Source organism: Gordonia sputi NBRC 100414, assembly GCF_000248055.1.
Classification (GTDB): Bacteria; Actinomycetota; Actinomycetes; order Mycobacteriales; family Mycobacteriaceae; genus Gordonia; species Gordonia sputi.
Window position 1 is genome coordinate 1 of record NZ_BAFC01000120.1, and the last position, 57671, is coordinate 57671.

49 protein-coding genes (1 of these 49 running past the window's edge) are annotated in these 57671 nt (G+C 65.2%); 27 read left to right on the forward strand and 22 right to left on the reverse strand.

Features of this window, described 5'->3' with window-relative positions; translation table 11 throughout:
• From GOSPT_RS24165 to GOSPT_RS19820, 13 genes are all read right to left on the reverse strand, one after another.
• Positions 1-210 (reverse strand): hypothetical protein (locus GOSPT_RS24165; RefSeq protein WP_039856775.1); only part of this gene is annotated, 210 nt, incomplete at its 3' end.
• The gene (locus GOSPT_RS19765; RefSeq protein ID WP_231894511.1) at positions 207-992 is read right to left on the reverse strand and encodes a carbohydrate ABC transporter permease; all 786 of its coding nucleotides are present in this window, start codon (positions 990-992) and stop codon (positions 207-209) included. The genes GOSPT_RS24165 and GOSPT_RS19765, both read right to left, overlap by 4 nt.
• Before the next feature lie 128 nt (positions 993-1120).
• Positions 1121-2035, reverse strand: a complete 915-nt coding sequence (locus tag GOSPT_RS19770; RefSeq protein WP_005208380.1) for a carbohydrate ABC transporter permease — start codon at positions 2033-2035, stop codon at positions 1121-1123.
• A gap of 207 nt (positions 2036-2242) precedes the next feature.
• Positions 2243-3037 carry a type I methionyl aminopeptidase gene (gene map / locus GOSPT_RS19775; protein WP_005208381.1) on the reverse strand — a complete coding sequence of 265 codons (795 nt, stop codon included), beginning with the start codon at positions 3035-3037 and terminating at the stop codon, positions 2243-2245.
• A 13-nt stretch (positions 3038-3050) separates the two neighbouring features.
• Positions 3051-3605 carry an adenylate kinase gene (locus GOSPT_RS19780; protein WP_005208382.1) on the reverse strand — a complete coding sequence of 185 codons (555 nt, stop codon included), beginning with the start codon at positions 3603-3605 and terminating at the stop codon, positions 3051-3053.
• The gene (gene secY / locus GOSPT_RS19785; RefSeq protein ID WP_005208383.1) at positions 3602-4921 is read right to left on the reverse strand and encodes a preprotein translocase subunit SecY; all 1320 of its coding nucleotides are present in this window, start codon (positions 4919-4921) and stop codon (positions 3602-3604) included. The genes GOSPT_RS19780 and secY overlap by 4 nt, the downstream gene beginning before the upstream one ends.
• Positions 4922-5220: 299 nt before the next feature.
• Positions 5221-5661 carry a 50S ribosomal protein L15 gene (gene rplO / locus GOSPT_RS19790; RefSeq protein WP_005208384.1) on the reverse strand — a complete coding sequence of 147 codons (441 nt, stop codon included), beginning with the start codon at positions 5659-5661 and terminating at the stop codon, positions 5221-5223.
• A gap of 5 nt (positions 5662-5666) precedes the next feature.
• Entirely contained in the window at positions 5667-5846 is a 180-nt protein-coding gene (gene rpmD / locus GOSPT_RS19795; RefSeq protein WP_005208385.1) for a 50S ribosomal protein L30, read from the reverse strand.
• A 3-nt stretch (positions 5847-5849) separates the two neighbouring features.
• Positions 5850-6491 carry a 30S ribosomal protein S5 gene (gene rpsE, locus GOSPT_RS19800; RefSeq protein ID WP_005170418.1) on the reverse strand — a complete coding sequence of 214 codons (642 nt, stop codon included), beginning with the start codon at positions 6489-6491 and terminating at the stop codon, positions 5850-5852.
• Between the two features lie 49 nt (positions 6492-6540).
• Complete coding sequence (gene rplR / locus GOSPT_RS19805) at positions 6541-6945, reverse strand: 50S ribosomal protein L18 (RefSeq protein ID WP_005208386.1); 405 nt, start codon at positions 6943-6945, stop codon at positions 6541-6543.
• Positions 6946-6948: 3 nt separating this feature from the next.
• Positions 6949-7485, reverse strand: a complete 537-nt coding sequence (rplF, locus tag GOSPT_RS19810; protein WP_005208387.1) for a 50S ribosomal protein L6 — start codon at positions 7483-7485, stop codon at positions 6949-6951.
• Positions 7486-7500: 15 nt separating this feature from the next.
• Positions 7501-7899 carry a 30S ribosomal protein S8 gene (rpsH, locus tag GOSPT_RS19815; protein ID WP_005208388.1) on the reverse strand — a complete coding sequence of 133 codons (399 nt, stop codon included), beginning with the start codon at positions 7897-7899 and terminating at the stop codon, positions 7501-7503.
• A 259-nt stretch (positions 7900-8158) separates the two neighbouring features.
• Positions 8159-9550 (reverse strand): MFS transporter, encoded by a 1392-nt coding sequence (locus GOSPT_RS19820; protein ID WP_168431200.1) that lies wholly within the window; start codon positions 9548-9550, stop codon positions 8159-8161.
• A 121-nt stretch (positions 9551-9671) separates the two neighbouring features.
• On the opposite strand from GOSPT_RS19820, the gene GOSPT_RS23715 reads away from it, so the two are divergent.
• From GOSPT_RS23715 to GOSPT_RS19850, 6 genes are all read left to right on the forward strand, one after another.
• Entirely contained in the window at positions 9672-10628 is a 957-nt protein-coding gene (locus tag GOSPT_RS23715; protein WP_005208390.1) for a LysR family transcriptional regulator, read from the forward strand.
• A gap of 31 nt (positions 10629-10659) precedes the next feature.
• Positions 10660-11409, forward strand: a complete 750-nt coding sequence (locus GOSPT_RS19830; protein WP_005208391.1) for a DUF2127 domain-containing protein — start codon at positions 10660-10662, stop codon at positions 11407-11409.
• Between the two features lie 78 nt (positions 11410-11487).
• Entirely contained in the window at positions 11488-12570 is a 1083-nt protein-coding gene (locus tag GOSPT_RS19835) for an endonuclease domain-containing protein (protein WP_005208392.1), read from the forward strand.
• Entirely contained in the window at positions 12552-13205 is a 654-nt protein-coding gene (locus GOSPT_RS19840) for a MarR family transcriptional regulator (RefSeq protein ID WP_005208393.1), read from the forward strand. The genes GOSPT_RS19835 and GOSPT_RS19840 overlap by 19 nt, the downstream gene beginning before the upstream one ends.
• Entirely contained in the window at positions 13205-16444 is a 3240-nt protein-coding gene (locus GOSPT_RS19845; RefSeq protein WP_005208394.1) for a helicase HerA domain-containing protein, read from the forward strand. The genes GOSPT_RS19840 and GOSPT_RS19845 overlap by 1 nt, the downstream gene beginning before the upstream one ends.
• A gap of 83 nt (positions 16445-16527) precedes the next feature.
• Entirely contained in the window at positions 16528-16857 is a 330-nt protein-coding gene (locus GOSPT_RS19850; RefSeq protein ID WP_005208395.1) for a cupin domain-containing protein, read from the forward strand.
• Here the strand turns inward: GOSPT_RS19850 and GOSPT_RS19855 are convergent.
• Positions 16838-17995 (reverse strand): tellurite resistance/C4-dicarboxylate transporter family protein, encoded by a 1158-nt coding sequence (locus GOSPT_RS19855; RefSeq protein WP_269449442.1) that lies wholly within the window; start codon positions 17993-17995, stop codon positions 16838-16840. The two genes, GOSPT_RS19850 and GOSPT_RS19855, sit on opposite strands and share 20 nt — an antisense overlap.
• Before the next feature lie 164 nt (positions 17996-18159).
• Between GOSPT_RS19855 and GOSPT_RS19860 the strand changes: the two genes are divergently transcribed.
• Genes GOSPT_RS19860 through GOSPT_RS24570 form a run of 5 tightly spaced genes read left to right on the forward strand, consistent with a single transcriptional unit; the run spans position 18160 to position 26117 of the window.
• Entirely contained in the window at positions 18160-21867 is a 3708-nt protein-coding gene (locus GOSPT_RS19860; protein WP_005208397.1) for a nitrate reductase subunit alpha, read from the forward strand.
• Positions 21867-23558 carry a nitrate reductase subunit beta gene (gene narH / locus GOSPT_RS19865; protein ID WP_005208398.1) on the forward strand — a complete coding sequence of 564 codons (1692 nt, stop codon included), beginning with the start codon at positions 21867-21869 and terminating at the stop codon, positions 23556-23558. The genes GOSPT_RS19860 and narH overlap by 1 nt, the downstream gene beginning before the upstream one ends.
• Positions 23555-24217: a nitrate reductase molybdenum cofactor assembly chaperone gene (narJ, locus tag GOSPT_RS19870; RefSeq protein ID WP_039856781.1), complete on the forward strand. Its 663-nt coding sequence runs from the start codon at positions 23555-23557 to the stop codon at positions 24215-24217. The genes narH and narJ overlap by 4 nt, the downstream gene beginning before the upstream one ends.
• Complete coding sequence (gene narI / locus GOSPT_RS19875; RefSeq protein WP_039856783.1) at positions 24217-24966, forward strand: respiratory nitrate reductase subunit gamma; 750 nt, start codon at positions 24217-24219, stop codon at positions 24964-24966. Before narJ ends, narI begins: the two co-directional genes overlap by 1 nt.
• Before the next feature lie 23 nt (positions 24967-24989).
• A complete protein-coding gene (locus GOSPT_RS24570; protein ID WP_051994085.1) occupies positions 24990-26117 on the forward strand; it encodes an esterase/lipase family protein in 1128 nt (375 codons plus the stop codon).
• On the opposite strand, the gene GOSPT_RS22895 is transcribed toward GOSPT_RS24570, so the two are convergent.
• Positions 26114-26932, reverse strand: coding sequence for a DUF8020 domain-containing protein (locus tag GOSPT_RS22895; RefSeq protein WP_005208402.1), 819 nt, complete (start codon positions 26930-26932; stop codon positions 26114-26116). The genes GOSPT_RS24570 and GOSPT_RS22895 overlap by 4 nt on opposite strands.
• Before the next feature lie 512 nt (positions 26933-27444).
• Here GOSPT_RS22895 and GOSPT_RS19890 point away from each other — a divergent pair.
• From GOSPT_RS19890 to GOSPT_RS22905, 5 genes are all read left to right on the forward strand, one after another.
• Positions 27445-28014, forward strand: coding sequence for an alternate-type signal peptide domain-containing protein (locus tag GOSPT_RS19890; protein WP_005208403.1), 570 nt, complete (start codon positions 27445-27447; stop codon positions 28012-28014).
• 159 nt (positions 28015-28173) lie between these two features.
• Positions 28174-28821, forward strand: coding sequence for a signal peptidase I (locus GOSPT_RS19895; RefSeq protein WP_005208404.1), 648 nt, complete (start codon positions 28174-28176; stop codon positions 28819-28821).
• A 50-nt stretch (positions 28822-28871) separates the two neighbouring features.
• The gene (locus GOSPT_RS19900; RefSeq protein WP_141630949.1) at positions 28872-29399 is read left to right on the forward strand and encodes a hypothetical protein; all 528 of its coding nucleotides are present in this window, start codon (positions 28872-28874) and stop codon (positions 29397-29399) included.
• On the forward strand, positions 29396-30040 hold the full coding sequence (locus GOSPT_RS22900; protein ID WP_005208406.1) for a SipW-dependent-type signal peptide-containing protein: 645 nt from the start codon (positions 29396-29398) through the stop codon (positions 30038-30040). Before GOSPT_RS19900 ends, GOSPT_RS22900 begins: the two co-directional genes overlap by 4 nt.
• Positions 30041-30065: 25 nt before the next feature.
• Entirely contained in the window at positions 30066-31754 is a 1689-nt protein-coding gene (locus tag GOSPT_RS22905; protein WP_051994089.1) for a signal peptidase I, read from the forward strand.
• A gap of 210 nt (positions 31755-31964) precedes the next feature.
• Here the strand turns inward: GOSPT_RS22905 and GOSPT_RS19915 are convergent, their stop codons facing one another.
• From GOSPT_RS19915 to rplN, 4 genes are read right to left on the reverse strand one after another with little or no spacing between them, the layout of a single operon-like run.
• Positions 31965-32150 (reverse strand): type Z 30S ribosomal protein S14, encoded by a 186-nt coding sequence (locus tag GOSPT_RS19915; RefSeq protein ID WP_005170384.1) that lies wholly within the window; start codon positions 32148-32150, stop codon positions 31965-31967.
• On the reverse strand, positions 32150-32728 hold the full coding sequence (rplE, locus tag GOSPT_RS19920; RefSeq protein WP_005208408.1) for a 50S ribosomal protein L5: 579 nt from the start codon (positions 32726-32728) through the stop codon (positions 32150-32152). The genes GOSPT_RS19915 and rplE overlap by 1 nt, the downstream gene beginning before the upstream one ends.
• A gap of 1 nt (position 32729) precedes the next feature.
• Positions 32730-33047: a 50S ribosomal protein L24 gene (gene rplX, locus GOSPT_RS19925; protein WP_005208409.1), complete on the reverse strand. Its 318-nt coding sequence runs from the start codon at positions 33045-33047 to the stop codon at positions 32730-32732.
• A gap of 1 nt (position 33048) precedes the next feature.
• A complete protein-coding gene (gene rplN, locus GOSPT_RS19930) occupies positions 33049-33417 on the reverse strand; it encodes a 50S ribosomal protein L14 (protein ID WP_005208410.1) in 369 nt (122 codons plus the stop codon).
• 442 nt (positions 33418-33859) lie between these two features.
• Between rplN and GOSPT_RS19935 the strand changes: the two genes are divergently transcribed.
• From GOSPT_RS19935 to GOSPT_RS19965, 7 genes are all read left to right on the forward strand, one after another.
• A complete protein-coding gene (locus GOSPT_RS19935) occupies positions 33860-47608 on the forward strand; it encodes a non-ribosomal peptide synthetase (RefSeq protein WP_005208411.1) in 13749 nt (4582 codons plus the stop codon).
• Between the two features lie 13 nt (positions 47609-47621).
• Positions 47622-47867 carry an MbtH family protein gene (locus GOSPT_RS19940; RefSeq protein WP_005208412.1) on the forward strand — a complete coding sequence of 82 codons (246 nt, stop codon included), beginning with the start codon at positions 47622-47624 and terminating at the stop codon, positions 47865-47867.
• The gene (locus tag GOSPT_RS19945) at positions 47860-48963 is read left to right on the forward strand and encodes an ABC transporter ATP-binding protein (protein ID WP_005208413.1); all 1104 of its coding nucleotides are present in this window, start codon (positions 47860-47862) and stop codon (positions 48961-48963) included. The genes GOSPT_RS19940 and GOSPT_RS19945 overlap by 8 nt, the downstream gene beginning before the upstream one ends.
• Entirely contained in the window at positions 48953-49735 is a 783-nt protein-coding gene (locus GOSPT_RS19950) for an ABC transporter permease (RefSeq protein ID WP_005208414.1), read from the forward strand. The genes GOSPT_RS19945 and GOSPT_RS19950 overlap by 11 nt, the downstream gene beginning before the upstream one ends.
• 47 nt (positions 49736-49782) lie before the next feature.
• Positions 49783-50442 (forward strand): sigma-70 family RNA polymerase sigma factor, encoded by a 660-nt coding sequence (locus tag GOSPT_RS19955; protein ID WP_005208415.1) that lies wholly within the window; start codon positions 49783-49785, stop codon positions 50440-50442.
• Entirely contained in the window at positions 50435-51307 is an 873-nt protein-coding gene (locus GOSPT_RS19960) for an anti-sigma factor (RefSeq protein ID WP_005208416.1), read from the forward strand. Before GOSPT_RS19955 ends, GOSPT_RS19960 begins: the two co-directional genes overlap by 8 nt.
• Positions 51308-51385: 78 nt before the next feature.
• Positions 51386-52378, forward strand: a complete 993-nt coding sequence (locus GOSPT_RS19965) for an alpha/beta hydrolase (RefSeq protein ID WP_005208417.1) — start codon at positions 51386-51388, stop codon at positions 52376-52378.
• Between the two features lie 4 nt (positions 52379-52382).
• Here the strand turns inward: GOSPT_RS19965 and GOSPT_RS19970 are convergent, their stop codons facing one another.
• Positions 52383-52715 carry a LuxR C-terminal-related transcriptional regulator gene (locus GOSPT_RS19970; protein ID WP_051994091.1) on the reverse strand — a complete coding sequence of 111 codons (333 nt, stop codon included), beginning with the start codon at positions 52713-52715 and terminating at the stop codon, positions 52383-52385.
• Between the two features lie 442 nt (positions 52716-53157).
• Between GOSPT_RS19970 and GOSPT_RS19975 the strand changes: the two genes are divergently transcribed.
• The gene (locus GOSPT_RS19975; protein WP_005208419.1) at positions 53158-53904 is read left to right on the forward strand and encodes an acetoacetate decarboxylase family protein; all 747 of its coding nucleotides are present in this window, start codon (positions 53158-53160) and stop codon (positions 53902-53904) included.
• Between the two features lie 135 nt (positions 53905-54039).
• On the forward strand, positions 54040-55053 hold the full coding sequence (locus GOSPT_RS19980) for a pirin family protein (protein ID WP_005208420.1): 1014 nt from the start codon (positions 54040-54042) through the stop codon (positions 55051-55053).
• 32 nt (positions 55054-55085) lie between these two features.
• Here GOSPT_RS19980 and GOSPT_RS19985 read toward each other — a convergent pair whose 3' ends face one another.
• Entirely contained in the window at positions 55086-55751 is a 666-nt protein-coding gene (locus GOSPT_RS19985; RefSeq protein ID WP_005208421.1) for an FMN reductase, read from the reverse strand.
• Positions 55748-56857, reverse strand: a complete 1110-nt coding sequence (locus GOSPT_RS19990) for an LLM class flavin-dependent oxidoreductase (protein ID WP_005208422.1) — start codon at positions 56855-56857, stop codon at positions 55748-55750. The genes GOSPT_RS19985 and GOSPT_RS19990 overlap by 4 nt, the downstream gene beginning before the upstream one ends.
• A 146-nt stretch (positions 56858-57003) precedes the next feature.
• On the opposite strand from GOSPT_RS19990, the gene GOSPT_RS19995 reads away from it, so the two are divergent.
• Both GOSPT_RS19995 and GOSPT_RS20000 read left to right on the forward strand, forming a co-directional pair.
• Entirely contained in the window at positions 57004-57510 is a 507-nt protein-coding gene (locus GOSPT_RS19995) for an MTB12 C-terminal domain-containing protein (protein WP_005208423.1), read from the forward strand.
• A 104-nt stretch (positions 57511-57614) separates the two neighbouring features.
• Positions 57615-57671 carry the 5' end (the start) of a DUF4190 domain-containing protein gene (locus GOSPT_RS20000; protein WP_005208424.1) on the forward strand. Its footprint extends 558 nt past the window's final position, so the window shows 57 of its 615 coding nt (coding positions 1-57); it begins with the start codon at positions 57615-57617; the stop codon falls past the right edge of the window.

The following is a 57671-nucleotide window of genomic DNA, read 5'->3' on the forward strand; positions in this document are numbered from 1 at the left end:
AACGCAGAGGCACACCGTGGTTTCGACACGGCAGCTCGCTACGCTCGCGGCCTGCTCAACCAGCGGAAAAGCCCCGCCGATCGAGCCCACCCCGCAGCGGTACACCGTGGTTTCGACACGGCAACTCGCTACGCTCGCGGCCTGCTCAACCAGCGGAAAAGCCCCGCCGATCGAGCCAACCCGAGCGCTGATCGAGCTTGTCGAGATCACCCCTTCACCGCCCCGGAGGTCAGGCCCTTGATCATGTGGCGCTGCAGGAGCAGGAAGACGACGAGCATCGGCAGCATCGCGAGCACCGTCGCGGCCATCACCGGGCCCCAGTTCGTCAGGCCGTCGTTGTTCTGCAACTGCGTCAGCCCGACGGGCAGCGTGGCGACGGTGTAGTCGTCGGCCATCAGGAACGGCCAGAGGTATTCGTTCCACTCGTTGACGAGCGTGATGAGCGCAAAGGCAACCATCGTCGGGATCGACAGAGGCAACACCACACGGGTCAGCAGCCGGAAGTGCCCGGCGCCGTCCATACGGGCGGCTTCGATGATCTCGTGCGGTATCGACAGAAAGTGGTTGCGCATCAGGAACGTTCCGAAGGCGACGCCCGCCAGCGGCAGGATGATGCCGAGGAACGTATTGCGCAGTCCGAGCTGTGCGACGAACGCATAGTTCGTGATCGACGTGATCTGGTTCGGCACCATCAGCGCGGCAATGATCACGATGAACACCACGTTCTTGAACGGAAACCGTAGGAACACAAGCCCATACGCGCTCAGCACGCCGAGCGCGAACTTCACGACGCCCAGGATCGACGTCACGATCAACGAGTTCCGCATGAAGTCCCAGAACGGAACCGACGTCGTCGCCTCGCGGTAGTTCTCCGGATGCCACACAGACGGCCACCACACGGCGGGCTGTACGTAGATCTCCGACCGATCCTTGAACGACGCCAACAGAATCCACACGAGCGGAAGCGCGACCAGCAGCACCACGACGACCATCGCGAGGTAACCGAACACCGTCGCAACGCGTTTGCGCCGTGCGTACGCCGCTGCGCGCTGCTCGACACCAACGGGACTCGTCGACGACGCGTTGTCCGATGTCGTGGACTCCGCCACGACGACGTCGCTCATGCCTGTGCCCGATCCATCACGCGTACCTGCACGACGGTCACAACGAGCAGCACGACGAACATGATCGTTGCGACCGTCGCACCGTAGCCGGCGCGGAAATTCCGGAACGTCTCCTCGTAGACCTGGTAGACCATCGTCGTGGTGCCGTTGCCGAGCGGGCCTCCACGGGTCATCACGTTGATGATGTCGAAGACCTGTAATGAGTTGAGCAGCACTGTGATCGAGAGGAAGAACGTCGTCGGACGCAGCTGCGGCAGCAGGACGCGACGGAAGTAGGTGAAGCGGCTGGCCCCGTCGATCGCCGCTGCCTCGTCGAGGTCGATTCGCTTCCCCTGCAACGCGGCGAGGTAGATCACGAACGCGTAGCCCAGGTTCTTCCACACATAGGTCACCGTGACCATGAACAGCGCCCAGTGTGGTTGCTGGTAGAAGTCCGGTGCCGACCCGAGGTGCAGGCGGTGCATCAGGTCGTTGATCAAGCCGAAGCTCGGATCGAACACGAACTGAAACGCGATTCCCACCGCAGCGCCTGAGAGTACGAACGGCGCAAACACAATGGATCGCAACAGGTTTCGGCCACGCAGCTTCCGGTCGAGCAACAGCGCCAACGCGAGTCCCAGCGCCATACTGCCCGCCACCGCCACAACGGTGAAGATCACGGTGTTGACGACGATGGTCCAGGTGTCGGCGCGCGTGAACCATTCCGTGTAGTTCGAGACGCCGATGAAGTCGGCGCCGGGCGACGAGATGTTCCAGTCGTAGAACGACATTCGGATGTTCTCGATGAGCGGGCGATACGTGAAGACACCGAGCAGCACCAGATTGGGCGCTACAAGCGCGATGAACAGCGCGTAGCTACGCCACGACCGGGCGCGCGACGACGGAAGCACCCGCTCGTTGACTGACGACACCCGGGCAGTATTCAGCCCCGATCTTACGGATTGCGAACGAGATGATTGCCCGTCGACGTCCGGAAGGTGTCACGTGGACCACGTCTCATGAATGGAACATGAACGCGCCCGAACCCGGGCCTACTTGCGGTTGCCCACAGGCGCGGAAACCGAGCGTCTGGGCAACCGGAAAGAATGGGCGACGGAAGAACGGGCCAGCCGGAAGAGTCAGGCCGGGCGCTGCGTCAAGATGCGCGGGCCGTCGGCGGTGACGGCGACGGTGTGCTCCCAGTGGGCCGCGCAAGAGCCGTCGTCGGTGACGACGGTCCAGCCGTCGGGGAGCTCGGTGGTGTCGGTGGTGCCGAGCGTGAGCATGGGCTCAATCGCCAGCGTCGAGCCGATCACCAACAACGGACCGTGCCCGGGATCGCCCTCGTTCGGGAGGAACGGGTCGAGGTGCATTTCGCGCCCGATGCCGTGCCCGCCGTAACCGTCGACGATGCCGAAGCCGCGGCCAAAGGTCTTCTCCGCCTTGTGGGTTCCGGTCTCGATGGCATGCGAGATATCGGTGAGGCGCGCGCCGTCGACCATTGCCGCGATGCCCGCCTCCATCGACAGTCGTGTCGCGTCCGAGAGGTCCTGGTCGGCCTGCGAGAGTTCGCCGACCCCGAAGGTCCATGCGGAGTCGCCATGCCAGCCGTCGAGAATGGCGCCGCAGTCGATCGAGACGAGATCTCCCTCGGCGAGCACAACGGTCGACGACGGGATGCCATGCACCACAACGTCGTTGACGGAGCTGCAGATCGAGCCGGTGAACCCGTGATAACCCTTGAACGACGGGACCGCACCCGCGCCGCGGATCACCGACTCGGCCACCTCGTCGAGCTCGAGGGTGCTCACCCCGGCCTTAGCTGCGTCGCGAACCGCGACGAGCGCCTCCCCCACAACGGCTCCCGCCGCAGCCATGGCGTCGAGCTCGCCAGGGCTGCGGAACGGAACACGTTTGGTCTTACGGAGCCTCATCGCAGATCGATACCTAAGAGACCTTGACGCCGAGCGCGCTCAGCACACGCTGGTGCACTTCGTCGACCTCGCCGACGGCGTCGACGGTCTTGACCTGGTCACCGTAGTACTCGAGCAGCGGCGCGGTTTCTTTGTCGTACACCGCCATGCGGTTACGGATCACGTCTTCGGTGTCGTCGGCGCGACCACGCGCGAGCATCCGTTCGACGACGACGTCGGGGTCGACGACAAACGAGACGACAGCGTCGAGCTTCGTGTCGAGGTCGGCCAGGATCGAGTTGAGCGCCTCGGCCTGCTCGATCGAACGGGGGAAGCCGTCGAGGATGAAGCCCTTCGACGCGTCGGGCTCGTTGAGCCGTGCGCGGACCATGTCGACGGTGATCTCCGGTGGCACCAGGTCGCCTGCGTCGAGGTATTTCTTGGCCTCGATGCCGATGGCAGTGCCCTGAGAGATGTTGGCGCGGAACAGGTCACCGGTGGAGATGTGCGGAATGCCGAGCGTTTCCGACAGCAGTTCCGCCTGAGTCCCTTTACCAGCGCCGGGGGGGCCGAGAAAAACAAGTCTCACTTCAGGAATCCTTCGTACTTGCGTTGCATCAATTGACTGTTGATCTGCTTCACCGTGTCCAGACCCACGCCGACCATGATCAACACGGCGGTGCCCCCAAATGGCAGGTTCTGCACTCCCCCGCTGTTACCGATCTCGAGGAAGAGGTTGGGCAGTACAGCGATGATACCCAGATAGATCGAACCCGGGAGCGTGATGCGGCTCAGTACGTAGCCCAGGTAATCAGCCGTCGGCTGGCCGGGACGGATACCCGGGATGAACCCTCCGTACTTCTTCATGTCGTCGGCGCGCTCTTCGGGATTGAAGGTGACAGCGACGTAGAAGTACGTGAAGAAGATGATCATGGCGAAGTAGACCAGGATGTACACCCAGCTACTCGGGTCGGCGAGGTACTGCGAGACCCACGATTGCCAGCCCGACTCGGTGCCGTCGGAACTCTTGGTCAGCTGCACGATCAACTGCGGCAGATACAGCAGCGACGACGCGAAGATCACGGGGATGACGCCGGCCTGGTTGACCTTCAGCGGCAGATAGGTCGACGACCCGCCGTACATCTTCCGGCCGACCATCCGCTTGGCGTACTGCACCGGGATTCGACGCTGGCCCTGCTCGATGAAGACCACGCCCGCGATGATGATCAGCGCCGCGAGGCACACGAGACCGAAGACCAAGCCGCCACGGCTGGTGAGGATCGCGCGACCCTCGGCGGGGATGCGAGCGGCGATGCCCGCGAAGATCAGCAGCGACATTCCGTTGCCGATGCCGCGCTCGGTGATCAGCTCGCCGAACCACATGACGAGGCAGGCGCCTGCGGTCATGACGAGCACGATGATCGACAGACCGAAGATCGACTGATCGGTGAGAACGTTGCCGCACTCCTGCGGGAGCAGGGTGCCGCGGTCGGCGAGCGCGACGATGCCGGTCGACTGGAGCAGTGCCAGCGCCACCGTGAGGTAGCGGGTGTACTGCGTCATCTTGGCCTGACCGGACTGGCCCTCCTTGCGGAGTTGCTCGAACCGCGGGATGACCACGGTGAGCAGCTGCACGATGATGCTCGCGGTGATGTAGGGCATGATGCCGATCGCGAACACCGAGAGCTGCAGCAGCGCTCCACCGGAGAACAGGTTGATCAGCGAGTAGACCTGATTGCCGCCACCGCTGTTGATGCGGTCGATGCAGGCGTGCACGGTCTTGTAGTCGACGCCGGGCGACGGGACCGTCGCGCCCAGGCGATACAGCACAATGATGCCGATGACGAAGAGGATCTTCTTCCTCAGATCGGGCGTCCGAATGGCCGCGACGAGGGGGGAAAGCACTAACTCCTCCTAGGAACGACCACGCTCGGGTTGTTCGGGGGCCCAGGCGGACCCCACCCCACGTGCTCGGCAATCGACGTTGATCGGTGGTTGCGTTGTGCGGCAACGCCAGAAACTCTACCGGCTGCCACGACCGGCACTTCTCCGGGACCGCTCCACCTGAAGTTTTCGGCCGGCTCGCCCGACTCGACGCGCGTTGCGAGTGCACGCACACCGCCGAGTTCGACGAACCAGCCCGCTGGCACCACAGCGGACGGCAGAACAGTGCTGCCGTCCGCTGTGGTCAGAAACGAACTTTCTTACAGTTCGATGGTGCTGCCACCGGCAGCGGCGATCTTTTCCTTGGCCGACGCCGTGAACTTGTTCGCGGTCACGTTGACCGCGACGCTCAGCTCACCGTCGCCGAGGACCTTCACCAGCTGGTTCTTGCGAACCGCACCGGCAGCGACGAGCTCGTCGACGCCGATGGTGCCGCCCTGCGGGAACAGCTTGGCGATGTCGCCGACGTTGACGACCTGGTACTCGACCCGGTTGGGGTTGGTGAAGCCCTTGAGCTTCGGCAACCGCATGTGGATCGGCATCTGGCCGCCCTCGAAGGCTGCAGGCACGTTCTTGCGTGCCTTGGTGCCCTTGGTGCCGCGACCGGCGGTCTTACCCTTGGACCCCTCACCGCGACCCACACGGGTCTTCTCGGTCTTCGCGCCCGGAGCGGGGCGAAGGTGATGGAGTTTGATGGTCATTGCTCTTAAACCTCTTCGACTGTCACGAGGTGTGCAACCACGTTGATCAAACCGCGGTTGATCGGGGTGTCCTCGCGGGTGACGGTCTGGCGGATGCCCCTGAGTCCAAGGGTCCGCAGGCTGTCACGCTGGTTGCTCTTGGCACCGATGGTGCCCTTCACCTGGGTGATCTTCAGCTGTGCCATGTCTTACACTCCCTGGCCTGCGCGCGCCCGGAGCATACCGGCCGGCGCCACATCTTCGATCGGCAGACCGCGACGTGCGGCGACCTCTTCGGGACGCTGCAGCATCTTGAGTGCGGCCACGGTCGCGTGGACCACGTTGATCGCGTTGTCGGAGCCGAGGCTCTTGGCGAGCACGTCGTGCACGCCCGCGCACTCGAGCACGGCACGCACCGCGCCACCGGCGATGACACCGGTACCGGGGCTGGCCGGACGCAGCATCACGACACCGGCAGCAGCCTCACCCTGAACCGGGTGGGTCACGGTGCCTGCGATCAGCGGAACGCGGAAGAAGTTCTTACGAGCCTCTTCGACGCCCTTCTGGATCGCGGCCGGAACTTCCTTGGCCTTGCCGTAGCCGACACCGACCATGCCCTGGCCGTCGCCGACGACCACGAGAGCGGTGAAGGAGAACCGACGTCCACCCTTGACCACCTTGGACACACGGTTGATGGTGACGACGCGCTCGAGCTGGTTGCGCTCCTGGTCACGATCGCGTCCGCGGTCGTTACGACGATCGCGGCCACCGCGGCGGTCGTTGCCGCCCTGGTTGTTGTTGTTGTCGTTACCGGCGGGTCCGTTTCCGCCGTCACGCTGACGTCCGGGCATCAGAGGTTCCCTCCGGTCATGTTGGTCAAGCTGTTGTTGCTGGTCATCATCAGAACTGCAGGCCTCCCTCACGGGCGGCGTCGGCGAGCGCGGCGATACGGCCGTGGTAGTTCTTGCCACCACGGTCGAAGACGACGGCCTCGACACCTGCGGCCTTGGCGCGAGCGGCGATCAGTTCGCCGACGCGACGGGCCTGTGCCGACTTGTCGCCACCGGATGCACGCACGTCAGCCTCGATGGTCGACGCTGCTGCGAGGGTGTTGCCCGCGAGGTCGTCGATCAGCTGCACGTGGATGTGACGGCTGCTGCGCTTGACGGCCAGACGCGGACGCTGCGGCGTTCCGCTGACCTTCTTGCGAAGGCGGAAGTGACGATTGCCGGTCGCGGTGCGACGTCGGGTCGACACGTCCTTGCCGATGGGCTTGCGGACAGTTTTGGTTGCTGTATCACTCATGGCTTACTTACCCGTCTTTCCGACCTTGCGACGGATCTGCTCACCCTCGTAGCGAATGCCCTTGCCCTTGTACGGGTCGGGACGACGCAGGCGGCGGATGTTCGCCGAGATCTGGCCGACTTGCTGCTTGTCGATACCCGACACCGAGAACTTGGTGGGCGACTCGACGGCAAAAGTGATGCCCTCGGGAGCCTCGATCGGCACGGGATGGCTGTAACCGAGCGCGAACTCGAGGTCGCGACCCTTGGCTGCGACGCGGTAGCCGACACCGAAGATTTCCATCTTCGTGGTGTAGCCCTTGGTGACGCCGTCGACCAGGTTGGCAACCAGCGAGCGGTTCAGACCGTGCAATGCACGGTTACGACGCTCGTCGTTGGGGCGGGTCACCACGATGGTGTTGTCTTCCTGCGCCACCTGAATGGGGCTGGTGACAACGTGGCTCAGCTCGCCCTTGGGTCCCTTCACGGTGACCGTCTGTCCGTCGATGGAGACGGTGACGCCCGCGGGGATCTCGATCGGATTCTTACCGATACGCGACATTGTGCTTACCTCCCCTTACCAGACGTAGGCGAGGACTTCGCCGCCCACGCCCTGGTTGGCTGCCTGGCGATCGGTGAGCAGACCGGACGACGTGGAGATGATGGCCACGCCGAGGCCGCCCAGGACCTTGGGCAGGTTGGTGGACTTTGCGTACACCCGCAGACCCGGCTTGGACACGCGGCGCAGTCCTGCGATGGAGCGCTCACGGCTGGGGCCGTACTTGAGGGCGACGACGAGGTTCTTTCCGACCTCCGCATCTTCGGTGCGGTAATCGGTGATGTAGCCCTCGCGCTTCAAGATCTCGGCGATGTTCACCTTGAGCTTCGACGACGGGAGGGTCACCTCGTCATGGAACGCCGAATTGGCGTTACGCAGACGTGTCAAGAAGTCTGCGATCGGGTCAGTCATGGTCATGGTTGACCGTCAACCTTTCTCGTAGCGGTTCCCATGCAGCGCCGATCATCAGGATTTCTCCTGTGACCTGCGGTGGGCCTTCCACGAAGTGGATAGTGAATAGGTTCTCGCCGCCGGTGCCCTAGGCATTTCGCCAGCACCGGAGACTATTCAGTTGTAGCCGTGACCCGAGTGCGGACACGCGAAGGTGCACAGGCAACCGTTCTAGTGTAGAGAATCGGCTGGCCAGACCCAAATCGATGCCCGCAGCGGTCCTGAGTCACCGCGTTCGATGCGGACGCACGACCATACCCAGCAGCGCCATCCCCGCCACGACGGCCGCACCCATCATCGCCCACCCGGCGCCGTCGGCTCCGCCAACCGACGCCAACACCGCGCCGAGTGCCGCGACACCAAAGGCCCCTCCGAGCTGACGCGACGCGCTGAACAAGCCGCCTGCCGTACCCGCGGATCCCGCGGGAGCACCCGCGACGATGAGCCCGGTCATCGGCACGATCACCAGCGGTAACGCCGTTCCGGCGACCAGCATCGTCACGATCAGCGCCCACAGTGGTCCGCCTACGAACATCACCACCGCGATCGCGACAGAACCCACCACAGCCGCGGACTGGCCCAGCAACGCCGGCAACTGCGGCCCACGCGCGGCGACCACGCGCCCCACAACCGGGCCGAGGACACATGGCCCGAACGTGTAGGCGATGAGGACGAGTCCCGCACCCAATGGCGACAGCCCGCGTGCGTTGATCAGATACAGACTCGCGACAAACAGCGTCGACGCCATCACCACCTGAATCGTGAAGCCGAGCAACGTTCCTCGCAGGATCGACGGAATACGGAGCAGACGCACGGGAATCGCCGCGGCAGCGCTTCGTCGATCCGACCAGTAGAGCAATCCGGCCGCGCACACCGTCGCGATCAGCGCCCACGCCGCGATCCAGGATCGCTCCCCCGCTTCGATGATGACGACGACCACGAGCGCGAAGAACACCACCGCGAGCAGCTGTCCGCGCACATCGAGTCGCGCACCACGGTCGCGTGCCCTCGAGTCAGCCGGAAAGTATCGACTCCAGGCCAGCGCGAGAATTCCCACCGGCACGTTGATCAGGAAGATCCACCGCCATCCGCCTGCGGCGATGAGGATTCCACCGACGGTCGGTCCTGCTGCGAAACCGCACCCGGTGACCAGCGCGTAGAGACCGATGGCGCGGTGTCTGTCGGCAGGTTCGGGATTCATCCTCCCGATGAGCGCCAGCGTCGTCCCCGGGATCAGCGCGGCCGCAGCGCCTTGAAACGCGCGCAGGATGATGAGGACCAGCAACGTCGGAGCGAGAGCGCACAACACCGACGTGAGCACGAACGCGAGAACGCCCACCCGGTACGTGCGCAGCGCGCCGTAGCGATCGGCGATCGCGCCGGAACTCAGCAACAGCGCGCCGAAGGTGACCAGGTAGGCGCTGACGACCCGCTGTTGTCCGGCAACGCTGCCACCCAGAGACCTGGCGATGTCTGGCAGCGCGACGTTGAGGACCGTCGAGTCGACCAGCACCAGCAGGTATCCGAGCGAGACGCCGACGTTGCTGACGGTGCGACCACGCATGGCCTCGCCCGAGCGGCGTCGTGATCTGGAGGGTTCGCGAGTTGTCGTTGGCACGGCATCAGGATGCTGCCGACACCCGACGTCGATCGACCGGAATAGATGCAGGCAGTGTGCGGTTTTTCCGAACACCATCCGATGCGTCACGCCTCCCGGCCCCAAGCGAGGAGTAGCAGTCATGGAAATCCGACACGTACGGACCTTTCTCGCCGTCGCCGAGCATCGCACCGTCCTCGGCGCTGCGGCCGCCCTCGACCTGGCCCCCTCGTCGGTGTCGCAACAGATAAGGGCGCTCGAACGCGACCTCGGTGTGCAGCTCTATCACCGCTCGCCGAGCGGTATGCGCCTGACCGAAGCCGGACTGGTGCTGGCCGCCCAGGGCCCCGAGTTCCTCGACCGCTGGGCCAGACTCGGGCGTTCGGTCACCACTGCCGCCTCGGCGGCGCCCCTGCGTATCGCGAGCACCGAACACATGGTCGCCACGCAGATCCCAGGCATTCTGCGCGAGTTCGGCAACCGAGTCCCGGGCGGAACCGTCGCCGTGGACACCCTCATTGACCCGACGTGCGTCGTCGACGCGGTGGCGTCTGGGAGCGCCGACGTCGGACTCGTACTCGATATGCATGACGACGCGGCCGACCGTTGGCTCCTGCCCGCGACGCAGCGTACGGACGTCTCCTACGCCGACCTGGTCCCCGTCACCACTGCAATCGCGATGGCATCCGGCCATTCGCTTGCTCGACACGAGCACCTCACCATCGCCGACCTTGTCGGCGAACACATCCTGAGCGGCCCACGACGATGCGCGACACACCTCGGCGTCGAGAACATGCTGCCCGAACCGATGGAACCCATGTCGAGCCTGGTTGTCGCCTTCAGTTGGGCTGCCAACGGCCTCGGGGTGGTGATGGCCCCGAAGTTCGCCGTTGGCGCGACGTCGGCTGCCGGCCAGCTCGTCGCGGTAGATCTCGACATCGCGCCGCACACCTCCTGGATTCGAATGGTGTGGTCATCCGAGCGCCCGGTCGTCGGCGACTTTCGCGACCTGCTGTACGCGGCGAGCGTCGGGGTGAGCGGCGATACGACGCGCAGTGGCAAGGTCGGTCAACCGGGTGAGATCGCCGCGGCGTCGTGACCCACCTGCCGTCGACGGCTAGGCTGCTGCGGTGAATTGGGAACTGATCTCCTGCGGCCTACGCGGTCACGAGACCTACCGCCCCGACGAGCCCGGTCTCGCCGATCATCTGCACACCGAGACCAGCGCCGGCGACGCGTGGCGATGCCTGCGATGCGGCGATTACGCCCTCGGCTCACCTCGCAACAGCGGACCCGCCGACCATGCCCCGGAGGTTCCGCGTGGTCGGTTGCTGCGCGACCTCATCATCATGCGACTGCTCGCGGTCGAGCGCCTGATCCGCGGGATCTTTCTCGTCATCGCAGGCATATTCGTGATCGAGCTGCGCAACAGTCAACAGACACTGCACGAGAAGTTCGACGCCGAGATGCCGCTGCTCAAACCGATCGCCGACCAGATCGGCTGGAATATCGACGACTCCAAGGTCGTGCAGTGGATCGAAAAGGCGACCACCCTGTCGACCGCGACCATCGTGCTCGTCGGCTGCGCGCTGCTCGCCTACGGAATCAGCCAATTCGTCGAGGCGTACGGCCTGTGGTTCGCCAAACGCTGGGGCGAGTACTTCGCGGTGATCGTCACCAGCATCTTCATCCCGCTCGAGGTGTATGAACTCGTCGAGAAGGCGACGGTGTTCAAGGTGCTCTTGCTCGCCGTCAACGTCGCTGCGGTCGTCTGGCTCATCTGGAGTAAGCGGCTGTTCGGCGTCCGCGGCGGCGAGGCCGCCTACCACGCCGAACACAGCGCCGAGAGCCTCCTCACCGTCGAGCGGGCGGCGGGCTGAACCAACAAGACATCGCCGCTGTCACGAGCCGCACCGCCGCCGCGCACCCGTCGGTCGCGGAAGCTATATTCACGTCCGATGACTCACGCCGACAGTGATACGCCACCGCCGGTCGGCCACGCGATCCGTCCCGGACGGGTCGTCCGCCTCGCGGACGTGTACGGCCCGGCAATCGACGACCTCGCTGACGCCGTAGCACCGGAACTGCCGGTGATCTTGGACTACCGCGGCCCCGATGAACGGAGCGCACGGCAGGTCGCCACCGAGATCCTCGAGGCACTCGAATCGGCGCTGATCACGTTGTTCCCGGCCTGGCTACCTGGCAGGTCATCCAATGAGCGACTCGACGTCGACGACGCAGAGACGCTGGCCCGGCAGTTGTGCGCCGACGTCGGCCTGTCAACTGCCGTGGTCGTACCGCTCGCGCGGGCGGGCGCCGCGAACGAACGCACGACGCCATCCGCAATTCCTGAACAACGCGCGGCCGTGCTCGTCGCTTTGCTACGCCACTTCTACGGTCGGCCCGAGGTGGTGCTCGCCGTGCGAGCAAGTAGCGCGCTCCCCGATGATGCGCAGCGCACCGCGGCGTCGGCATGTGCGTGGCTCGCGGAGCATGCCAACATGACCGTCTGGCTCACCGCCGACGCGTTGCCCGAGGTGCGCCGAGTACCTGTGCTGCGCCTCGGGGTCGCCTCATCAACCGCCCCCGTCCCGACCGACCCGCTGCGACCGACTCTGATCGTCTCCCGACCGACGGGCGCTCCCGCCCCACACAGCGCCGCAGAGCAGGCGCTCGAATACACACTGGCCCAACATGATTGGGCAGCCGGACGTCTCTGGAATCGCTGCCCCACCGACCTCGCCGCATTGTCGGGAGTCGCGATAGTCGACGTCCTGTGGCCGGATGCGCGAGTCATCGTAGAAGTCGACGGCCCCGACCATCGTCGAGCCGACAAGTACGCCCGTGACCGCCGCCGCGACAATATGCTGCAGCGGCACGGCTACGTGGTACTCCGCTACACCAACGAACAGGTTCTCGGCGACACGTCGTCAGTCGTCGCGGAACTGCGCGAAGTTCTCGCCCATCACCATCCGACCCCCAGCTCGCCTACTGCGCCTGGACCTGATCTGAAGGAGTCACAGTGGACCACCCGAAGCTGACACCGAGCCAAAGCGCGGTGCTCTTCGTCCTCATGGCGGAGTCCACGGAGTTGTCGACTCCTCGCCTACGCGAGCTGGGCCCCAACCTCGACAAGCCTGGACGACAGAAGTTGACCGAACACGGCCTGATCGAGTCGCGCAAAGGCGAGCGCAATGCGCTCTACCACTCGCTCACCGACCGCGGATGGGCTTGGTGTGCAGACGAATTGCGTGCAGGGCCGCCGGACCGCTCGTTGCCCCCGATCCGCGCGCTGTATGCCGTCCTCAACGCAATCGGGCGTCATCTCGACGCCGAAGACTTCCGACTGTACGAAGTCTTCGGCCGTCCGCGCGCCGTCGTCGAGGCCGCGCCGCCCGCGTCGTCGAAGGCCGTGAACATCGGCGCCCGCATCATCGCCACATACGAGTCGTTAGCTCATCAGCGCGGAGCGCTCGTCGACGTCGCGGCGCTTCGTTCATCGCTACCTGACATCGACCGCTCCGAGTTCAACGCCGCGATCCTCGAATTGCAGGACCGCCCGGGTGTCAGTCTGATCCCTCAGGACGACCGGGCCCGTCTCAGCGAGACCGACCGAGCTGCGGCCGTTGTGGTCGGCACACAACCGTGCCACCTGTTCGCAGTCGAGGAGGACTGATGGACAACGACATTCGCGAGGCACTCGAGTCGATCCGACTCGACTGGGCCGACACCCTCGACGACGTGTGGGGCACGTCGGGCACCTACCACGTCGCCGGCTTGCACGAGCAGGTCGCCGACGAGACGATGCGCAGCTTCGCCGACGCTGCGCGGTCGGAGTCAGCCAGCCCCATCGGCGTGGTGATCCGCGGCGTAGCGGGCTCGGGCAAGACGCACCTTCTCGGACAGATCCGTCAGCGCGTGCAGGAGCGGGGCGGCTACTTCTTCTTGGTGAGATTGCTCGACGGCAGCGACTTCTGGAAGTCGGTCACGGTCGCGGTGCTCGAGAGTCTCAATCGCCCCAGCCCGACACATCCGACCCAGCTCGCACAACTTCTCGACCGCCTTGCCCTTGAAGCCGACGTGTCGGAGTCGACGCGTGCAGCAGTCGTCGGTGAGGCGACGCTCACCGTTTCTGCACTCGAAGAGTTCGTGGCGGGCGTGTATCGAAACCACCCCCATCGCCGACGGTCGCAGCACATCTTGCGCGCGCTGGTACTGACAGCGTCACAGGACTACGACGCCAGAGACCTCGGCGAGGCGTTTCTACACCTAGACGTCGACGACGCAGACGAGTTGGCCGAGTGGGGTATCCGCAACGCGACGCTCGGCTACCAAGAGATGGTCCAAAATATCTCCCGCATCGTCGCGTTCGATGCCGCAGCAGTACTGGGCGTCGACCAGATCGACACGCTCATCGAAGCGGGATGGTCGGCCGCCGCGGACGAGAACTCAGTGGTCAATCAGGTGGCTCACGGTTTGATGGCGTTGCGCGAGAACATGAGTCGGACGGCAACCGTTGTCTCGTGCATCACGGCGGCCTGGGAACATCTGGAGAGTAGGGTGATGCGCTCCGCAGTCGAGCGCTTCCGAAAGCCACCAATGCTGCAGCGGCCGCCGTCGGATGACTTCGCGCGCGAGCTCCTCGCCAAACGTTTCGCACCCGGCTTCGCCCAGATCGACTTCACGCCACCCCAACCACATTGGCCTGTCGACGACGTAGCGCTCGCCGATGCACAGCGATACACCCCGCGCGAACTCATGATGGCCGTCGACCGGCAGGTTGCGGCGATGCTGCGCAGCGGCACGTTCACATCGATCACGACGTTGAACGACACCCACACGCCGACACGCCCGGCCAGCGACAACGCTCGTGAACAGTCGAACGACGTCCCCTCCGTGAGCGAATCGCATTCGGCGACAACAGATGTCGACGCAATCGAAAAGCGGTATCGTGAGTTGATCGAGCAAGCCAACCCCGCCGCCGCCCTTGACCACGCCACAGAGGATGTCGTCGTCCCCGATTTGCTGCAGGCCGGACTCGGCGCGTGGATCGAAGCCCTCCCCAGCGGGGCCGGCAACTTGCATCAGGACCCCAAGCCTGGCGCAAAAGCCTTGCTGCACGGGCGAATCAGTCATGTCATCGACGCCGCGACAGAGTCCGAAGAATCGTGGAGCTTCCGCGCGCTTGCCGCCACACACCCCCGCGCGGTCCAGTCCCGCCTCACCAACGCCAACATCGCCTCGGGACTCAGCCTCGGCGAGGTCGAGCGCACCCTGGTGGTGCTCAGGCGCCAGCCGTGGCCCACCGGACCCAAAACCGCACAGTTGGTCGACGAACTGCATCGTCGTGGCGGTCGAGCGATCGCCTGGACAGACGACGACATCCGACGACTCATGGCATTGGCGCAGTTGCGTTCCGAGCGACCAGCGCAGTTGCACGACTGGATCGTCGATCGTGCACCGGCAGCCGAGATCGGCTTTCTTGCAGAGGTTCTCGCACCCGGTTTGACCAAGGCCCTCGCCACGGAAGTCGATACGCCGCAGGTGAAGACGCCGCAGAGTGCATCATCGGGAGCCCACGCAGCCGAGCCCGACGCCGCTTCCTCCGCGGTAACGATCACGCCTGACGAGGCGAGTCCTGTTGCCGCCGAGTCCCGTTCGTCCGGTGAACCACACGCAGTCGACGTGCTGCCGATCGGTGTTCGATCAGTCGACGGCGAACCTGTTGAGGCGCCGCTGGAATCGCTCCGCAAGCACGCCGCCATCTTCGCGGGTTCCGGCTCCGGGAAGACCGTTCTCATTCGACGCATCGTCGAAGAGGCAGCCCTGCAAGGTGTTTCGTCGATAGTCCTGGACATCAACAACGACCTCGCACGACTCGGGATGCCCTGGCCTGAAGGCACGCGAGAATGGAGTCCAACCGACCGCGCCGCGGCCGACCGCTATTTCGCCGACACAGAGGTTGTTGTGTTCACCCCCGGACGGCGCTCCGGTCGACCGTTGAGCTTTCGTCCGCTGCCCGAGTTCGCCTCGCTGGAAGCCGATACCGACGAGTTCTTCGCAGCCGTCGACTCTGCCGTCGGCGCGCTCCTCCCCAAGGCGCGCCCCACCGAACGCGGCGCGCGCGCATCACGCTACGAGGCGGTGTTGCGACAGGCGATGGTGTACTTCGGTCGTCGCGGCGGTGGAAGTCTGCCGTCCTTCGTCGCCTTGCTGTCCGAACTACCCGACGGGGTGAGCACCCTCGCCGACGCACCTCGCCTCGCGATCGATCTGGCCGAGAATCTGAAAGCGTCGATGGCCAACGACCCCTTGTTGGACGAAGCCGCGACGCCCGCCGACCCGGGTGTGCTGCTCACCCCATCGCCGGGCTATCGCGCTCGCGTGTCGGTCATCAACCTCGCGGGACTCGGAAGCGAGTCGCGCGTCGCGAACTTCGTCGGACAACTGCAAATGTCATTGTTCGCCTGGATCAAGAAGCACCCTGCCTCAGATCGGCCGCTCGGCGGCATCTTGGTGATGGATGAGGCGCAGAACTACGCACCATCGCAGCGCGTCACGACCGCAACGGAGAGCACGTTGGCACTGGCTTCGCAGGCGCGCAAGTACGGGTTGGGGTTGATCTTCGCGACACAGGCCCCGAAGGGAATCCACGGCCGCGTGAGCGGCAACGCGTCAACTCAGCTCTTCGGAAGACTGCACCACCCGAACCAGATCGAAGCTGCCAAGGAGTTGGCAAACAGCAAGGGAAGTCCGATCCCCGACGTCGGCCGACTATCGACCGGAACGTTCTACACCGCGGTCGACGGCGGCCGTTTCGTCAAAGTCGACACCCCGCTGTGTCTGAGTTACCACCCGAAGAGTCCGCCCACCGAGGACGAGGTGATCGCCATCGCGCGAGCGTCACTGGACTAGGACCTCACGAGGATCTGCCGAGTCCGCGGTGGCGCGGCCCTCCAATGCCACCCACCACCGCGCGCGGCGTGCAATCGTGAGACATGGACACCACGCGACTCCCAGCCCTCGTCGACGAACTCATCGCCACGGCGCGCGACGCGCACAGTCGCCGCGCCGGGCACACGCTGCACGGCAACTCCGCCCGGCATCTGCGTCAAACCGTCATCGCATTGGCGGCCTCCACCGAACTCGGCGAGCACCAGAGTCCCGGCGAAGCGACGCTTCAGGTGCTCCGCGGCGACGTGACGCTCACCGCGGGCGACGACGAGTGGCACGGCGTGGCCGGTGACCTCATCACCATTCCCGACGCCCGACACAATCTCCGCGCCAACGAGGACTCTGCGGTACTTCTCACCGTGCTGGCGAACTAGTCTCCGAACGTCGTGTCGACAGCCATCGCCACCACCATCGCAGCATCCCGACGAAGACGATCACCCAGATCAGCAGCGCCAGCCACGCCTCCCAGGTACCCATGGTCTTGATCCACGGAACCTGCCAGGCGATTCCCAACTGTCTGCTCGCCACCCCCCACATGCCGATGGGGAACACGATCGACCACAACGCGGTGCGAAATCCCGAATGCGTACCCGGCCTACGCGCGTGCCAGATCATCAGCACGATCAACAGGGGAATCAGCCACGTGCCGAAGATCCAGGCCATCAGACACAACGTCCCGACCACATCGTGCGTGACGAGTCGTTGCGCCGAGCCCGTCCCTATGACCTCGGCCCCCGCGAGCACGGAGATCGCGCCGGCGCCCATGAGCACCCAGTACGGCGCCACTTCGTCGTCGTGTGAGAGTCCGACGATGATCAACCGTGCGACGACCAACACAGCCATCACGATCAGGATCAGCACGCCGATCCCCCACCACAACGCAGCGACCTCGGCGTACCACTTGACCCGCTTGGCCGCGGCCAGCGCGCCGAAGGCAACCGCGACCGCCTGTGTCCCGACCACCATCAGAAACCAGGTGCCGTTGACGTGTGTCCACGGCAACGGGGTCGTCGGCGCCGGGGGATGCTCCCGTGACTGTGCGGCGCTGAAGAACGCGGCGATCACCGCCGTGTAGCCGAGTATCACCCACGACACGAGCGCGACGACAGCACATGTGACTGCGGCCCAGGTACTTCCCGCCGCCAACGCTCTCGCCGCGAGCACCCCACTCGCCGCAGTGAAGGCCAACACGGTGAACCCGTCGTTCGCGATCTCACGCCGCACCTCGTCGACCACGCCTGCACCAGTGAACCAACCGGCAATGGTGAACACGATCAACGCGACATATCCGACGACTGCCGCAAAGAAGAGAATCGCCGAAATGAGATCGGCCAGATCCGAGTATGTGCCACTACCGAGTGTCGCCGCATTGTGGATTGCTGTCGACACAATGCCGGTCGCCATGACGAAAGTGAACTGCCCAAGGCTCGCATGCGGCACGCGTCGTCGAAGCCGGGTGGGCGAATCGGGCGATACCGCACGCGAAACGTTCACACTGACCGACCCTTTCACGTTGTGTCACAAGGACCTACACATTGCGAATGTCTATACCCAATCGAAACACGCGGAGCACTCGGCGATAACGTCCGGCCGGGCGTCGACGCCTCCGCCGAGCCGCCTCGGATCTGCGACGACGAAACCGCACACCCCGAGCATTTCATCCGTATGGTGAATTCATGGCCCGATCTACTGCAGTTCAGGGCGATGCAGCCAAAGCCCTACTCGATATCGGCAAATTCTTCACCCGCTGGGACGAAACCTCTGACGGGAGAGTCGCTTTCCGCGAGGGAGGCCGTGCTGGCGATGTCTTCTACCGCGATCGGTGGAACCACGACAAGATCGTGCGATCGACCCATGGCGTCAACTGCACCGGGTCGTGCTCATGGAAGGTGTACGTCAAAGACGGCATCATCACGTGGGAGACGCAGGAAACCGACTATCCGTCGGTGGGTCCCGACCGGCCGGAATACGAGCCCCGCGGCTGCCCACGTGGTGCGGCATTCTCCTGGTACACGTACTCGCCGACGCGGGTTCGATACCCGTACGCACGCGGGGTGCTCGTCGAAATGTACCGGGCCGCCAAGGAAAAGACCGGCGATCCCGTGCTGGCGTGGGCCGACGTCGTCGGAGATCCGTTGCGCCGCAGGTCATACCAGCAGGCTCGTGGTAAGGGCGGCCTCGTCCGCGTGAGTTGGGACGAGGCCATCGAGATGGCGGCGGCTGCCCATGTGCACACCATCAAGACCTACGGCCCCGACCGCTGCTCCGGTTTCTCACCGATCCCCGCGATGTCGATGGTGTCGCATTGCGTGGGGACGCGCTTCATCCAGTTGATCGGCGGGGTGATGACGTCGTTCTATGACTGGTACGCCGATCTGCCCGTCGCGAGCCCACAGGTCTTCGGCGATCAGACCGACGTCCCTGAGTCCGGTGACTGGTGGGACGCGTCGTATCTGATGATGTGGGGCTCCAATGTCCCGGTCACCCGAACTCCTGACGCGCATTGGATGGCAGAGGTGCGCTATCGCGGCACCAAAATCGTATCGGTCAGCCCCGACTACGCCGACAACACCAAATTCGCCGACGAATGGCTACCGGCACAAGCAGGTACCGACGCCGCGCTGGCCATGGCGATGGGGCACGTCATCCTCTCGGAATACTTCGTCGCGAACACCACCGAGTTCTTCGACGAGTACGTGCGCTCCTACTCCGACCTTCCCTTTCTGGTGCACGTCGAGCAACACGAAAACGGCCTCGTCGCAGGCAAGTTCCTGACCGCGGATGAGTTGGCGGGGGCCGATGACAACGACTCCGACGCCGTGTGGAAAACCGTGGTACTCGACGAGCAGACCGGAGCAGCCACGGTTCCCAACGGCTCGCTGGGCTTTCGCCGCTCCGCCGCAGGCGAGGGCAGATGGAACCTCGACCTCGAAGCAATCACCCCGGCGCTGACCCTTTTCGGTCGCGACGACGCGCAACTGGTCGAGATCGCTTTGCCGGCCTTCGACTCCCCGGATGGCAGCGGTTCGGTGCTACGCCGAGGTGTGCCGACGACCGTCATCGACGGCCATCAGGTCACCACGGTCTTCGACCTCATGCTCGCGCAGTACGGGGTGCATCGTGACGGCATGCCCGGCGAATGGCCGTCCGGCTACGACGACGCGTCGACCCCCTACACGCCTGCCTGGCAGGCGGAGATCACCAGCGTGCCTGCGGAGGCAGCGATCCGGGTTGCGCGCGAATTCGCCACCAATGCAGTCGATTCGGGCGGACGATCGATGATCATCATGGGAGCCGGGATCTGCCAGTGGTTCCACGGCGACGCCACCTATCGGGCCATCCTCTCGCTGTTGATCCTCACCGGCTGCATGGGGCGAAACGGCGGGGGTTGGGCGCATTACGTGGGACAGGAGAAATGCCGCCCGATCACGGGATGGATGTCATTGGCCAACGGACTCGACTGGAGCCGACCGCCTCGCACCATGACCGGCACGTCGTACTGGTACATGCACACCGACCAGTGGCGCAACGACGGCTACTCGGCGACGTCACTGGCATCTCCGCTGTCGCGCGGCACGCTCGACCACGAACACACCGCCGACGCCATCGCGCAATCGGCACGGCTCGGCTGGATGCCGTTCTATCCGCAGTTCGACCGCAATCCTCTCGACGTCGCCGATGAGGCCCGCGACGCGGTCGACCGTGGCGATGCGGAATCCGCGTCGAGCTATGTGGCACAACATCTTTCCGACGGCTCACTGACACCTGCGATCAACGACGTCGACGCTCAGGTGAACTGGCCACGCACGCTGGTTCTGTGGCGATCGAACCTGATGGGGTCGTCGGCGAAGGGTAATGAGTACTTCCTGCGACATCTCCTCGGCACCCACAACAACGTGATGGGTGCCGAATCTCCGGATACCCCACGCCCCAACGATGTTCGGTGGCACGAGAATGCGCCGGAGGGCAAACTCGATCTCCTCCTGTCGGCAGATTTCCGGATGACGTCGACGACCCTTCTTTCCGACATCGTCCTACCCGCAGCAACGTGGTACGAGAAGAACGACCTGTCGTCGACCGACATGCATCCCTTCGTCCATGCCTTCTCTCCCGCCATCGACCCGCCGTGGGAGGCCAAGACCGATTTCGATCTCTTCCACCTGCTCGCAGTCGAACTGTCCGAGCAGGCGAAGACTCACCTCGGTGTGCGCCACGATCTCGTCGCCACTCCGATGCAACACGACACCCCCGGCGAGACCGCGCAACCCAAGGGCAGCGTCGACGACTGGGCGATGTCGGCATCCCCCGGTCGGCCGGGTGTCAACATGCCGTCGTTCACGGTGGTCGAACGCGACTACACCGCGATCGCCGAGAAACTTGCATCGGTAGGGCCGCTGGCCGACACACTCGGCTTCGCCAACAAGGGCGTCACCTTCGACATCGCAGAGCAGTCACGGCGCCTCGCGGATCGCAACGGGGTCATGCTCGGGGGTGCCGGCGACGGCAGGCCCGCAATCGACACGGATGCCAAGATGGCCGATGCGATCCTGATGTTCTCCGGTACCACCAACGGGGCTCTGGCCGTCAACGGCTTCGAGAAGCTCCAGAAGCGCGTCGGCACGACGCTCGTCGAACTGGCCGAGGGCAACGCCGACAAGCAGATCAGCTTCGCCGACACCCAGCAGGGCCCGGTCCCGGTGTTCACCTCGTCGGAATGGTCGGGATCTGAGAAAGGCGGCAGACGCTATGCCCCGTTCACGGTGAACATAGAGCGGCTCAAGCCGTTTCACACGCTGACCGGGCGTATGCACTTCTATCTCGACCACGACTGGATGATCGACCTCGGTGAGTCGCTACCCGTGTACCGCCCGCCCTTGGACATGCACCGATTGTTCGGTGAGCCCAGGCTCGGGCCGGACGGGGAGCAGCAAATCACCGTGCGATACCTGACGCCCCACTCGAAGTGGTCCATTCATTCGGAGTACCAGGACAACCTCTTGATGCTGTCACTGTCCCGTGGCGGTCCAACCGCGTGGCTGAGCCCGTCGGATGCCGCAGCCATCGACGTGCACGACAACGAGTGGATCGAATGCGTCAACGCCAACGGCGTCGTGGTGTGCAGGGCTATTGTCAGCCATCGGATGCCCGCCGGTGTGGTCTACGTTCATCACGCGCAGGAGCGCACGATCGACGTCCCGAAATCGGAGGCGACGGGTCGTCGCGGCGGAATGCACAACTCCGCCACCCGACTTCTGGTCAAACCCACTCACCTGATCGGCGGCTACGCCCAATTGTCCTACGCATTCAACTATTTCGGCCCCGCGGGAAATCAGCGTGACATGGTGTCGACGATACGCAAGCGCAGCCAGGAGGTGACGTACTGATGCGGGTCATGGCACAGGTCGGCATGGTGATGAACCTCGACAAATGCATCGGCTGCCACACCTGTTCTGTCACGTGCAAACAGGCGTGGACCAATCGGGCGGGCACCGAGTACGTCTGGTTCAACAACGTCGAAACGCGTCCGGGACAAGGCTATCCGCGACGCTACGAGGATCAGGAGAAGTGGCGCGGCGGCTGGCATCTGAACAACAAGGGAAAGCTGCGGCTGCGCACAGGCGGCCGGATGCAGAAGTTGTTGACGCTCTTCGCGAGTCCCGTTCAGCCCACCATCTACGACTACTACGAGCCCTGGACCTACGACTACCAGATGCTCATCGACGCCCCGCTTGGCGACGATTTCCCTGTTGCGCGGCCGAAATCGCTGCTCACCGGTGACGACACGAAGGTCACATGGTCGGCGAACTGGGACGACGACCTCGGTGGCGCACCGGAATTGGGCGCGCTCGATCCGATCGTCGAGAAGCTGCGTCGTGAATCAGAAGACGCCGTCAAGTTCAGCTTCGAGCAGACGTTCATGTTCTATCTGCCCCGCATCTGCGAGCACTGCCTGAATCCCTCATGCATGGCGTCGTGCCCGTCCGGGGCGATCTACAAGCGCAGCGAGGACGGTATCGTCCTCGTCGACCAGGACCGGTGTCGCGGGTGGCGCCAATGCATCACCGGCTGCCCGTACAAAAAGATCTACTTCAACCATCGAACGGGCAAGGCCGAGAAGTGCACGCTCTGCTACCCGCGTATCGAGGTCGGGCAGCCGACCGTCTGCTCCGAGACCTGCGTCGGCAGACTCCGATACCTCGGACTGTTTCTCTACGACGTCGACGCTGTCACCGAAGCCGCCTCCACACCAGACGACACCGACCTCTACGAAGCCCAGCTCAACCTGCTCCTCGACCCCAACGACCCCGACGTGATCGCCGGGGCGCGGGCTGAAGGCATTCCCGAGGACTGGCTCGATGCGGCACGTCGATCGCCAATTTATGCGCTGGCCAAGGAGTTCCGCGTCGCGCTGCCGCTGCATCCGGAGTACCGCACCATGCCAATGGTCTGGTACGTGCCGCCGTTGTCGCCGATCGTCGACCTACTCAGCGGCCAGGGCCACGACGCTGAGGACGCGGGCACCCTGTTCGGTGCGATCGACGCATTGCGAATCCCCGTCGAGTACCTCGCCGAACTGTTCAGTGCGGGCGACACCTCGGTAATAGACGGCGTCCTGCGCAAACTCGCGGCGATGCGCGCCTACATGCGCGACATCACACTCGGCCGCGAACCCGACCCCGACATCCCCGCCTCTGTCGGCATGTCCGAAGAGCAGGTCTACGAGATGTACCGCTTGATGGCGATCGCCAAATACGAAGAGCGGTATGTGATTCCGACGGCCCATCTCGAGCAGGCCGAACAGCTCGACGAGATGGCGTGCTCCCTCGACTACGAGGACGGGCCCGGCATGTACGAGTCCGGCCCCTTCGGTGAAGCGAGCGGAACCCCGACCCCGGTGTCGGTGGAGACCTTTCACGCGCTCAAGCAACGCCAGACGACCGACACCGCGACCAGCTCACATCGCCTCGCGAATCGCACGAATCTGCTGAACTGGGACGGTAACGGTTCGCCCGAAGGGCTGTTCCCCGACCGCCGCGCGTCCGACGACACCGGCGACTCGAAGGCGTCGTCGTGAGGTGGCCTCGCCGCACGACTGCGGCCGATCATCGCGTGACGTGGCAGGTCTCCTCATGGTGTCTGAGTTACCCCGACGATCAGTTCATCGACCGAAGCTCACTGCTGCGCAGAGCATTATGCGAACAGCCCGATCACCCATCCACTCGTGAGCTACTGACCTTCGTCGACCATATCGAGTCCACGCCGCTCCCCACCTTGGTCGACGACTACGTCGACACATTCGACCTGTCACGCAAGCACACGCTGTATCTCTCGTACTGGACCGATGGCGACACCCGACGGCGTGGAGCCGCACTCGGCGAGTTCAAAGCGCTCTATCGGAGCAGCGGCTTTGTCGTCGACCTCCACGGCGAGTTGCCCGACCACCTGCCGATCGTCCTGGAGTTCGCGGCGCGTGTCGACGCTGACGCGGGACAAGAGATGCTGGAGAAGTATCGCCCAGCGCTCGAGTTGATCCGATTCGCGTTGCGCGACCGTCGATCTCCGTACACCGCTGTGCTCACGGCGATCTGCTCGACGCTGCCCGGTGAATCGCCGGTAGACCGACAGGCTGCGCGCGCGATGACGCCGGCGCTCGGCGTCGAGGCCGTTGGCCTCGAGCCCTACGATTCGCGCCTACTGCCGCTGACTGCGACACCTGCGAGGGGTGAGCCGTGATGGACGTCTTCCTGTGGGGCGTACTGCCTTATCTCGTACTGCTCATACTCATCGGCGGCACGATCTGGCGCTACCGCTACGACAAGTTCGGGTGGACCACACGATCATCGGAGCTCTACGAGTCGCGGCTACTGCGGATTGCCTCGCCGATGTTCCACTACGGAATCCTCGTGGTCATCGTCGGACACGCGGTCGGTCTGGTCATCCCACAGTCCTGGACCGACGCACTCGGCGTCTCCGAGACGATGTACCACTGGGGCGCAGGCTTTTTCGGTCTCCTCGCCGCGGCAGCGACTCTGCTCGGCGTCGGCCTGCTCATCTATCGACGTCGCACCACCGGCCCGGTGTTCATGGCGACGACCCGCAACGACAAGCTGATGTATCTGGTCTTGGTATGCGCGCTGATCGCGGGAACCTACATCACAGTTGTCGGTGCAGTCGATCCCAGTGGACCCGGGGTCAACTATCGCCAGACTGTCTCGCCGTGGTTTCGGTCGATCTTCGTGCTGCAACCCGACATTCGCGCAATGGAGGCAGCACCGCTGCGCTTCCATGTGCACGTCCTGATCGGTCTGACCCTGTTCGCACTCGTCCCGTTCACCCGTCTCGTGCACATGTTCACCGCTCCGGTGCACTACCTGTTCCGGCCGTACATCGTGTACCGCAGTCGCGACCGACTGCCCACCCCAGGTGACCGCACGTCACGCCGAGGCTGGGAACCGGTGGGAGTCAGGGATCGTGACCGGTGAGCTACGCTCCACTCGCCTGCGCTATGACCGGCAACACCTGGCTGAGAGGTTCGCACGTGACCACATCGTCTCATCGACGTCGTTCCCGAACCCGCCTGCTGACGACGGCTGTCGCCGCGGTCGCCGCGTGTATCTCGCTTGCCGCGAACTCCGCAGGTATCGCGTCGGCCGCCCCGCAGCAACAGCTCGCCGACTACATCTCCGATGCCTCGCCCACCCCGGCCCGCGCCGAGACCTTCCTGCTCAACGGCGAGAGTCGCTGGCTCATCCCCACCGGCAACGGGCCGAAGCAGACTACGTTCCCCGCGGCTTTCGCGCACAGCCTGTCGAACCCCAACGTGGCGCCCGCCGGTGCGAATGACTGGTCGTGCAAACCCCAGGCCGGCCGCAATCCCGTCGTGCTGGTCCACGGAACGTGGGAGAACGCCTACAGCAACTGGTCGATGATCTCCCCCGCGCTCCGGCAGGCAGGCTTCTGCGTCTACGCACTCGACTACGGAATACAGCCGCCCTCTCAAGGCGGTGGCGTAGCAGCGGCATTCCCCGGCGTGTACGGCACCGGCGACATCGTGAAATCGGCAAACCAGATCAAGACCTTCGTCGACAAGGTCCTCGCGTCGACCGGCGCAGCCAAAGTCAGCATGGTCGGCCACTCGATGGGCGGCATCTCGACCCGCCAGTACCTGCGATTCGACGGCGGCGCGGCCAAGGTCGCCAATGTCGTGACTCTCGGTGCAACCAACAACGGCACAACACTCAATGGCATCGGCGCACTCGGACGTACCATCAACGATCTCGGTGTCGACATCCTGGGACCCCTCGCACTCGGCGTCGGGGTCTCGGGCACCCAGCAGATCTACAACTCGCCATTTCTGAAGACACTCAACAGCGGCGGTGTCTACGCCCTCGGCGACATCCGATACACGATCGTCGGCACCCGCTACGACGAGGTCACCACCCCCTACTCCAGCACGTTCTTCCCCACGGGCACCAAGAACACCCGCAACATCACGCTGCAGGACGGCTGCCCCCAGGACACGTCCGATCATTTCTCGATGAGCTATTCGCCCCGCGCGACGTCGATCGTCTTGCGTGCCCTCGGGGCCGACGTCCCACTCGTCTGCGCACCGAATGCGTGGCTCGTCGGCTAGCGAGACGAGGTCGCCCCAGACGAGGGTGCTGCTGTCGGCACCTGAGTAGTCGGCCGCGGTGACTGCTCCGCCTTCGGCCTCGGCTCGCTCATCGTCATCCCGAAGACGATCGCCGACACGACGATCGCGGCCCCGCCGATGACCACCGATCCAGCGACGGCACCGGCTGTCGCACCCGACATGAGCCCCGGCAAACATCCGACGATACCTGCGGTCAGCCCGATAAGACAGCCGAGAACACCACCGAGAATCGTGCCAACCGACGTTCCGATGGCCATTCCGAGTGACAATTCAGTCCCCATCCGAGTGATCGCCTTATCCAGTTTGTCGGCGCGCGCGTCCGCGTCCGACGTCGCCGACGTTGGCGGCGTCGATGTGACCACAACCGTCGTCTCGGCTGCGCGGTGCGGCGCGAGCGACGTCGCACGAGAAATCGACGACCGGTTGACGTGCAGTCGCGCCACGCTGCTGTGAAGTTCGACGCCGAGCTTGTAAATATCTTGCGCCACTTCATATTTCAGTGGCGCACTGGCGGCCACCTTGCCGTTCCGGTCGACGATCTGAATCTGATCACCTGCCACTCGCAGAGCACCGGAACCAACCGTCAGCACCACATCGTCGCCCTTCACCGCGGTGTGGAAATCTATCCGATTCGACGCCGGAGGCGGCGACGCGTCGCCCTGTGCCCCGCCACCGACGATCCCGGCAACGACAGAGACCACCGTCGCCAAAGCGACCGACAATAAGAACACGAACAGCTTTCCTGACCGCGCGGTCAGAAACTCCCCCGAGCTTCGTACGCCATGCTTTTTCATTTTATTCTCCCCCGAAAGCGCTACTTGGATTCTGTGGTCTGCGGCTTTCGGCAATGGATCGTACGCCAGAACTAATCAATTCGCGCTTTCGTGTTCGCCATCACGCGGTACCCACCAAAGGCGTTCCACTAATCCGCAGACGCTCGCAGATACGGCAAACGGCTTGCGACTTTCATCAATTATTAAATCCACATCGATGGCCGCTCACGTGCGTGAATGGGTAAATCGGACACACCGTTCATGATCTGCATCACATCTATGCGACAACATTCAATGCCATACCCATTCGACATCATTAATCGCAAACTTCGGCGAATGAAAGCGATTTAGCGCCGATGATCTGCGGAAACATGCACCTTCACCGAGCGCCCCGGGTCGCCCTACTGGGCGGTCAGTGAACACCTGTAATCAAGTTGAGCTTGAGGCTCGATAGACAACCATTGGTTGTGCAACTGGCACCAGCAGGCTAGAAAAGCATCACCACACCACGGAATCCCCGAGGTGACCAATCGATGCAGAGAGCAACAATGAAGAAACAGACCAAGGGCGCAGTTGCTGCGGGGGGCGCGGCAGTTCTTCTTCTCGGCGGGCTCGGCTCGCTCGCATACTGGAACGACAGCACGGCGATCGGCGGCTCGACCATCAGTTCGGGCCAGCTCTCGATGAACAAAGACACGGGAACATGGACCGACCAGAACGGTGCCATCAATCCGACGTCATTCAAGTTCGTTCCGGGTGACACTCTCACGTACACCACGACCGTGAATATCAACGCGACCGGTGACAACCTGAAGGCGAAACTCTACGCGGATACAACGGCATTCACGTCGTCCGGATCTCTTGCCTCAGAAACAACAAAGACCATCTCGGCCAAGAAGAGCGGCGACGCATCGGCGACCGATATCACCCAGAGTGGAACGTCGCTGGCCATCAGCCCGACGGGCGGGGCGTCGGCCTACACCGTGGTGGTCACGCTCAAACTTCCGTTCGCATCTGCGACCAACGAGAGCCAGACCGACACGCTCAACCTGAACAACATCAGCCTGCACCTCGATCAGGTACAAGCACCCAACCAGTCCTGAGACTCGCGGGTTCTGCCTTTGGCAAAATCCGCTTCCGCGGCGCGCGAACTGGGGAGGGATCGCGCTGCAGGACTGACCGGGCAGAACGCACAATTGCGTTCTGCCCGGTCAGTCCCCACCCACGACCAGTCAGTATCCGATATGTAAGCGGAGAGAACGATGTCCATCACCGGTGAAACACATTCGTCACGTGTCGAATCACCTTCGACGCTCCGCCGCGACACCGACCAACCCGATTCGGACCAGGACGTCGACTCCGGCTCTGGTCCACTGGGCATGCTCAGACTGATCCTGAGCTGGCTCCTTCTGTTCGCCGCCGTCAGTCTGTTGGCGGCAGTCGTCGTCGTCCCGCGTCTCGCGGGGACCACTCCGTACACCATCATGACGTCGTCGATGCGGCCGCATATGCCACCGGGAACGCTCGTGGTGGCAAAGACCGTCGACCCCGCGACACTGCATACCGGAGACGTCATCACCTATCAGCTGCGCTCCGGTCAGCCCGACGTGGTGACCCACCGCATCGTCGGCGTCGGCCAGGACGGCCGGGGCGAGAGATTGTTCACGATGAAGGGCGACAACAACCCGACAACCGATCCCGCTCCCGCTCGCGCCGTGCAGATCAAGGGCAAGGTCTGGTACTCGGTGCCCTATATCGGGTACCTGAATCAGGTCATCACCGGTCGCCAGCACATCATCGCGGTCTACGTGGTGGCAGGGCTGCTGTTCGCCTATGCGGCACTAATGATGCTATCGGCGGCACGTGACCGGCGACGGTCTCGCAGACATCTCGGGTGTGAGACATCTTGACACACAGTGCAACCCGGGCCTCGGCGCGCCCCACACACAGACGCACTAGCGTGTCCACGCAGCGTCGGCTGCTGTGTGGATGTCTCGTCACGATGATCGTGCTCGCGTTGATGTCACTCTCGATCCGAGAATCCGGCGCCTACTGGACCACGGGCGCCGCAGCATCGGCGTCGACCATCTCTTCGGGAGCCCTGGTCCTGACCGCGGGCGGCAGCCACAACCTCGCACTGGCGGCGCTCGGCGGAACATCGCTGAGCCCCGGGAGCATGAAGACCGTCAGCGTCACCGTCGCCAACGGCGGCGACACCGCGCTGGGCTACAAACTCACCAACGTCGCGACCTCCGATGGTCATCTGACGCTGACCGCGTCGGTGATGCCCGGAACCGACGCGACGAGCTGCGACGGCTCGACCGCGACGACGCTGCCGGGTACCGCACTCACCACGGCGGGAAGCTACGTGACACTGTCAAGCGGACAGACTCAAGTGCTCTGTCTTCGTGGCACTTTGGATGCCACTGCGGTCGCGGGTTCCACCTATACCGGCTCCTACACGTTCGGGGCGATCCAACAGCAATGATCAGGACTCTTCTCTTCTCGCGTCTGCGCGCACTGTGTTCACTGGGCATGGTGCTCGGCATCTGCTCGATCTCGACGATGGCGTCGTGGAGCGATTCGGCAAGCGTGACGACCGCGGCGTTCACCGTGGGTTCCGTCGATCTTAAACTCAATGGACAGGACTCGCTGACGTGGACCGCGATGAACCAGTCCGACATGCAGCCGGGTAGTTCACGAGCTGCGAACCTCACTGTCAAGAATGCGGGAGGGTACAACCTCACCTACAGCGCCATCATTGGCCCCGTGCCCACCGGCGCAATGTACGACCACGGCGTCTTCCGTGTCTACTCGGGGGCGACCCCTGTCAATGGAAACGGCGTCGGAAAGTGTTCGGGCGGAACAGCAATCGGCACTCTCGAACCAGGCTTGAGTTCTACCGTATCGAGCACGATCCCCACGCTGCCGACACACACGGGCTACGTTCCGTGGCCGAACTGGGTGACCGGAAAGACATACCCCTGGATCGGTACGCGTGCGCTTGCCGCAGGCCAGTCGGAGACGCTGTGCGTCTGGTTCGCCGTCGACCCGGATGTGCTCTACACGGCCGACGAGAACGAAGGTGTCACCTCCACCTTCACGTTCACAGCGACGCAGGCGAACTGAGATGCGCACAATAGCAAGAGAACTCGTGCTTACCATCGGTGCAGCCCTCGGCCTCCTGTGCATCGGGTTCGCAATCGCAGCGCACGCGTTCGGGATTACACCACTGATCGTCCGCTCGGGGTCGATGGCTCCGACCCTGCCGGTCGGTTCACTGGCACTCGCCGCTCCCGTACACGGCACCGACGTGCGTCCGGGCGACGTCGTATCGATCTCTCGGCCGGACGGAAGCCGGATCACACACCGCGTGATCAGCACCGCCGCAGCGTCGCAGGTAGCGGTGACCGCCTATCTGAAGGGCGACGCCAATCAGTTCCCCGACCCGGCACCCTATGTCATCGGAGATGCACATCGGGTCGTCGTGACGATTCCGCTCGCCGGCTACGCTGCGTCGTGGATGCAGACACCTGCGGGCCGCATTCTGCTCGGCACAGCCTCGATCGCTTTGGTGTATCTGACTTTTCGACGCCGCCGGGGGTCCAGGACGGATGACCGTGGAACTACGAGAGACGGGGCCGAACCCGCGCCCGGGAACCGGGGTCCAGAGCCGCGCGTACCAGCAGCGGGTCATCGCGCACGACACACCACCGCCACGGCAGGTGTCGCGACCGCGGTGACACTGGCGCTTGCCACGCAGCAGGTCGGAGCCGCACACGCGGCGTCGCTCACCGACGTTGCGGTGATGTCCAGTTCGATCAGCATGGGCACGTTCGGCAACTCGATCCCGAATGATCGCGGCGCTGTCATCATCGCCACCGCGGGGAGCGCGTCTGGCTGCAAGATCAGTTGGACCGCACCGTCATCCGGCTTCTCGGTGCGGGTGTCGTTCCTACCGAAAGGTGTTGCAGTCCCGGCCGATCACGACCCGACACCGACGACCTACCAATCGGAATACACGCTGACCGCAGGCACCCTCAGCTACGTCGCGACCGCGCCGACAGATGTGGTCGGCACCGACACGACGGCCGCCAGCGGGCAGATCTTCACCGTCCGCACGGTGCGCACGGCGGATCAGATGGTCTCGGCGAACTTCGCGTACGGTTACGTGTACCGCGCCTCGTCAACGAGCAACTACAACTGCGGAGTGCGCTCGGTCGACGGCAACGTGAACTACACCTGGCCCGCAACGTCGTCGGGCGTGCAGAGTCTCGCGCTCAAAGCCGATGTCGCAGCGTCGACCTCGAGCACGACCAGCAGCTCCGCCGCGAGTTCGACGTCCAGCAGCGCGGCATCGAGTTCGTCGGCCGCACAGTCGAGTTCGTCGACGGCAGCACAGTCGAGCAGCAGTGGGACGTCGAGCTCGACGTCGGCTGCAGGCTCGTCGACTTCACCGTCGAGCTCATCCCTTTCGACCACCACGGTCACTTCGACGGCCATCGCCACCGGGCCAGGCGCCACGTCACCGTCGAAATCTGTGAGCGCATCGCTCACCGGAACGACACTCACTCTGACCGATACAGCCTCGGGCGCAACTGTATTCACCGACACGGTGCAGTCGGGTTCGACACTCACCTGGGACGCCACCGACGACATCCTGACCGTCCACCAGCCCGACGGCAGCAGCGTCCTGGTCAAGAAGGCCGGCGACGCGTGGCAGTCCTACGACATCGCCACCACAACTGTCGCGCCAACCACGACGCCCCCGGTCGCCACGACGTCGAGCAACCAGCCCAGCGCCGCATCGTCGACCGGAGTCACAGCTCCGTCAGCGGGCTGACTGGACGATCCGTGCGGGTTTTGTGTCGGAAACCGGCTCAAAACCCATACGGATCGCTGACACCTCTACGACGACGACCCCGTCTCCCATGGAGGGAGACGGGGTCGTGGTTTCGACCAGCTCAACCAGCGGTCACAGCTCGACGAGCGCTCACAGCTCAACCAGCAGTCTCAGCTCGACCAGCGGTCACAGCTCGTCAGCGGAGCTGGGTCACCAGCTCGACTTCTGCACGCCCGGGAGTTCGCCGGCGTGTGCCATCTCGCGCAGGCACACACGGCACAGGCCGAACTTGCGGAACACCGAGTGCGGACGACCGCAACGGTTGCACCGGGTGTAGGCCCGCACGGCGAACTTGGGCTTCTTGTTGGCCTTGTTGACCAGAGCCTTCTTTGCCATCAGTTGTCCTTCACGGAGTTGTCTTTGAACGGGAAGCCCAGCTGGCGCAGCAGCGCGCGGCCTTCCTCGTCGGTGGTGGCCGAGGTGACGACGGTGATGTCCATACCGCGCGGCCGGTCGATGTTGTCGATGTTGATCTCGTGGAACATCGACTGCTCGTTCAGGCCGAAGGTGTAGTTACCGTTGCCGTCGAACTGGCGGTCCGAGAGTCCGCGGAAGTCGCGGATACGGGGAAGCGCGATGGACACGAGGCGGTCCAGGAACTCCCACATACGGTCGCCACGAAGCGTGACGCGTGCGCCGATCGGCATGCCCTCGCGCAGCTTGAACTGGGCGATCGACTTGCGTGCGCGACGAATTTCCGGCTTCTGGCCGGTGATCAGTGCGAGGTCGGTGACCGCGCCGTTGATCAGCTTCGAGTCGCGTGCGGCGTCGCCGACACCCATGTTCACGACGACCTTGACGACGCCCGGGATCTGCATCACGTTGGCGTAGTCGAACTCGGTGTTCAGCGCGTCCTTGATCTCGGCGCGGTAGCGCTGCTTGAGACGCGGCTGGGTCTTTTCGGTGGTGGTCATATCAGATGTCCTTCCCGGTCTTGCGGGAAATCCGGACCTTCTTGCCGGTCTCCTCGTCGACGCGGTAGCCGACGCGGGTGGGATTGCCCTCGGAGTCGACGACCATCACGTTCGACACGTGGATCTTCGCTTCCTGGGTCACGATGCCGCCCGACGCCGCGCCACGCTCGTTGGCCGACGCAGCGGTGTGCTTCTTGATGCGATTGACGCCCTCGACCAGAACACGCTCTTCCTTCGGGAAGGCCTGAATGACCTTGCCCTTGGCGCCCTTGTCCTTGCCCGAGACGACGATCACGGTGTCACCCTTGTGCACCTTCATGTCAGATCACCTCCGGTGCCAGCGACACGATCTTCATGAACTTCTTCTCACGCAGCTCTCGGCCGACCGGGCCGAAGATGCGGGTACCGCGGGGGTCGCTCTCACCCTTGAGGATGACGGCGGCGTTCTCGTCGAAACGGATGTAGCTTCCGTCCTGACGACGGCGCTCCTTGGTGGTGCGCACGATGACAGCCTTGACGACCTCTCCCCGCTTGACGTTGCCGCCGGGGATGGCGTCCTTGACAGTGGCGACGATGACGTCACCAATGCCTGCGTAGCGCCGAGACGAGCCGCCCAGCACGCGGATGCACAAGATTTCCTTGGCTCCGGTGTTGTCGGCGACCCGCAGGCGAGATTCCTGCTGAATCACTCGTTAGTCTCCTTGACCTGGATGTCGTCGACGCGGCGGATCCACCGAGGTGGGCCACCGCATCTGTACGCCGGATTTCCGACCCGACGCACACGGTCTGTTACCACCGGACACACGCCTGCCTGGGGTTTTGTCCCGATCTTGCGATCGCAACGCACCACCGGGTGGGTTCGCGAGCCGATTCGCGACGCGTGGCGCGCCGCAGGCAACCCCACAAGTGTAGGCGAACGCGCAGGTCCGGGCCAAATCGCTGCCGATAGGCATGACCACGACGACCCCTTCGCCATTCTCCACAACCGTCCACGCTTTCGATACTTCTTCAATCCGCACCCATCTGCGGCGCTCAGTCACGCGAAGCACGGTCAGATCCACCGGGCACAGGGCCACCACCACCGACCGATCGCCGCGCTCGACCGCGACGGTCACCTCATGAGGAGGCACAGTGAGCACCGAGGTGAGCACGACTCATTTCACAAGCGGACACGTCACAGGCGGGCAGCCCATGTCTGCCGACGCCCAGAGCCGACCGCTCTCTCTGACCGCGGCGCAGCGCGGCATCTTCTTCGCGCAGCAACTCGACCCCGACACCCCGATGTCGGTCGCGGCCTTCGCCGAGTTCTTCGACGACGTCGACGCCGAGGTGATGGACCGAGCGGTGCAACTGACCGCACTCGAGACCGAATCGGGGCTCCTGCGCGTCGTCGACGACGAGGACGGCGAACCACGCATCGTCGTCGATCGTGATAGGGACATCAGGCTCGGGCTCGTCGACTTCTCCGACGACGACGATCCGCGTGCGCGCGCTCTCGAATGGATCGACGATCACCGGTCACGCAACGTCGACGTCTACACCGATCCGCTCCTCGAGACGCATCTGCTGCGGCTGGGTCCGACGCACTCGCTCTGGTACTGCTGGGGCCACCACATCGCGTTCGACGGCTATGCGGCGATGTTCATGATGGTCCGGGTCGCTGCCCACTACACCGCGATCACCGAGGGTCACGCCGCGCCCGCGTCGACCAGCGCGACAATGGCGCAGATTGCCGAGATCGACCGCGAGTACCACGCCTCTGACGCTTTCGCCCACGCACGCGACCACTGGCAGCAGCGCCTGCGCCCCGGTGGAGCCGACGCTCCCGAACCGACCTCCCTGTCGCCGGCGAGCGCACCGGCTGCGCCGGTTGCCGTCGTCGAGAGCACCGAACTCGACGCCGACCTCGTCGCGCACATCCGTTCGCGCGCTGCCGATCACGGGGTGCGGGCCGCGTCGGTGATCACCGCGGCGGTCGCCCTCTACCTGGCACGCCTCAACGATCGCGACGACGCCCTGCTGAGCCTTCCGGTGGCGTGCCGCGACACCGACCTGCTGCGCACCTCTGCCGGACTCACGTCGAACGTCCTACCCGTCGGCATCGAATTCGACGCCGCGACGACCGTCGCCGACGCGCTGCGGAGCATGAACTCCGACATCAAAAATGCTGTGCGACATCAGCGTTTCCGCCACGAAGAGATCACCTCCGACATCCTCGACGACTCCGACGGTAGGCGCGGGTTCTTCGGTCCGATGGTCAACGTCATGCTCTTCTTCGAGCACATCGACTTCGGTTCACTGCGTGGCGAACTGAACGTGCTGTCGACAGGTCCCGTCGAGGACGCGTCCATCAACGTCTACGACGGCTTCACCGGCGGCATGCGACTCGACCTCGAGGCGAACCCGAACGTATACACCACAGACGACATCTCGGTGCACCACAACCGAATCGTCGACTTCCTCCGACGATTCGTCGACGCCCCCACCGATACGCCCGTCGTCGACATCTCTGCCGCGACGGCGTCGGAGTTGTCGGCCATCGACGATGTCGCACGCGGCCGCAGCGTGGCCGCAACGGACTCGACGCTCATCTCGCTGCTCGACGCCGCGCTGGAGCAGGGCACCGACACGATCACCGCGCTGATCGAACCCGGCGTCGAAACCCTGGACACCGCGACGTTCACCGCACGCGCACGCAGCGCGGCGGCCGGACTTGCCGCGCGTGGGATCGGCCCCGAATCGGTTGTCGGCGTTGCTCTCCCGCGAAGTGCCGACCAGGTGGTCGCACTGCACGCCGTCATCCGTGCGGGCGCGGCGTTCCTGCCCATCGATCCCGCGGAACCCGCGCAGCGCCTCGCGCACATCCTCGACACCGCCAAGCCCGCGGTGATCGTCGCAGCACCCGGCTGGGCCGGTGCCGACACTCCGGTGGTCACCGTCGACGAGCTGATCGAGCCATCACCGTCGACAGTGCAGTTCCGCGCACCCCGCCCCGACAATCCGGCCTACGTGCTGTTCACCTCCGGCTCAACGGGTAGGCCCAAGGGCGTCGTGATCGACCACCGCGCCATCGTGAACCGTCTGCGATGGATGCAGGATCGCTACCAACTCACTTCCGACGACCGGGTGCTGCAGAAGACACCGGCGACCTTCGACGTCTCGGTGTGGGAGTTCTTTTGGCCGTTCGTCGCGGGCGCCACACTCGTCGTTGCGCGGCCCGACGGCCATCGCGATCCGTGGTATCTGCGCGATGTGATCGCCGAAGAGTCCATCACGACACTGCATTTCGTGCCGTCGATGCTGTCTGCATTCGCCGACGCGCTCGCCCTCGACGAGTCGTCGAACCCCGATGCCCTGACGTCGCTGCGACGCATCTTCACCAGCGGCGAGGCGCTCACACCCGCGACAGTTGGTGCGATCGGCGAGCTCACCACCGCGCCGGTGCACAATCTCTACGGTCCGACCGAAGCCGCCGTCGACGTGACCTATCACGACGAATGCCGCAGCGACGCAGGCGATATCCCGATCGGCCGACCCGTCGACAACACGTCGACCCACGTGCTCGACCATCACCTGATGCCGCAAGCCGTCGGTGCGATCGGTGAGCTCTACCTCGGCGGCATTCAACTCGCCCGCGGTTACGCGAGCCGTCCCGACCTGACAGCGACGCGGTTCGTGTCGGATCCGCGTCAGCCCGGCGCGCGTCTGTACCGCACCGGCGACCTGGTACGTCGACGCGCCGACGGCGAGATCGAGTACCTCGGTCGCGCCGACTCACAGATCAAGATCCGCGGCCAGCGCGTCGAGTTGGGAGAGATCGAATCGGCCCTGGCGGCGTTGTCCGGCGTCCGCAGCGCGGCCGTCATCACGTTCGACGACGCGGCCACAGGTAGCATCGAACTGGCGGGCTACGTCGCGGGCGCGGATGACCTGGACTCCCGCGACGTCCGCGCAGAGCTCACCGAACACCTTCTCCCCCATATGGTCCCATCGACCATCACGGTTCTTGCGGATCTTCCGACGACAAGCAACGGCAAGCTCGATCGCTCCGCGCTCCCGGCACCGACACACACGTCGTCGCAGAGCGAACGAATCGAGCCGGTGACAGCACTCGACGTCGCCGTCGTCGAGACGGTTACCGCGGTGCTCGGTCTGACGACTCGGGTGTCGTCGTCCGACAACCTCTTCGATCTCGGCGGTAACTCGCTGTCGGCAACCAGGGTGAGCGCACGCCTCGCACGCCGAACCGGACACCGGCTGCCGCTACGCACCGTGTTCGACGCCCCGGACCTCGCCGCCTTCAGCGCCGCACTGCGCGCAGCGGGAGTCGACGACGAACTCCATACCAGCGAGTCCGTCGATGCGATCGCAGCGTCTACCGATGGGCGCGTCGCACTGTCGCCCGCGCAGCAGCGACTCTGGTTGACCGCCCGCCTCGACCCGGATTCTGCTGTCGCCTACCACATTCCGTTCAGTGTCCATCTTGTCGGAGCTATCGACGTCAGCGCTCTGCGTGCCGCCGTGAACGACGTCGTCGCGCGGCACGAGCCGCTGCGCAGCACGGTGTCGGAGCACGACGGACACGCATTCCTCGACATCCACGCCCCCGACGACGCCGCGATAGACATGCCTCTCGACGAGGTCGCCGAGGTCAGCGAGATACAGCAACGCGCCACCGACCTCGCCTCACAGCCGTTCGACCTCACGCGCGACTTCCCCATCCGCACACGACTCCTGCGCACGTCGTCCGACGATCACACGCTGGTCGTCGTCATTCACCATCTCGCAGCGGACGGGTGGTCGCTCGCGCCGTTCGCGGCCGACCTTGCCACCGCCTACCGTGCACGCGTCGACGCGCATACACCCGACTGGGCGCCGCTACCCGTCGAGTACTCGACGGTTGCCGCAGCCCACCGTGCCGCGTTGACCACCACCGACGGCACAGACCTCGACTTCTGGCGCAGTCGTCTCGCCGGCGCTCCCGCCGAAACCGAACTGCCACTTGATCGTCCGCGCTCCGATCGCCCAGGTGTTGCCGGCAGCGTCGTGACGATCACCGTGCCGCGCGAGCGTCACCGGGCGTTGACGACACTGGCCGCCGACAACGACGCGACCCTCTTCATGGTCGTCCACGCCGCGGTCGCCACGCTGCTGCGCGGCTTCGCCCGCGCCGACGAGATCGTCGTCGGCACACCGGTATCCGGACGCGGCGATGCCGACCTCGACGCGCTGGTCGGAATGTTCGTCAATACCCTTGCACTGCCGACGGGCGTCGACAAAAATGCCTCGTTCCTCGCTGTGCTCGGCAAGATCCGCGACGCCGACCTCGACGCCTTCGACCACGCCGACATACCGTTCGATCACCTCGTGACCGAACTGAATCCGCAGCGGTCGGCCCAGGTGCATCCGTTCTTCCAGGTCTCACTCGCGGTGGACAACCGCGACGACATCACCATCGACCTACCCGGCGTGAGCGCAACGGCCTCGCCGATCGACATCGCGTCGACCAAGTTCGACCTCTCGTTCACCTTCGTCGAACACACCGACGAGCACGGGCAACCGTCCGGAATCGACGTCGAGATCGGCTACGCCACCGACCTCTTCGACGCCCCCACCGTGAGCGGTATCGGTTCGCGACTGAGCAGAATCATCACCACGGTGACCGACGACGCGACACTCGCGGTCGGCGACATCGCCGTCCTCGACCCGAGCGAGCGGCTTGGACTGGTCCCGGCCGTCGGCGTGGGAACCCGCCCCGTCGAACACTTCTCGTCGATCCTCGCGGCAGCGGTTCGCTCGGAGCCCGACCGGATCGCCGTGACCGACGGCGACACCTCACTCAGCTACCGCGAACTCGACTCCGCCGCCGAGACTCTCGCGCAGTGCCTCCGTGACAACGGAGTCGGGCCAGAGGACTTCGTCGCAATTGCGCTACCCAGGAGCGCGCAGTGGGTGCGCGCGGTCTGGGCGGTCACCCGATGCGGAGCCGCATGGGTACCGATCGATCCCGCCTATCCGCATGCACGTATCGAGTTCATGCTGACCGATTCCCGTGCGCGCCTGCTGCTGACCGACGTCGACTCTCACCCGAAACTCGGCACCGCGGCCGACGGCATCACGACCATCACGCTCGACGAGATCCACCGTTCGGGCGGCGACGCCCCAGCGCCACAACGCGACAACGCACCCGACCTCTCCGTCGACCAACCCGCGTACATGATCTACACCTCGGGTACCACCGGCACACCCAAGGGCGTCGTCGTCAGCCATCGCGGCCTAGCCGACTTTGCCGCACAACAGGTGTCGCAGTTCGGCCTCACCGCCGACAGCCGCACGATGCACATGGCGTCGCCCAGCTTCGACGCCTCGGTCCTCGAACTCCTCATGGCGTTCTCCGGCGCATCGACGATGCGCATCGTCGGACCTGATCCCGTCGCCGGTCGCGAACTGACCGATCTGATGCGGTCCGCAGGCATCACCCACGCATTCCTCACGCCCTCGCTGCTGACCACCATGAATCCCGACGCCGTGCCGGATCTCGAGGTGCTGGTGATCGGCGGCGAGCATCCGAATGCCGAAGCCGTCCGTCGGTGGGCGCAGACCACGACGATCTTCAACGCCTACGGGCCGACGGAGACGACGGTCGTGGCGACGGTCTCGGATCCGATCGTCGAACACCCGACGACGTCGTACTCGCCGCGCGTCACGATCGGCAGACCCATCCGCGGCGTCTCGACCGTCGTCCTCGACGAGCGGCTCCTCCCCGTCGCACCCGGGACCACCGGCGAACTCTACGTCGCAGGCACACACCTGGCACGCGGCTACCACGGAGTGCACGGACTGACGTCGAAACGCTTCGTCGCCAATCCCTTTGGCGATCCCGGCGAGCGGATGTACCGTACCGGCGACCTGGTGCGCTGGACCGCCGATCATCGCCTCGAGTTCCGCGGCCGCGCCGACGACCAGGCCAAGGTACGTGGCCACCGCATCGAACTCGGCGAAGTCGACGCTGCGCTCACCGCACTCGACGACGTACAGGCCTCGGTGAGCATCGTCGACGGCGACGGCGCGACGGCGCGCTTGATCTCGTTCGTCGCGTTCGACGGGGTCGATGCCGACCACCACGCGCGTTCGGCGCTGCTCACCAAGCTGCGAGAACGTCTGCCGCGGCACATGATTCCCTCGGCCATCATCACAGTTCCCGAGATCCCGAGGACCCCCGCGGGCAAGATCGACCTGCGCGCGCTACCCGCCCCCGGCGACGCCGACACCGCACGCGAGTCCGTGCCCGTGGCACCGCGTTCCGACGCCGAGCGGATGATCTGCTCCGTCATCGCCGGGGTACTCGACCGACCAATCACCGACGTCGGCGTCGACGACGACTTCTTCGACCTCGGCGGCAACTCACTTCTGGCGACACAGCTGGTGGATGCACTCGCGCAGCACACCGGCTCACGCCTGGCCGTGCGCGACGTCTTCGATCATCCGACCGCTGCGGAGCTCGCGCCCCTGTGCGCAGAGGCGACACCTGCGCAACACGCTCTCCTGCACCATGATCCGACCACCGAGCTGGTCTGCGGACCTGCTCAGCGGCAGCTCTGGTTCCTCAACACGCTCGGCGCCGACGACGACGCACCCGATGCGTCGTACTCGATCGCCTTCGCACTCGACATGCGCGGCGCACTCGACGTCGACGCGCTCGCGGGTGCGCTCCGGTGGGTGATCGACCGCCACGAGCCACTGCACACCGTCTATCCCGAGCAAGACGGACTGCCGACCATGGTGGCGGCCACGAGCAGCGATCTCACGCTCGACGTGCAGGATATCTCGGCGTCGGACTGGCGTGTGACCGCAGAATCGTTGGCGCAGCGTCCGTTCGACCTCACCCGCGATCTGCCCATCCGCGTTGCGCTGCACCAGCTCAACGACGCCGCGGACCACCACAAGCTGACCGTCGTCGTGCACCACATCGCCGCCGACGGCGCGTCGATGGCGCCACTCGCGCGTGACCTCGCGGGCGCCTACGCGGATCTGTCCGACGGTCGATCACCGTCGGCAGATCCGCTCCCCCTCGACTATCGCGACTACCTGCGGTGGCAGCGTGACACGCTAGATGCCCGCCTACCGGAGCTGACCGCGTGGTGGCACGCAGAACTCGACGGTCTCGATTCCGCCCCGGTTCTGCTACCCGATGTCGCCGCGAAAGATGGAGCGGCACAACGCGGCGCCGATGTCGTCGAGGTGACCCTCGACAGCGCCGTCCGTGCGCGCCTCACCGAACTCGGTAGCTCGACGACCACCGAGTTCATGGCAATGCACGCGGTGCTCGCCGCTCTACTGCGCCACCACAGCGCCGACCAGGACGTGCACACCCGCGGCTCCGACGCCGACATCGTCATCGGAACTCCCGTCGCGGGCCGCGCCGATCCCCGTCTCGCGCAACTTGTCGGAATGTTCGTCAACTCTGTCGCACTCCGCACCCGCGTCGACGGGGCGTGGTCGGCGACCGAACTCGTCGACGAGGTGCGCCGAACTGACCTCGACGCCCTCTCGCACGCGGACATGCCGTTCGACGCCGTCGTGGCAGATCTACGTCCGTCACGGACGGGTCGTCACCCCATCTTCACCATCTCGCTGACCGTCGACGATGATCCGCTCGCCACAACGGATTCCGCGTTGCGCGGAGTGCGCACCGAGATCGAAGAAGTCGACACCGGCGCAGCACGTTTCGATCTGGAGGTGCAGTCGCGCGGCGACACGCTTCGTCTGACGTATGCGACCGACCTGTTCAGCCGTGCCCGAATCGAAGCGCTGGCAGACGATTTCGTCGAACTCGCCCACGCACTGATCGCGCACCCCGACCGCAGCGTCGACGAGCATCTCGTCGCAACCCATCAACTCGCACCACAGGCTGAGCCTGCCATCACGTCACCCGACCCGGTTCATCTCGGCGACCTACTCGAGCTCACGGCCACCCGTCACCGTGATCTCATCGCCGTTGAGGACGGCGACGTCGCGCTGACGTACGCGCGCCTCGACGAGATCTCGGCACGCTGGGCGAACGCTCTCCGGGCCGAGGGTGTCGGTCCGGAAGACGTTGTCGCCGTGGCACTCCCCCGGTCGTGGCGGTTCGTCGCCGCGCTCTGGGCAGTGCTGCGCTCGGGCGGCGTGGTGCTCCCCATCGATCCGCGATACCCCCTCGAACGCATCGAGCACATGCTCCGCGACTCCGACGTGGCAGTCGGAATCACCGACACCGACGGGGTAATCGGAAGCGCTCAGCTCGACGCGTCGTCCGACCTGCACTGGTTCGACACCGGAGCACTCGATCGCGGCAGCGCGGCACCGCCGGCCCCCGCGCCGCGTCGACCCGACGCCGCGGCCTACGTGATCTACACCTCCGGCTCGACCGGCGTGCCCAAGGGCGTCACGGTGACTCACCGGGGCATCGGCGCGTTCAGCCAGAGCCAGCGGGACCGCTACGACGTTCAGTCTGGCGATCGCACACTGCATTTCGCGTCACCCGGCTTCGACGCGACGTTCCTCGAGTTCCTCCTCGCCTTCGATGCGGGTGCGACGATGGTCATCGCGCCGCCGACCATCTTCGGCGGAGACGAACTCGTCGAGTTCCTCGACGAGCACGCCGTGTCGCACGCATTCATCACACCGGCCGCGCTCATGGCCGCGGCACCCAGCCCCCTGCCACTGCTCCGGACCCTCGGCGTCGGCGGTGAGGCGTCGCCCGCGGAACTCGTCGCCGCCTGGGCACCCGGGAGGCGTTACGTCAACTGCTACGGACCCACCGAGACCACAATCGTGGCGACGATGTCGCAGCCATTGAGTCCCGGTGAGGCGATCACAATCGGCGAGCCGGTGATCGGTTGCACTGCACAGATTCTCGACCATCGTCTCAATCCCGTGCGCGACAACGTACCGGGCGAGCTGTACCTCGCGGGGCCGGGAGTCGCGCGCGGCTACCTCGGCCGCCCGGACCTGACCGCCGCACGATTCGTCGCCGATCCACGAGCGCGTGGCGCGATCATGTATCGCACCGGCGACGTGGTGCACCGCACCACAGCTGGGTCGTTGGTGTTCGACGGACGCAGCGACAACCAGGTCAAGGTGCGCGGCTTCCGCATCGAACCGGACGAGGTGAGCAACGCCCTCACGTCACATCCTGACGTCGACGCCGCGCTGACACTCGTGCGCGGCGAAGGCGCGGACGCACGCCTGGTCGCCTACGTCACCTCGACCCCGCCCGACTCACTGTCCGACCGCGAACTCATCGCACATGTTGCTGCGAGCCTCCCGCGACAGATGGTCCCGTCGAGCGTCGTCGTTCTCGATCGATTCCCGTTGACGCCCAACGGAAAGATCGATCGTCGGGCGCTACCTGCGCCGACCGCACCGGCGACGACCGTTGCGCGAGAAGTCGGTTCGACAGCCGAGCAGCGGGTCGCCGACGCGATGGCCGACGTCCTCGGCATCGGTCGCGACAGCGTCGGCGCAGACACCGACTTCTTCGCGGCAGGCGGAACCTCGTTGCAGGCCACCGCTCTCGCGGCGAAACTGCGGACCGACGACCGAACCAGGCTTCGTGTGCGGGAAATCTTCGATCACCCGACTGTCGCCGCGCTGGCAGCACTCGTCAGCCAGGACGAGCACACAAGTGACACAAACGATTCCACCCACCATCCGCTGATTCCACAGCGCGGCAGCGTCGTTCCGGTCGCGCCGATGCAGCGTCGACTACTCTCACTTGCCCGAACGCATCCGGCGTCGACCGACTACCTGATGCCCTTCACACTGCATCTGACGGGAACCCTTGACCGTCAGATGCTCCGCGACGCACTGGTCGATCTCGTGTCGCGGCACGCCGGCCTGCGTACCGTCTACCCCTCCGAAACAGGCGGTACGCAGGTCGGAGGTGTGCTGATCGGAGCAGACCGCGCGATCGGACATATGCAACCGCTCGGCTACAGCGACAACGACGACGCGTCGGCGTTGATCGAGCACCTGTGCACCACCCCGATCGACATCTCGGCGCAGCCGGGGATACGCGCACACCTCCTGACGCGGATCTCGCAGGGCACCACGGGTGAGCACATCCTCGTCCTCCTCATCCACCATGCCGCGGCCGACGGGGCGTCGCTGCCGATTCTGATCGACGACCTCGCCACGGCCTACTCCGAGAGGCTGGGCGGCCGTGACACCATCTGGGAGGCTTCGGCTTTCGACTATCGCGACTATGCGGCGATCGTCACCGGGGCCGACCGTCGAACTGACGCGGAGGACAATCTCGCCTACTGGACAAACCTGCTCGCCGGCGCACCCGCCGACTGCGCACCCAAGCCGACCCGAACCGCACCAACTCGGGCCGACGCACCCGAGGGTTCACCGTCACTGGCCGGTTCGGTATCGATCCCACTCGACGACGCGCTGCGCAACGCTGTGATCGACTGCGCACGAACCTATTCGACCACCCCGTTCACCCTGCTCCACGCCGGGCTCGCCACCCTCCTGCACCGACTCGGAGTGGGCGACGACGTGGTGATCGGCACGCCAGTGGCGAATCGGGACGTCCCCGAACTCGCCGATACCTCCGACACCGACCTCACCCGCGTCGTCGGAATGTTCGTCAACACCCTCGCTCTGCGCACACGGCTCGACGGCACCGAGCCCGTTCGCGATCTTCTCGCGCGGGTACGAGACGACGATCTCGATGCGCTCGACCATCGCGACGTGCCCTTCGACGACGTCGTTGCCGCGGTCAACCCCGACCGGTCGGTCGGCGGGCATCCACTCTTCGAGGTCGCACTCTCTGTCCACGACTACGGGGCAGACGTCGCGCACAGCCAGGTCGAGCTGGCGCCGGGATTACATGGGGAGATCGACGAGATCGGCTCCGCACAGGCAAAATTCGGTCTCCAGTTCACGGTGGCGCACCTGCACTCCCCCGACGCCACCCTCGAGGTGACATTCGCCGCCGACCGGTACGACGACCGCGACGCCCACGATCTCGCTGTCAGATTCCTGCGGGTGGTTCGTGCGATCACCACCGACACCAAGCGGGCTGTCGGCGATATCCGCATCACCGATCCCCTCGAGGTGGCCGACGTCGCCCCCGCGCGCGGACCGCGCAGCGGCGAACCGATGACGTTCGGCGAGATTCTCGATGACGCCGTGTCACGCAACCCCGACGGCATCGCCGCCACCGACGGCGACACCGACATCACCTACCGCGAGCTCGACGCACGAGCGCACCGACTCGCACGTCTGCTTCTGGCGAGCGGGGTCAGGGACTCTGATTCCGTGGCAGAACCTGTTGTGGCGATGGCCATTCCGCGGTCGATCGAGGCGCTCGTTGCGATCTGGGCGATCGTGCGAACCGGTGCCGCCTACGTTCCCGTCGATCCGACGTATCCGCCCGAGCGGATCGCGCACATGCTCACCGACAGTGGTGCGCAGCTCGTGGTGACCGACTCGGCAACCCGTGAGCGCATCCCGTCGTCGACCACACCGGTGATCGTCGTCGACGAGCAGCCCGTACTCGACCGGCTCGCACGGACGTCGGCAGCGCCGCTCACCGATGCCGAGGCGACCCCCGCAGGCATCGATCAGTTGGCCTACATCATCTACACCTCTGGCTCGACCGGACGCCCGAAAGGCGTTCTGGTACCACACTCCGGGTTGCGCGCGGTGCGAGATGAGTTGCAAGCGCGGATGACACCACACGTAGGCTCACGGGTTCTGCATTTCGCGTCACCGAGCTTCGACGCCTCGGTGCTCGAATTCCTGCTCGCCGCAGCGGGATCGGCGTGCCTGGTCATTGCTCCCACTGATGTCTTCGGCGGTAAACCGTTGGCGCAGTTCCTCACTCGAACCGGGGTCACCCACGCATTCATCACGCCCGCCGCGGTGGCGAGCATGTCGCCGACCGACGCCCCGACGCTGAAGTGCCTGGCAATCGGCGGCGAGGCCTATGGAGCAGATCTCGCGCGACGGTGGTCGGCGGGGCGTCGGATCATGAATGTCTACGGCCCCACCGAGACCACGGTGATCACCACCTCCAGCGACCCGCTGCGCGCACACGACGAATTGACCATGGGCACACCGAACAACGGTGTGAGCGCACTCGTCCTCGATGCGCGGCTGCATCCGGTACCCGCAGGTGTTGTGGGCGAGTTGTATCTGATCGGATCGCAGGTGACTCGCGGCTACCACCGTCGCCCCGCCCTCACGGCCACCCGGTACCTGCCGGTCCCGATGGTCGCAGGCGACGAGTTCGCGGGTCACCGCATGTACCGCACGGGAGACCTCGTCCGGTGGACGCGCGACGGGCGACTGTCCTACGTCGCACGGAGCGACGGTCAGGTACAGATCCGGGGCTTCCGCGTCGAACTCGGCGAAATCGACGACGCCCTGACCGCCGACCCGCGTGTCGATTTCGCGGTCACCGTGGTCGTTGGCCCCGACCAGCGCGACTCCACGTCGACGCAGGGCGGTTCCACGCTGCACAGCTACGTGACGCTCACCGAACGAGCCGCCTTCGTCGACAACTCGCAACGAAGCGCTCTCGGCGACGACCTGCGGGGTCTTCTGCGACAACGTCTTCCGCGCCACATGGTGCCCGCGACGGTCACGATCCTCGACGAGATCCCGCTGACCCCGGTCGGCAAGCTCGACCGCGCGGCACTCCCTGCGCCGGAGATCACACGACGCGGCCGCGCCCCGCTCCCCGGCACCGAGAAGACCATCGCGGCCATCTTCGTCGAGGTGCTCGGATTGCCGGACGATGAGATCGCGGCAGACGCAAGCTTCTTCGACCTCGGCGGAAACTCGCTACAGGCAACGACTCTCACCGATCGTCTGTCGAGCGCTCTCGGAGTCGAAATCCGCGCACATCAGGTGTTCGCGGCACCCACCGTCGCAGAACTCGCGGCCCAGATCGACCCCGCGTCACACGAGCTGGACAGCACCGAAGGCTCCCGCTCCGCCTGGGAGGTACTCATCCCGCTGCGGTCGACACCGCGCGAGTCCGCATCGGCGACTGCGCCGCTGTTCGTCGTACATCCGGCGATCGGACTCTCGTGGGCATTCGCGTCGCTTCTCCCCCACCTGGAACCCGACCGTCCCGTCTACGGACTCCAACACCCCTCGCTGTCCGGGCAACCTGCCCCGTCGTCCCTTGGCGAGCTCGCCGCCTACTACGCGGAGCAGATCCAGTCGGTTGCGCCCACCGGGCCGTACCACCTGCTCGGTTGGTCACTCGGCGGGATCATCGCCCAGGAGATCGCGGTGATCCTCCAGGGAAGCGGAGAAGAGGTCGGCGATCTGACGATCCTCGACTCGTACGTCCTCTCCGACCGCCCCGACCTCGTCACCGAACCCTCCATCGGTGAGCTCATGATCGAATTCGGCATCACCGCAACCGATTCCGTCACCGCCGATCCCACCGCATCGCCCGATGTCGACGACGCCTGGCACGCGGTGCGGGCGGCGGGCGGGATGCTCGCGGGGCTGTCGAGAGCCGAATTCGGCACGGTGCACCGCGTTTTCGAGCAGGCAGGCTCCCTCGCCAATCCGTGGCGCCCGCGAGTGTTCCACGGAGACATCACCTTCGTCTCCGCCACCAGGGCATCACAGCCGGGAGCGCGAGCCGTCGACGGATGGCGTCCCTACGTCGACGGGTACATCCGCAACATCGACGTCGACTGCACGCACGCACGAATGCTGCTGCCGGACAACGTGGCCGATTTCGCTTACGCCCTCTCGCCACCACCGCGTCGATCAGCGCGGCATCGCAGAGACGACGCCGCAACGACGTCCCATCGATGGCGCTACACCAGTCGCGTCACGCCAACCGAAGACATCAACTGAGGAGGAATCACTCATGACCAATCCGTTCGACGACGTCAATGGCGTCTTCCTGGTGCTGGTCAACCACGAGAACCAACACTCGCTGTGGCCCCAGTTCGCGCCTGTCCCCGCAGGCTGGCGTCGGGTGCACGGGCCGTCCGACCACGACGACTGCCTGCGCTACGTCGACGAGAACTGGACCGACCTACGGCCGAAGAGCCTCATCGAAGCAATGGAAGGGAGTACGCGTGCCGACCACAGGACGACACAGGATGACTGAACCCATCAACATGGCTGAACCCATCAACATGACTGGGCCCATCGACGCGGATACGCCAGACACGGCCACACGCAACGCACTCGAGATCCGCGGTGTACGAAAGGTATTCACCTCCGGCCTGCTGCGCCGCGGGCGCGCCGTGATCGCCGTGGAGGATCTCGACCTCACCATCCCGGCAGGCACCGTGCACGCGCTGCTCGGGCCCAACGGTGCGGGCAAGACCACCACCGTTCGCATGGTGGCGACCCTGCTGCGCCCCGATGCCGGCACGGTGACCGTCTCCGGGATCGACGCGCTGCGCGAACCCGACCGGGCGCGTGAAATCATCGGTGTCTCAGGGCAGTACGCCGCCGTGGACGGCACGCTCACCGGCTTCGAGAACCTGCGCATGGTGGCCCAGCTCTACGGCCATCGTCGACGCGACGCGTCGGCCCTTGCGCGCGACATGATCGCCGAACTCGGACTCGACGATGCCGCCGACCGACCGATGCGCACCTACTCGGGCGGCATGCGGCGGCGACTCGACCTCGCGGGAGCACTCATCAACCACCCGCGACTCGTCATCCTCGACGAACCGACCACCGGACTCGACCCACGCGGTCGACGCCAGATCTGGGACCTGATCGCCGCGCAGGTGGATGCGGGAACCACCGTCTTGCTGACCACCCAGTACCTCGAGGAAGCCGACACGCTTGCCGACGAGATCACCGTCATCGACCACGGACGAATCCGCGCGCAGGGTAGTGCAGACGAGCTCAAGAACTCGATCACCCCGGAAATCCTCAGTGTCGAGTTCGACGGTGAGCACACCGTCTCCGAATCCGCTGTCGTCGCACGAACATTGGCGGCGATCGGCGTCGGAAACCCGCATCGGTCGGAAACAGGGACATGGACGGTGCCGGTCGCCGACGGCGCCGCCGACATCCCGGATGCCATCCGCGCGCTCGACGCGGGAGGCACACCTGCACGCAGCGTCTCCGTCGCCGGACCGACACTCGACGACGTGTTCCTTCAGCTGACCGAGCACGCAGTCGACGACGACACGAGCGCTACGACGACGCGCCTCGACACACGGGAGCCCGCCGATGTTCACTGACACCGCAGTCCTCGTCGAGCGCAATCTGCTCACTGTGCGACGTATCCCCACCCTGCTCGTCAGCGCGACCATTCAGCCGCTGATGTTCGTGTTCCTCTTCGCCTATGTCTTCGGCGCGACCTTCGGAGGACACTCCTACCGCGAGTACCTGATGGCCGGGATCTTCACGCAGACTGTTGTTTTCAACGCGGCGTTCACCACCGTGGGACTCGCCAACGACATGTCCGACGGAATCATCGACCGGCTGCGCTCGCTGCCCATGTCACGACTGGCAGTCATCGCAGGCCGAGTGGGCTCCGACATGCTGCTCGGCCTCGTCGGACTCACGGTCATGGTAATCAGCGGCCTCGTCATCGGCTGGCGGGTCCACGGCTCGCTCGCCGACGCGGCAATCGCATTCGGGGTGATCATCGTGTTCGCGCTCGCGATGGCATGGGTCGGTGCGGTCACCGGACTGATCGCACCCAATGTCGAAGTGGCGCAAAGCATCGGATTCTTGTGGATGTTTCCGGTGACCTTCCTGTCGTCGGCCTTCATCTCCGCGGCAAGCCTGCCGGGGCCGCTTCGGACGATCGCCGAGTGGAATCCGGTGACAGCCGTCGCCACCACGAGTCGCGATCACCTCGGCAACGGCGCGCCGTCGAACTTCGTGCCACCGTCCGGGTGGGTCGCCGACCACGCGCTCGCCTACTCGATCGGCTGGAGCGTGGCGATCCTGGCGGTGTGCATGCCGTTGTCGCTGATGCTCTATCGGCGCGCGGCAAGCAGATGAGTCATCGGCCCGATGGGCGCGCCGATGTCGATCCGACACGACGCCGTATGGACCGAACCGCCACACCCGAGCTCGGGCGTGGCTACGGTGGTGGAGTGACATCGGGCCACGCAGCGACGGGAGACGACGACCGCCCCGCAGGCTCGACGTCGGAAGCCAGCACCCTTCGTGATCTGTTGACCGCCTCTTCCGGCGGCGACCGCGCTGCATTTTCTCAGCTCTACGACCTCACCAGCGCGCGCATCTACGGCCTCGCCCTGCGGGTGATCCGTGACGTGCACTACGCCGAGGAGATCGTACAGGAGTCGTACCTGCAGTACTGGCAGAAGGCCGACCAGTATCAGCCGTCGCGCGGCTCGGTGATCACGTGGATGATGACGATCGCGCACCGGCGCGCCGTCGACCGTGTCCGCACCGAAGAACTCCAGCAGCGCAAAGCCGCCGAGTACGGCGCAGGCAACGCGAGCACCCCGCACCCGATCCCGCTCGAGGTGGTCGTCGACCGCGAGGAGACCCGCACCCTGCACACGTGCCTCGATCGGCTGACAGAGCTTCAGCGCGCCAGCATCGAGATGTCGTACTTCAACGGCATGACCTACCCCGAGGTCGCCGCGGTCACGTCCACTCCGCTACCGACCATCAAATCCCGCATCCGCGACGGCCTCCGACGGCTCAAGAAGTGTCTGCACGGAGAAGCCGATGGCTGACACCGAGTGGCTCGACGACCACGTCGAGCTGTACGCCATCGACGCGCTGACGCCTGCCGAGACCGAACGCGTGCGCCGCGAACTCGACGACCTCAGCGCCGTCGAACTCCGGATCTACCTCGCCCGCATCACCGACATCCAGTCGGCCATCACCGACCTCGCGAGTGGATTCGCACTCGCCGCGCCCGCCGAACTGCGCGCGACGGTCCTCGACCGCGCATTCAGCGCCGACCCGGAATCCGTCTCCGACACCGAGCAACGGGGCGTCTCCGACACCGAGCAACGGGGCGTCTCCGACACCGAGCAACCGGGGACCGCCGAGAGTGACTCAGAGCCAGGGACCGCCGAAAGTAACTCAGAGCCGTCGGCCGTCGTCCCGATCGACCGTGCGCGCAGCAGACGCGGGCGCGCGGCACTCGCGGTCGGCGCCGCGGCGGTCGCGGTGGCCGTCGCACTCGGTGCGGGTGTACTCATCGGGCGCACCACGGCGCCGGAGCAGACACCGTCGTCGACCACCGCCCAACAGGTGTCCGACATTCTCGCCGCACCGGACGCGCGGTCGACGGTTTCGTCGCTCGCCGACAATCGGGGCACCATCACCGTCGTGAGTTCGAAGTCGGCGAACCGCGCCGTAGCCGTGGTGCGTGACCAGCGCAATCCCATCGCCGCGGACCAGACGTTCCAGTTGTGGCTGATCGGCAAAGCAGCCACGCCGGTGTCGGCGGGCCTCGTCGCGGGTACCGGCTCCGCTGCCCCGCACGTGATCGATTCGCTCGACGACTCGTCCGTGCTCGCGGTGACCATCGAGCCACAGGGTGGATCGCCTCAACCGACGACAGATATCCTGACGCAGGTCGCGCTGTAGCCGCGACGCACGGCTACGGGGTGGAGATCGCCGAGAGGGCGGCCTCGGAGAAGTCCCGAGTGATCGCAGGAGTGAACAATGCGTCGACAACACCTGATCTGGCTGACCCTTGGGCTCATGCTGGCCGCGTTCCTCGGGGCGACAGCACCCGCACAGGCGGCGCCGACGTCGAGCATCGTCAGTTCCACCGACGATTCACCCCAGCAGGTGACGCTGATGGTGCACTCGGCGTCGATGGATCGAATCGTCCCGGTCACGGTGTTGACCCCGAAGAACCGCACCCGTGCGGCACCGACGCTGTACCTGCTCAACGGTGCAGGCGGTGGCGAGGATTCGGCCACCTGGGATGCCCGCACCGACTACAAGAAGTTCTTCGCCGACAAGAACGTGTATGTCGTGACCCCGATCGGCGGTGCGTTCTCGTACTACACCGATTGGCAACGCGACGACCCGGTCCTCGGCCGCAACAAGTGGCAGACGTTCCTCACCAAAGAGCTGCCACCACTGATCGGCAAGCGCTTCCCGACCACGGGAAAGGTTGCTGCAGCGGGCATCTCGATGGCCGGGACCACGGTGTTCAACCTCGCGCTCGCTGCCCCCGGTCTGTACCGCTCGATTGCCGCGTTCAGCGGCTGCGCGCGCACCAGCGACCCGGTCGGGCAGCAATACATCCGCTTCGTCGTCGAGAACCGCGGCGGAGGCAACATGGTCAATATGTGGGGACCGCTGAACGGACCCGGCTGGCGGGCCAACGATCCCTATCTCAACGCGGCGAAGCTACGCGGCACCAGGGTCTATATGACCGCGGGCACCGGGCTTCCCGGCAAGCACGAACGCCTGTCCGATCCGTCGATCGACGGCGACGGGCTGGTACTGGCGAACCAGGCTCTGCTCGGCGGCGCGATCGAGTTCGGCATCGATCAGTGCACACGCCAGATGGCGACGCGCCTCGCTCAGCTCGGCATTCCCGCCAAGGTCAATCTGCGTCCCGCCGGAAGCCACTCATGGGGCTACTGGCAGGACGACCTGCACCAGACCTGGCCGTCTCTCGCCCGCGACATCGGGGCGTGAGACCTCACCAGCGGTCGAGGCTGGTGTAGCCGTCCTGCAGAGCGCGAGCCAGCAGGTGCGTCTTCGTCGGGGCGGGGCGACCCGCGGCCGTGTACTTCGTGCGAATGCGCGCGAGGTGGGTGCTCACGGTCGAGGCTGAAATGAACAGCGTCGCCGCGGCGTCCTCTTTTGATTCCGCACGCAGCCAGGTCAACAACACCTCGACCTCGCGGCGCGACAGCATCGGCCGACGTGCCACGGCGGCGTCATGGCCGTGGCGGTAGTCGTCCATCCGGGCGATCTGGGCGGAGCCGAATGAATTCGACGCCGCGCCGCGATCTGCGACAACAGGGGACACAGGCACGGGCGATGGCGCCCCGAGGGCACCCCCGGTCTCTGTTACTACGGTCACCGTTACGTCCTTACATCATGTCGTTACGACAGCGATCCCCAACACTCAGCAAATAGTAAGGATTAGGTCTGACATGTCGGTAGTCCCCTAAATGGGGCCTTTGTTGCATTCGCAAGAATCGGCGCCGAAAGCCGCACGCTAAATGTGTGTCCCATCGACAGATGTGGGCGCTGCAGCAGCCACATCTATCGATAAGACACACATTCAGACCGGGAGAGCAGACGGTATGCCAAACTAGAACACGTTCTTGTTTGTTCGTCGCGGCACGCTCGGGCGCTCGCTGCCAGCACGCGGCTGCCCGCGTACTTCGCTGCCCGAAGTCGCCGCCCGAATACATCGCTGCAGAAAACGTCGCCGCCCGAATACATCGCTGTCAGAAAGGGGCCTCATGTCCTCCCCGTCGACCCACACCGTCGCAGGTACCACGCTCACGATACCCGTCGAGGTCAGAGATGCGCGGTGCATCGCTGCGGGATTCACCGCCGACGCCGACGCGATGGCGAGAACCATAGCGGCGTCGGGCGCCTCTCCGCTTCGTCCGCTGCGGATACGCCCGGGCCGCGGCATGGTGATGCTGGTGTTCGTCGACTATGTCGACGGAGATCTCGGCCCGTACAACGAGTTCGGGGTGTGCCTGCTCGTCGAGAATCCGACTGCGCCCGCGTCTCCGCTCAGCGCGCTCGGCTCTGTGGTGCGCGGCGATGCGCACGCGCTGATCCATCGACTCCCCGTCGACGGTGAGTTCACCCGACAGGCTGGACGCGGGATCTGGGGCTTTCCCAAGTTTCTCGCCGATTTCGATGTCGACCACGATGGCTCGCGTAAGCGCGGCAGTGTTTCGGAGGACGGACGCCTCATCGCTGCCCTCGAGACCGCACCGGGCCTGCCGGTCCCCGCGGCTCCGGGCGACGCGGAACTCACCGCCTACTCGTGCCTCGACGGAAAGCTGCGCTCCATACCGTGGCGACTCGGATCGCTGAGCGGCGTCCGGGCCCGCATCGGCGGCGCAACCCTCACGCTCGGCGGACACCCGATCGCGGACGAACTACGCGGCCTGAAGTTGGCCCGGCACGCCGCCATCACCATGTCGGTGGGACACCTGGCCATGACGTTCGACGACGCGACCGATCTCTGAGATTCGGCCTGCCGGCAGCTCACCGATCGCACCGCGCACGCGTCGTCGACCCGACTGTTCCTAGACTGGCGTCATCAGCCCCAAAGGCCGAAAAGCCCAAAGCCGAAAAGCACAGAAGCCGAAAGGCGTGACGCCATGAGCAACCTCGAAGCACATCCGGCCGAAATCGACTGTCAGACCGAGGTCGAGAACGCCGACCCCGATCACGACGGATCGCTGCGGGTCGAGGTGCTCACCGCGCGCGACGTACCGCTCGGCGGCCCGCGTGCCATGACTGTCCACCGCACCCTGCCGCAGCGGGAGCGGTCGCTGATCGGAGCGTGGTGTTTCGCCGACCATTACGGACCCGACGACGTCTCGGCCACCGGCGGCATGGATGTGCCTCCGCATCCGCACATCGGATTGCAAACGGTCAGTTGGCTTTTCACCGGTGAGATCGAGCATCGGGACACGATGGGCAATCATGCGATGGTGCGTCCGGGCGAACTGAACCTGATGACTTCGGGCCACGGCATTGCCCATACCGAGGTCTCCACTCCCGACACCACGGTCCTACACGGCGTGCAGTTGTGGGTCGCACTCCCGGCAGACGCGGCGAACACCGCTCGCTACTTCGCCCATTACGCGCCGCCGGCGATCACCGTCGGCGGCGTGACGGCACTCGTCTTTCTCGGGACGTTGCTCGGCAGCACGTCGCCGGTCGAGACGTTCACGCCGCTACTGGGCGCTGAACTGCGCATCCCGCCGGGAACCGACGTCACCCTCGACGTCGACCCCGGATTCGAACACGGATTCCTCGTCGACTCGGGACGCGTGGAGATCGTCGATTCGACGACGGGCCCGCTCGAGCGCACCGAACTCGGCTACGTCGGAGTCGGTGCCGAAACCGTCGTCCTCGCCAATCGCGGCGACGACGACGCGCGGGTCATCGTGCTCGGTGGCGCGCCGTTCGACGACGACATCATCATGTGGTGGAACTTCGTCGGCCGCACGCACGAGGAGATCGTGGCAGCGCGCGAGGAGTGGATGGCCCACAGTGAACGCTTCGGCCAGGTGCAGGGGTACACCGGCGAGGTGCAGCATCTGCCCGCGCCGACACTTCCTGGCACACGACTGCGCGCCCGGGAGAACACTCCCGGGCGCGCATAGACGGTCAGTCTGTTTCGGCCAGTCTCTATCGCTCAGTCGCCGGCCAGCAGGCGAGCGAAGTTGGCGATGCCCGCCTCCTCGCCCGCGTATATCCGCTGCTCGCCGCGATCAGCGTCCGAGGCCTGCGACGCAACCGCCCGCCGATTCGTTCCGGTGGGCATGAGCGCCACCAATTGTGTTGCGGCCCGACGGATTCGGTCGGACAGCGTTGCCGTGTCGCCGGAGGTCGACGCCCAGTCCTCCGACGCCGCGTAGACGCCGGTCGGTACGACGACGGTGCGCAGGTAGCCGAACAACGGACGCAGCGCGTGGTCGAGGACCATCGAGTGCCGGGGGCTCCCACCGGTCGCCGCGATGAGTACCGGCTTACCCTCCATCGCATCGACATCGACGAGGTCGAAGAACGACTTGAACAGGCCTGAGTACGACGCGTTGAACACCGGGGTCGCGACGATGAGCGCGTCGGCGTCCTGCACGGACCGGATGGCGTCACCGGCAGCACCGGTCGCGAAACCGGTTGCCAGCGAACGCCCGATGTCGACGGCGAGATCACGCAGATCGATGATCTGCACGTCGACATCGCCGCCCTGCGATCGCACGAGCGACGCGGCGTCGTCGGTGAGCCGGTCGACGAGCATCCTCGTCGACGACGGTTCACTGAGTCCGGCGTTGACCGCGACGAGCGTTACCGGCTTCATGCGTTCACCTGTGCTTCCTGCCCTGCAAGCTCCTCTGCGTCGCGTTCCGCGACGAGCGAGGCGTGCGTAGGAGCGTCGGGAACGTCGGCCGGGCGCCCTTCCGCGAACCCCTTGCGGAGTTCGGGGAGCACCTCGCCGAGCTCATCGAGCTGCTCGAGGACCGTCTTGAGCGGCAGGCCCGCGTGGTCGACGAGGAACAGCTGGCGCTGGTAGTCGCCGAAGGTGTCGCGGAACGAGAGCGTGCGGTCGATGAACTCCTGCGGGCTGCCGACGGTGAGCGGCGTCTCGCGACTGAAGTCCTCCAACGACGGTCCGTGCCCGTACACGGGCGCGTTGTCGAAGTAGGGACGGAACTCGTTGACGGCGTCCTGGGAGTTCTTCCTGATGAAGAACTGACCGCCGAGTCCGACGATCGCCTGGTGCGCCTTTCCGTGTCCGTAGTGCTCGTAGCGCTCCCGATAGAAATCGATCAGTCGCTTTGAGTGCTCAGCTGGCCAGAAGATGTGGTTGGCGAAGAAGCCGTCGCCGTAATAGGCGGCCTGTTCGGCGATTTCCGGGCTGCGGATCGACCCGTGCCACACGAACGGCGCGACGTCGTCGAGCGGACGCGGCGTCGAGGTAAACGACTGCAGCGGGGTGCGGAACTTGCCTTCCCAGTCGACGACGTCCTCGGTCCACAACCGGTGCAGCAGGTGGTAGTTCTCGATGGCCAGCGGGATGCCCTGACGGATGTCCTTGCCGAACCACGGGTACACCGGGCCGGTGTTGCCACGACCGAGCATCAGGTCGACGCGGCCATCGGCAAGGTGTTGCAACATGGCAAAGTCCTCAGCGATCTTGACCGGGTCGTTGGTGGTGATCAGAGTCGTCGCGGTGGAGAGGTGCAGCTTGCTTGTCTGAGCTGCGATGTAGGCGAGCGTCGTCGTCGGTGACGACGAGAAGAACGGTGGATTGTGGTGCTCGCCGATGGCATACACATCGAGGCCGATGTCCTCGGCCTTCTTCGCGATCGCCACCGACGCCTTGATGCGCTCATGTTCTGTCGGCTCGACTCCCGTCGTAGGGTCGGCCGTGATGTCGCTGACGGAAAACAGTCCGAACTGCATGTCATGCCTCCTGGAATGACGGATACGAAACCTTTCACTCGCCATAACCGGACCACGGTCCGGTTAATTCCCACGCGAGGTACCGCCCCTTGTCGACGTCAAGCGATCGGTTAGTGTGGCCTTACAATTCGTCGTCAGGAGTAGCAATGAAGCTTCGGAAGTCTCTCGCGGCAGCCATGATCGCGGGCGCCGCACTTGTCGCTGTAGCGGGCTGTTCAGGTTCGGACAGCGCCAGCGATACCGTCGCAAGCGCCACCAGCAAGGTCACCGAGGCGACGAGCCAGGCCGCCGCGGCCATCGCGGGCCTGACCAACTCCGACGCCCAGGGCATCCTCCGCAAGGCCGTCGACCCCAACACTTCGTCCGATGAGCTCGAGAAGGTCGTCGACACCAGCAACCCGGTCACCAAGACCGCGATCCAGGCGTACGCCAAGGGCGCGTCTGCAGCGGGTTACGGACCCGATGTCTACACCGTGACCGAGGTCAAGAAGACCGGCGACAACGCTGCTGATGCCAGCGTGGAGGTCAAGAGCCCGCACACGTCCAACCCCGCCAACATCACGCTCTCGTACGTAAAGGTCGACGGCGAGTGGAAGCTGTCCGGCAATGCCGTCACGCAGCTCTCGTCGATGATGGGCCAGCACGGCGGCTGATTCGCCGTCTCGGGCAACACCGATACACCCACACCGCGCCGTTCCGGATTTTCTTCTCCGGGGCGGCGCGGTGTGCGTCGGTAGACTCGTTGCGAGGAGGGCCGATGCGAACCGAACACCACACCGCGCCGATCGAACCGGCGATCACCGATCGTTACCAG

What these genes read in the sequence shown, in the direction of transcription:
- rpmD (WP_005208385.1), bottom strand. Translation starts at nt 5,846, where the DNA reads ATGGCACAGCTGAAGATCACCCAGGTGAAGGGCACCATCGGTGCCAAG.
- map (WP_005208381.1), bottom strand. Translation starts at nt 3,037, where the DNA reads ATGAGGCTCCGTAAGACCAAACGTGTTCCGTTCCGCAGCCCTGGCGAG.
- GOSPT_RS19960 (WP_005208416.1), top strand. Translation starts at nt 50,435, where the DNA reads ATGGCTGACACCGAGTGGCTCGACGACCACGTCGAGCTGTACGCCATC.
- GOSPT_RS19955 (WP_005208415.1), top strand. Translation starts at nt 49,783, where the DNA reads ATGGACCGAACCGCCACACCCGAGCTCGGGCGTGGCTACGGTGGTGGA.
- narH (WP_005208398.1), top strand. Translation starts at nt 21,867, where the DNA reads ATGCGGGTCATGGCACAGGTCGGCATGGTGATGAACCTCGACAAATGC.
- rplF (WP_005208387.1), bottom strand. Translation starts at nt 7,485, where the DNA reads ATGTCGCGTATCGGTAAGAATCCGATCGAGATCCCCGCGGGCGTCACC.
- GOSPT_RS22895 (WP_005208402.1), bottom strand. Translation starts at nt 26,932, where the DNA reads ATGAAAAAGCATGGCGTACGAAGCTCGGGGGAGTTTCTGACCGCGCGG.
- GOSPT_RS19895 (WP_005208404.1), top strand. Translation starts at nt 28,174, where the DNA reads ATGTCCATCACCGGTGAAACACATTCGTCACGTGTCGAATCACCTTCG.
- rpsE (WP_005170418.1), bottom strand. Translation starts at nt 6,491, where the DNA reads ATGCCCGGACGTCAGCGTGACGGCGGAAACGGACCCGCCGGTAACGAC.
- rplE (WP_005208408.1), bottom strand. Translation starts at nt 32,728, where the DNA reads ATGACCACCACCGAAAAGACCCAGCCGCGTCTCAAGCAGCGCTACCGC.
- GOSPT_RS19860 (WP_005208397.1), top strand. Translation starts at nt 18,160, where the DNA reads ATGGCCCGATCTACTGCAGTTCAGGGCGATGCAGCCAAAGCCCTACTC.
- narI (WP_039856783.1), top strand. Translation starts at nt 24,217, where the DNA reads ATGGACGTCTTCCTGTGGGGCGTACTGCCTTATCTCGTACTGCTCATA.
- GOSPT_RS19975 (WP_005208419.1), top strand. Translation starts at nt 53,158, where the DNA reads ATGTCCTCCCCGTCGACCCACACCGTCGCAGGTACCACGCTCACGATA.
- GOSPT_RS19990 (WP_005208422.1), bottom strand. Translation starts at nt 56,857, where the DNA reads ATGCAGTTCGGACTGTTTTCCGTCAGCGACATCACGGCCGACCCTACG.
- GOSPT_RS19915 (WP_005170384.1), bottom strand. Translation starts at nt 32,150, where the DNA reads ATGGCAAAGAAGGCTCTGGTCAACAAGGCCAACAAGAAGCCCAAGTTC.
- rplO (WP_005208384.1), bottom strand. Translation starts at nt 5,661, where the DNA reads ATGACCATCAAACTCCATCACCTTCGCCCCGCTCCGGGCGCGAAGACC.
- rplX (WP_005208409.1), bottom strand. Translation starts at nt 33,047, where the DNA reads ATGAAGGTGCACAAGGGTGACACCGTGATCGTCGTCTCGGGCAAGGAC.
- rpsH (WP_005208388.1), bottom strand. Translation starts at nt 7,899, where the DNA reads ATGACCATGACTGACCCGATCGCAGACTTCTTGACACGTCTGCGTAAC.
- GOSPT_RS19835 (WP_005208392.1), top strand. Translation starts at nt 11,488, where the DNA reads ATGACTCACGCCGACAGTGATACGCCACCGCCGGTCGGCCACGCGATC.
- GOSPT_RS19850 (WP_005208395.1), top strand. Translation starts at nt 16,528, where the DNA reads ATGGACACCACGCGACTCCCAGCCCTCGTCGACGAACTCATCGCCACG.
- GOSPT_RS19945 (WP_005208413.1), top strand. Translation starts at nt 47,860, where the DNA reads ATGACTGAACCCATCAACATGGCTGAACCCATCAACATGACTGGGCCC.
- rplR (WP_005208386.1), bottom strand. Translation starts at nt 6,945, where the DNA reads ATGAGTGATACAGCAACCAAAACTGTCCGCAAGCCCATCGGCAAGGAC.
- GOSPT_RS19890 (WP_005208403.1), top strand. Translation starts at nt 27,445, where the DNA reads ATGCAGAGAGCAACAATGAAGAAACAGACCAAGGGCGCAGTTGCTGCG.
- GOSPT_RS19965 (WP_005208417.1), top strand. Translation starts at nt 51,386, where the DNA reads ATGCGTCGACAACACCTGATCTGGCTGACCCTTGGGCTCATGCTGGCC.
- GOSPT_RS23715 (WP_005208390.1), top strand. Translation starts at nt 9,672, where the DNA reads ATGGAAATCCGACACGTACGGACCTTTCTCGCCGTCGCCGAGCATCGC.
- GOSPT_RS19980 (WP_005208420.1), top strand. Translation starts at nt 54,040, where the DNA reads ATGAGCAACCTCGAAGCACATCCGGCCGAAATCGACTGTCAGACCGAG.
- GOSPT_RS19940 (WP_005208412.1), top strand. Translation starts at nt 47,622, where the DNA reads ATGACCAATCCGTTCGACGACGTCAATGGCGTCTTCCTGGTGCTGGTC.
- GOSPT_RS19985 (WP_005208421.1), bottom strand. Translation starts at nt 55,751, where the DNA reads ATGAAGCCGGTAACGCTCGTCGCGGTCAACGCCGGACTCAGTGAACCG.
- GOSPT_RS24570 (WP_051994085.1), top strand. Translation starts at nt 24,990, where the DNA reads ATGACCGGCAACACCTGGCTGAGAGGTTCGCACGTGACCACATCGTCT.
- GOSPT_RS19995 (WP_005208423.1), top strand. Translation starts at nt 57,004, where the DNA reads ATGAAGCTTCGGAAGTCTCTCGCGGCAGCCATGATCGCGGGCGCCGCA.
- GOSPT_RS19845 (WP_005208394.1), top strand. Translation starts at nt 13,205, where the DNA reads ATGGACAACGACATTCGCGAGGCACTCGAGTCGATCCGACTCGACTGG.
- GOSPT_RS19765 (WP_231894511.1), bottom strand. Translation starts at nt 992, where the DNA reads ATGGTCGTCGTGGTGCTGCTGGTCGCGCTTCCGCTCGTGTGGATTCTG.
- GOSPT_RS19950 (WP_005208414.1), top strand. Translation starts at nt 48,953, where the DNA reads ATGTTCACTGACACCGCAGTCCTCGTCGAGCGCAATCTGCTCACTGTG.
- GOSPT_RS22900 (WP_005208406.1), top strand. Translation starts at nt 29,396, where the DNA reads ATGATCAGGACTCTTCTCTTCTCGCGTCTGCGCGCACTGTGTTCACTG.